Source organism: Vibrio crassostreae (assembly GCF_041439375.1).
In the GTDB taxonomy this organism is placed as follows: domain Bacteria; phylum Pseudomonadota; class Gammaproteobacteria; order Enterobacterales; family Vibrionaceae; genus Vibrio; species Vibrio crassostreae_D.
The window spans coordinates 1-57,671 of record NZ_JBGONY010000027.1; the positions used below are offsets into that span (position 1 = coordinate 1).

General features: G+C 44.5%; 52 protein-coding genes and 2 pseudogenes (1 of these 54 running past the window's edge). 23 read left to right on the forward strand and 31 right to left on the reverse strand.

Going from position 1 to position 57,671, the window contains the following annotated elements:
- Positions 1–303: 303 nt before the first annotated feature.
- From ACED45_RS12755 to ACED45_RS12765, 3 genes and pseudogenes are all read left to right on the forward strand, one after another.
- Positions 304–432: pseudogene (locus ACED45_RS12755) on the forward strand (IS5/IS1182 family transposase); the annotation flags it as partial.
- A 125-nt stretch (positions 433–557) separates the two neighbouring features.
- Positions 558–701, forward strand: a pseudogene (gene tdh / locus ACED45_RS12760) (L-threonine 3-dehydrogenase); the annotation flags it as partial.
- 196 nt (positions 702–897) lie between these two features.
- Positions 898–1,758, forward strand: coding sequence for a hypothetical protein (locus ACED45_RS12765; RefSeq protein ID WP_371714185.1), 861 nt, complete (start codon positions 898–900; stop codon positions 1,756–1,758).
- A gap of 80 nt (positions 1,759–1,838) precedes the next feature.
- Here the strand turns inward: ACED45_RS12765 and ACED45_RS12770 are convergent, their stop codons facing one another.
- Entirely contained in the window at positions 1,839–3,062 is a 1,224-nt protein-coding gene (locus ACED45_RS12770; protein WP_132815905.1) for a DUF819 family protein, read from the reverse strand.
- A 166-nt stretch (positions 3,063–3,228) separates the two neighbouring features.
- Here ACED45_RS12770 and ACED45_RS12775 point away from each other — a divergent pair, with 166 nt between their 5' ends.
- Positions 3,229–3,450, forward strand: a complete 222-nt coding sequence (locus tag ACED45_RS12775) for a hypothetical protein (RefSeq protein ID WP_055319420.1) — start codon at positions 3,229–3,231, stop codon at positions 3,448–3,450.
- Between the two features lie 153 nt (positions 3,451–3,603).
- Here ACED45_RS12775 and ACED45_RS12780 read toward each other — a convergent pair whose 3' ends face one another.
- Both ACED45_RS12780 and ACED45_RS12785 read right to left on the reverse strand, forming a co-directional pair.
- Entirely contained in the window at positions 3,604–5,529 is a 1,926-nt protein-coding gene (locus ACED45_RS12780; protein ID WP_123306048.1) for a monovalent cation:proton antiporter-2 (CPA2) family protein, read from the reverse strand.
- Positions 5,529–6,146, reverse strand: coding sequence for an NAD(P)H-dependent oxidoreductase (locus ACED45_RS12785; RefSeq protein ID WP_055319422.1), 618 nt, complete (start codon positions 6,144–6,146; stop codon positions 5,529–5,531). The genes ACED45_RS12780 and ACED45_RS12785 overlap by 1 nt, the downstream gene beginning before the upstream one ends.
- 305 nt (positions 6,147–6,451) lie before the next feature.
- On the opposite strand from ACED45_RS12785, the gene ACED45_RS12790 reads away from it, so the two are divergent.
- Entirely contained in the window at positions 6,452–7,528 is a 1,077-nt protein-coding gene (locus tag ACED45_RS12790; RefSeq protein WP_371714186.1) for a threonine aldolase family protein, read from the forward strand.
- A 116-nt stretch (positions 7,529–7,644) separates the two neighbouring features.
- Here the strand turns inward: ACED45_RS12790 and ACED45_RS12795 are convergent, their stop codons facing one another.
- The gene (locus tag ACED45_RS12795) at positions 7,645–7,770 is read right to left on the reverse strand and encodes a hypothetical protein (RefSeq protein ID WP_017060906.1); all 126 of its coding nucleotides are present in this window, start codon (positions 7,768–7,770) and stop codon (positions 7,645–7,647) included.
- Between the two features lie 234 nt (positions 7,771–8,004).
- Between ACED45_RS12795 and ACED45_RS12800 the strand changes: the two genes are divergently transcribed.
- Positions 8,005–8,439: a YccF domain-containing protein gene (locus ACED45_RS12800; protein WP_032544929.1), complete on the forward strand. Its 435-nt coding sequence runs from the start codon at positions 8,005–8,007 to the stop codon at positions 8,437–8,439.
- A 115-nt stretch (positions 8,440–8,554) separates the two neighbouring features.
- On the opposite strand, the gene ACED45_RS12805 is transcribed toward ACED45_RS12800, so the two are convergent.
- The 3 genes from ACED45_RS12805 to ACED45_RS12815 form a co-directional block, all read right to left on the reverse strand.
- On the reverse strand, positions 8,555–9,478 hold the full coding sequence (locus ACED45_RS12805; RefSeq protein ID WP_285954642.1) for a hypothetical protein: 924 nt from the start codon (positions 9,476–9,478) through the stop codon (positions 8,555–8,557).
- A 235-nt stretch (positions 9,479–9,713) separates the two neighbouring features.
- Complete coding sequence (gene yiaY, locus ACED45_RS12810) at positions 9,714–10,862, reverse strand: L-threonine dehydrogenase (RefSeq protein WP_146490110.1); 1,149 nt, start codon at positions 10,860–10,862, stop codon at positions 9,714–9,716.
- A gap of 260 nt (positions 10,863–11,122) precedes the next feature.
- Positions 11,123–11,275 carry a hypothetical protein gene (locus ACED45_RS12815; protein ID WP_017060903.1) on the reverse strand — a complete coding sequence of 51 codons (153 nt, stop codon included), beginning with the start codon at positions 11,273–11,275 and terminating at the stop codon, positions 11,123–11,125.
- 213 nt (positions 11,276–11,488) lie between these two features.
- On the opposite strand from ACED45_RS12815, the gene yjjG reads away from it, so the two are divergent.
- Positions 11,489–12,163: a pyrimidine 5'-nucleotidase gene (gene yjjG / locus ACED45_RS12820; RefSeq protein WP_371714187.1), complete on the forward strand. Its 675-nt coding sequence runs from the start codon at positions 11,489–11,491 to the stop codon at positions 12,161–12,163.
- Positions 12,164–12,357: 194 nt separating this feature from the next.
- On the forward strand, positions 12,358–13,290 hold the full coding sequence (yddG, locus tag ACED45_RS12825) for an aromatic amino acid DMT transporter YddG (RefSeq protein WP_102431506.1): 933 nt from the start codon (positions 12,358–12,360) through the stop codon (positions 13,288–13,290).
- A 47-nt stretch (positions 13,291–13,337) separates the two neighbouring features.
- Here yddG and ACED45_RS12830 read toward each other — a convergent pair whose 3' ends face one another.
- Positions 13,338–14,234: a cation diffusion facilitator family transporter gene (locus ACED45_RS12830; protein WP_055319427.1), complete on the reverse strand. Its 897-nt coding sequence runs from the start codon at positions 14,232–14,234 to the stop codon at positions 13,338–13,340.
- 288 nt (positions 14,235–14,522) lie between these two features.
- Here ACED45_RS12830 and ACED45_RS12835 point away from each other — a divergent pair, with 288 nt between their 5' ends.
- Positions 14,523–14,873 (forward strand): hypothetical protein, encoded by a 351-nt coding sequence (locus ACED45_RS12835; RefSeq protein ID WP_048663383.1) that lies wholly within the window; start codon positions 14,523–14,525, stop codon positions 14,871–14,873.
- 125 nt (positions 14,874–14,998) lie between these two features.
- Here the strand turns inward: ACED45_RS12835 and ACED45_RS12840 are convergent, their stop codons facing one another.
- Positions 14,999–15,877, reverse strand: coding sequence for a LysR family transcriptional regulator (locus tag ACED45_RS12840; RefSeq protein WP_019825766.1), 879 nt, complete (start codon positions 15,875–15,877; stop codon positions 14,999–15,001).
- A gap of 161 nt (positions 15,878–16,038) precedes the next feature.
- Between ACED45_RS12840 and ACED45_RS12845 the strand changes: the two genes are divergently transcribed.
- The 3 genes from ACED45_RS12845 (at position 16,039) to ACED45_RS12855 (ending at position 19,458) form a co-directional block, all read left to right on the forward strand.
- On the forward strand, positions 16,039–16,638 hold the full coding sequence (locus ACED45_RS12845; RefSeq protein WP_102431508.1) for a class I SAM-dependent DNA methyltransferase: 600 nt from the start codon (positions 16,039–16,041) through the stop codon (positions 16,636–16,638).
- A gap of 283 nt (positions 16,639–16,921) precedes the next feature.
- Positions 16,922–18,487: a YjjI family glycine radical enzyme gene (locus tag ACED45_RS12850; protein WP_371714188.1), complete on the forward strand. Its 1,566-nt coding sequence runs from the start codon at positions 16,922–16,924 to the stop codon at positions 18,485–18,487.
- Between the two features lie 56 nt (positions 18,488–18,543).
- On the forward strand, positions 18,544–19,458 hold the full coding sequence (locus ACED45_RS12855) for a YjjW family glycine radical enzyme activase (protein ID WP_285954635.1): 915 nt from the start codon (positions 18,544–18,546) through the stop codon (positions 19,456–19,458).
- Between the two features lie 40 nt (positions 19,459–19,498).
- Here ACED45_RS12855 and ACED45_RS12860 read toward each other — a convergent pair whose 3' ends face one another.
- The 5 genes from ACED45_RS12860 to yccS form a co-directional block, all read right to left on the reverse strand.
- A complete protein-coding gene (locus tag ACED45_RS12860) occupies positions 19,499–20,419 on the reverse strand; it encodes a LysR family transcriptional regulator (RefSeq protein WP_371714189.1) in 921 nt (306 codons plus the stop codon).
- A 75-nt stretch (positions 20,420–20,494) separates the two neighbouring features.
- Positions 20,495–21,757: a hydroxymethylglutaryl-CoA reductase gene (locus ACED45_RS12865; RefSeq protein WP_146490118.1), complete on the reverse strand. Its 1,263-nt coding sequence runs from the start codon at positions 21,755–21,757 to the stop codon at positions 20,495–20,497.
- 161 nt (positions 21,758–21,918) lie between these two features.
- Positions 21,919–22,239 carry a hypothetical protein gene (locus ACED45_RS12870; RefSeq protein WP_060981525.1) on the reverse strand — a complete coding sequence of 107 codons (321 nt, stop codon included), beginning with the start codon at positions 22,237–22,239 and terminating at the stop codon, positions 21,919–21,921.
- 121 nt (positions 22,240–22,360) lie between these two features.
- A complete protein-coding gene (locus ACED45_RS12875; RefSeq protein ID WP_179946897.1) occupies positions 22,361–22,522 on the reverse strand; it encodes a hypothetical protein in 162 nt (53 codons plus the stop codon).
- A 355-nt stretch (positions 22,523–22,877) separates the two neighbouring features.
- The gene (gene yccS, locus ACED45_RS12880; RefSeq protein WP_371714190.1) at positions 22,878–25,061 is read right to left on the reverse strand and encodes a YccS family putative transporter; all 2,184 of its coding nucleotides are present in this window, start codon (positions 25,059–25,061) and stop codon (positions 22,878–22,880) included.
- Between the two features lie 177 nt (positions 25,062–25,238).
- On the opposite strand from yccS, the gene helD reads away from it, so the two are divergent.
- Positions 25,239–27,314, forward strand: coding sequence for a DNA helicase IV (gene helD / locus ACED45_RS12885; RefSeq protein ID WP_371714191.1), 2,076 nt, complete (start codon positions 25,239–25,241; stop codon positions 27,312–27,314).
- An 87-nt stretch (positions 27,315–27,401) separates the two neighbouring features.
- On the forward strand, positions 27,402–27,752 hold the full coding sequence (locus ACED45_RS12890) for a VOC family protein (protein WP_102530008.1): 351 nt from the start codon (positions 27,402–27,404) through the stop codon (positions 27,750–27,752).
- A gap of 86 nt (positions 27,753–27,838) precedes the next feature.
- On the opposite strand, the gene ACED45_RS12895 is transcribed toward ACED45_RS12890, so the two are convergent.
- Entirely contained in the window at positions 27,839–28,294 is a 456-nt protein-coding gene (locus ACED45_RS12895; RefSeq protein ID WP_017064778.1) for a methylglyoxal synthase, read from the reverse strand.
- 60 nt (positions 28,295–28,354) lie between these two features.
- Positions 28,355–29,302, reverse strand: a complete 948-nt coding sequence (gene torT, locus ACED45_RS12900) for a TMAO reductase system periplasmic protein TorT (protein ID WP_371714192.1) — start codon at positions 29,300–29,302, stop codon at positions 28,355–28,357.
- Between torT and ACED45_RS12905 the strand changes: the two genes are divergently transcribed.
- Together ACED45_RS12905 and torS are read left to right on the forward strand one after the other, a co-directional pair.
- Positions 29,247–29,411 carry a hypothetical protein gene (locus tag ACED45_RS12905; protein WP_243655949.1) on the forward strand — a complete coding sequence of 55 codons (165 nt, stop codon included), beginning with the start codon at positions 29,247–29,249 and terminating at the stop codon, positions 29,409–29,411. The two genes, torT and ACED45_RS12905, sit on opposite strands and share 56 nt — an antisense overlap.
- A gap of 64 nt (positions 29,412–29,475) precedes the next feature.
- Positions 29,476–32,487: a TMAO reductase system sensor histidine kinase/response regulator TorS gene (gene torS, locus ACED45_RS12910; RefSeq protein ID WP_371714193.1), complete on the forward strand. Its 3,012-nt coding sequence runs from the start codon at positions 29,476–29,478 to the stop codon at positions 32,485–32,487.
- A gap of 174 nt (positions 32,488–32,661) precedes the next feature.
- On the opposite strand, the gene ACED45_RS12915 is transcribed toward torS, so the two are convergent.
- From ACED45_RS12915 to ACED45_RS12925, 3 genes are all read right to left on the reverse strand, one after another.
- Complete coding sequence (locus ACED45_RS12915) at positions 32,662–35,016, reverse strand: fatty acid cis/trans isomerase (protein WP_371714194.1); 2,355 nt, start codon at positions 35,014–35,016, stop codon at positions 32,662–32,664.
- Between the two features lie 200 nt (positions 35,017–35,216).
- The gene (locus ACED45_RS12920) at positions 35,217–36,881 is read right to left on the reverse strand and encodes a VRR-NUC domain-containing protein (RefSeq protein ID WP_371714195.1); all 1,665 of its coding nucleotides are present in this window, start codon (positions 36,879–36,881) and stop codon (positions 35,217–35,219) included.
- Positions 36,882–36,938: 57 nt separating this feature from the next.
- Entirely contained in the window at positions 36,939–38,177 is a 1,239-nt protein-coding gene (locus ACED45_RS12925; RefSeq protein WP_061017387.1) for an L-lactate MFS transporter, read from the reverse strand.
- 594 nt (positions 38,178–38,771) lie between these two features.
- On the opposite strand from ACED45_RS12925, the gene ACED45_RS12930 reads away from it, so the two are divergent.
- Positions 38,772–39,152 carry an NADH:ubiquinone oxidoreductase gene (locus ACED45_RS12930; protein WP_146490125.1) on the forward strand — a complete coding sequence of 127 codons (381 nt, stop codon included), beginning with the start codon at positions 38,772–38,774 and terminating at the stop codon, positions 39,150–39,152.
- Between the two features lie 136 nt (positions 39,153–39,288).
- Here the strand turns inward: ACED45_RS12930 and ACED45_RS12935 are convergent, their stop codons facing one another.
- The gene (locus ACED45_RS12935) at positions 39,289–39,633 is read right to left on the reverse strand and encodes a YajD family HNH nuclease (RefSeq protein WP_017060876.1); all 345 of its coding nucleotides are present in this window, start codon (positions 39,631–39,633) and stop codon (positions 39,289–39,291) included.
- Positions 39,634–39,907: 274 nt separating this feature from the next.
- Here ACED45_RS12935 and yghU point away from each other — a divergent pair, with 274 nt between their 5' ends.
- From yghU to ACED45_RS12960, 5 genes are all read left to right on the forward strand, one after another.
- A complete protein-coding gene (yghU, locus tag ACED45_RS12940) occupies positions 39,908–40,765 on the forward strand; it encodes a glutathione-dependent disulfide-bond oxidoreductase (RefSeq protein ID WP_371714196.1) in 858 nt (285 codons plus the stop codon).
- 319 nt (positions 40,766–41,084) lie between these two features.
- Complete coding sequence (locus tag ACED45_RS12945) at positions 41,085–42,221, forward strand: hypothetical protein (RefSeq protein ID WP_102479061.1); 1,137 nt, start codon at positions 41,085–41,087, stop codon at positions 42,219–42,221.
- Between the two features lie 16 nt (positions 42,222–42,237).
- A complete protein-coding gene (locus tag ACED45_RS12950) occupies positions 42,238–43,143 on the forward strand; it encodes a metal ABC transporter solute-binding protein, Zn/Mn family (RefSeq protein WP_371714197.1) in 906 nt (301 codons plus the stop codon).
- Positions 43,144–43,145: 2 nt separating this feature from the next.
- Positions 43,146–43,943, forward strand: a complete 798-nt coding sequence (locus tag ACED45_RS12955; RefSeq protein WP_371714205.1) for a metal ABC transporter permease — start codon at positions 43,146–43,148, stop codon at positions 43,941–43,943.
- Between the two features lie 166 nt (positions 43,944–44,109).
- Positions 44,110–44,433, forward strand: coding sequence for a DOPA 4,5-dioxygenase family protein (locus ACED45_RS12960; RefSeq protein ID WP_017085490.1), 324 nt, complete (start codon positions 44,110–44,112; stop codon positions 44,431–44,433).
- Between the two features lie 158 nt (positions 44,434–44,591).
- Here the strand turns inward: ACED45_RS12960 and ACED45_RS12965 are convergent, their stop codons facing one another.
- The 8 genes from ACED45_RS12965 to fruB form a co-directional block, all read right to left on the reverse strand.
- Positions 44,592–44,744, reverse strand: coding sequence for a hypothetical protein (locus ACED45_RS12965; protein ID WP_009844874.1), 153 nt, complete (start codon positions 44,742–44,744; stop codon positions 44,592–44,594).
- 87 nt (positions 44,745–44,831) lie between these two features.
- On the reverse strand, positions 44,832–46,124 hold the full coding sequence (locus ACED45_RS12970) for a sensor histidine kinase (RefSeq protein ID WP_102495442.1): 1,293 nt from the start codon (positions 46,122–46,124) through the stop codon (positions 44,832–44,834).
- Positions 46,121–46,795, reverse strand: a complete 675-nt coding sequence (locus ACED45_RS12975) for a response regulator transcription factor (RefSeq protein WP_102495441.1) — start codon at positions 46,793–46,795, stop codon at positions 46,121–46,123. The genes ACED45_RS12970 and ACED45_RS12975 overlap by 4 nt, the downstream gene beginning before the upstream one ends.
- Before the next feature lie 8 nt (positions 46,796–46,803).
- Positions 46,804–47,715 (reverse strand): sterol desaturase family protein, encoded by a 912-nt coding sequence (locus ACED45_RS12980; protein ID WP_371714198.1) that lies wholly within the window; start codon positions 47,713–47,715, stop codon positions 46,804–46,806.
- An 11-nt stretch (positions 47,716–47,726) separates the two neighbouring features.
- Positions 47,727–48,365 (reverse strand): hypothetical protein, encoded by a 639-nt coding sequence (locus ACED45_RS12985; RefSeq protein ID WP_371714199.1) that lies wholly within the window; start codon positions 48,363–48,365, stop codon positions 47,727–47,729.
- 182 nt (positions 48,366–48,547) lie between these two features.
- Positions 48,548–50,290, reverse strand: a complete 1,743-nt coding sequence (gene fruA, locus ACED45_RS12990) for a PTS fructose transporter subunit IIBC (protein ID WP_371714200.1) — start codon at positions 50,288–50,290, stop codon at positions 48,548–48,550.
- 15 nt (positions 50,291–50,305) lie between these two features.
- Positions 50,306–51,283 (reverse strand): 1-phosphofructokinase, encoded by a 978-nt coding sequence (gene pfkB, locus ACED45_RS12995; RefSeq protein ID WP_371714201.1) that lies wholly within the window; start codon positions 51,281–51,283, stop codon positions 50,306–50,308.
- Between the two features lie 9 nt (positions 51,284–51,292).
- Entirely contained in the window at positions 51,293–52,426 is a 1,134-nt protein-coding gene (gene fruB, locus ACED45_RS13000; protein WP_004730295.1) for a fused PTS fructose transporter subunit IIA/HPr protein, read from the reverse strand.
- Between the two features lie 385 nt (positions 52,427–52,811).
- Between fruB and cra the strand changes: the two genes are divergently transcribed.
- The gene (gene cra / locus ACED45_RS13005) at positions 52,812–53,816 is read left to right on the forward strand and encodes a catabolite repressor/activator (RefSeq protein WP_371714202.1); all 1,005 of its coding nucleotides are present in this window, start codon (positions 52,812–52,814) and stop codon (positions 53,814–53,816) included.
- A gap of 87 nt (positions 53,817–53,903) precedes the next feature.
- Here cra and ACED45_RS13010 read toward each other — a convergent pair whose 3' ends face one another.
- The 3 genes from ACED45_RS13010 to nirD form a co-directional block, all read right to left on the reverse strand.
- Positions 53,904–55,694 (reverse strand): protein kinase domain-containing protein, encoded by a 1,791-nt coding sequence (locus ACED45_RS13010; protein ID WP_371714203.1) that lies wholly within the window; start codon positions 55,692–55,694, stop codon positions 53,904–53,906.
- A 167-nt stretch (positions 55,695–55,861) separates the two neighbouring features.
- The gene (locus tag ACED45_RS13015) at positions 55,862–57,331 is read right to left on the reverse strand and encodes a NarK family nitrate/nitrite MFS transporter (protein ID WP_017060867.1); all 1,470 of its coding nucleotides are present in this window, start codon (positions 57,329–57,331) and stop codon (positions 55,862–55,864) included.
- Positions 57,332–57,474: 143 nt separating this feature from the next.
- Positions 57,475–57,671 carry the 3' portion of a nitrite reductase small subunit NirD gene (gene nirD / locus ACED45_RS13020; protein ID WP_012600889.1) on the reverse strand. It continues 148 nt past the right edge of the window, so the window shows 197 of its 345 coding nt (coding positions 149–345); its start codon lies beyond the right edge, outside the window — the gene reads right to left on this strand; it ends in the stop codon at positions 57,475–57,477.

Sequence of the window (57,671 nt, forward strand, 5' to 3'; positions counted from 1 at the left end):
TAATAATCACCCATACTGGCCGTTTCTATCTGAGATCCAATTAGGAAACAAAGCCGTGTTTTCTTCCTGTGATTTTTATTTTATCGATGATTTACTTGTCTCAGCCGAGGAGCGATACTAGCTATCCAACGTATTCTGAACTGAAAATACAGGTTGAAAACCAACCATTGACGTTTCAGTTTGGCTTGTTATGGGCTTTGTTGCGTAATTTAGTGGAACTAAACCATGAACCTTCGAGCTGATCAGCTACCTCCACGACTTCTTGTAGCCCTATGCCTAAACGCCGTTACAAAACAAGCATTCATTATCTATGGCTCTCTGATCTTTTGGGTTGATGAAGAAGCGGTAAGTGGATGGGCGCAAAGTAAACAGAATAAACGCGTAGGCCACGTCGGTTCAGCTGTTACGACAGCGCTCATGGTGAAACGAGTAAGACGGGAAATAGGCTTATTGTTGACCTTATTTTTATCTTGGAGAGAAAAATTTGTCGCCAGTTTGTCGCCATTAGTAATTTTATTTTGTGGTAAGTGTCTGTTTTAAATTGACTTTTCTTATCGTTGTATACAATGGCTTCACTGATTCAATCTGGCCTAGATCTGACACCAATCATTACTCACCACTACAAAGTGGACGACTTCCAGAAAGGCTTCGACATGATGCGCTCTGGTATGTCTGGTAAAGTAATCCTTGATTGGGAATAAGCAAAAGGAGTAAACACTCCCGAGCTTCCTGATTAATTGAAAATGCCTCAAAGCGATTTGGGGCATTTTTGTATCTAAATTCTAACTAGGGTTAACTTATCTCTCTGTCACTTAATGGCCATTTTACTGCCCAGTAATCTCTAAAATACTCAATAAGCAGTTACATCTTATTGTTTTACTATTGAAGAGAGGGCTCATGGCTTGTAAACCACTTGCACTAATAATAACTGGACTATTATTAACGCCGAATTTTGCTAGCGCTAGGGACGATATTTCGAAATCTGAAAGCGATCAGGCAGCAGAACAGGCAGCAAAGGAACTTGCAAACCCAAACACAGCTTACGCTAGCCTTAATTTAAAGCTCCAGTATTCAGGTGGTTACGATGGTGGAGGGGACAGTTTCGCTACAGTATTACAGCCGACACTGCCGTTTCCCATGGATAACGGCGACAAAGTGATCTTCCGCCCGGCCATCTCTTATGTACAGAACGATTTCCATGTGGACGCACCAGCAAGCTCGCAACACACGGAGCAGTCAGGCTTTACAGACATCTCATTTGATTTAGCTTATGCGCCTAAAATGGAGGGCGGTACTATTGTCGCGTTCGGTATCTTTGCTTCGTTGCCAACGGGCAGCAGTGACTTAACAGCGGATCAATTTGCTGTCGGACCAGAGTTTATGGTCGGGAAAGCGAGTAGCGAGCGAGTTGTCGGTATGTTCCCAAATCACTTATATGGCGTGTCTGGAGACGGAGCCGATCATTCTGATACTCGAATCAACAGGACGTCGACACAAGTGTTTTGGGTGGAGATCTTAGGAGGCGGTTGGACGGTAGGCTCTGCGCCGACATTCTCGTATGACTGGAATAAGGATCAGGCGGAAATTCCGTTAAATATCAGCGTTAGTAAAACTACTGTCCTGAACGGACGCCCTTGGAAGTTGGGCATTGAAGCGAATTACTATATCGAGAAAGATGAAAAGACGCGTCCAGACTTTATGTTGAGCTTTAATATTAGCCCTGTGGTGGAAAATAAACTGGCGTCTTTACTTGATTAATTTAAGTGTGAAAGAATAGAAATGAAAAAGGCAGAACGATCATCGTTCTGCCTTTGTGTTATTGGGTTAGTGAGCTTCAATTAACCCGCAGCAGCCTGCATGATGAGGCCACAGATGTAAGCGCCGTATGTGCCGAGTGCGTAACCCAATACCGCCATTAGGATACCTACTGGTGCTAATGCTGGGTGGAATGCAGCCGCGACGATAGGTGCCGATGCAGCGCCGCCTACGTTAGCTTGGCTACCTACAGCCATAAAGAACAATGGTGCACGAATTAGCTTCGCCATCACAATCATCAGAAGGGCATGGATAGTTAACCATGTAATACCAATGAAGAAGTAACCTGGGTTGTCTAAGATAGCTGTCACATCCATTTGCATACCGATAGTTGCAACTAGGATGTAGATGAACGCTGAACCAACTTTAGACGCGCCGCTGTGCTCAAGGCTGCGTGTAGATTTGAAGCATGAAGCGATCAGCGCGAACGTTGTTACCATTACGATCAGCCAGAAGAAGCCGGATGTTAGGCTGTATTTTGCAAGCTCTGGCGCGTTGGTTGAGATCCACGGTGCAATCATGTCACTGAATAAGTGAGCCAGACCTGTTAATCCGAAGGCAATGGCCGTGATCTTCATGAGATCGGTTGTGGTTGTTGGACGAGCGTTCTCTTCTTGGTATTTAGAAACCGTCTCTTTTAGCTCTTCGATAGATGATGTGTCAGCTTTTAGCCATGCATCAATCTTCTTCTGACGACCTGCCATGATAAGCAACACAGCCATCCAAATGTTTGCACAGATAACGTCTACCGTAATCATTGCTGAGAACAGTTGGTCATCAACTTCAAATACTTCTTTCATTGCTGCTTGGTTTGCACCGCCGCCGATCCAAGAACCAGCAACAGTTGTAAGGCCACGCCATACATCGCCAGATACGAGGTCAGGGTTAACTTGGTCGATAATTAAAATCGCCAAAGGGCCACCAATGATGATGCCGACAGTACCCGTTAGGAACATGATGACGGCTTTTGAGCCAAGGCCGAAGATTTTGCGTAGGTCAGCTGAGATGATCAGTAGAACGAGTGCGCTTGGTAATAGGTAACGACTTGCAACAAAGTACAGCTTTGAGTTTGATGCGTCGATGATGCCGAAACTGTTCAATAAAGAAGGAACAAAGTAACAGAGCAATAGACCCGGAACGAACGAGTAGAATTTTTTCAGTGCGCTATTTTGGCTACTTTCCGTGATAAAAACACCGCCAAGAATAACAGCTAACATGCCCATTATTACAGCATCATTAGTAATCATTATTATATCTCCTTTAAGGTGAGCGCAAAGGTCTCACTTTTTGAATTGCAGGACTATACCGACAACCGCCATTCGTTACAAATTGTAACGATAGACATACTTTGAAATGTTTATGTTAATTTTGATGGTTTGAATTTGTGAATGTCGTGCGTTATTTATTTGATTGATGAATGGGTTTGTTGAGGCTTTTGCGGCGGATTTAGATATATGCAATGTAATTCAAGCCTTAGAGAGTGGTCGCTATGATTTAGGTGGATGTTTGAATGGCAGGAATGAGTGCATATATAGCCATGTTTATGGTGTGGTTTATGCAGGGTTGGAATGTTTCAATAATGTAAAAATTGAATCCACTTTTGCTATGTGGTCAGAAATTAAAAATTTTAGCTAGATCACACAAATATCTCGGATTATGAGTTTCAGAACCTGATACTTATGTTCATTTGACGTTTTGTAGGGGTTAAATGAAAGAAAAAGCGGCTTAAATAGCCGCTTTTGATGGTTGCATTGCATGGTCATCTAGAGCTGTAGCTTAGACTTCTGCTTAAGACTCTTCTTCCTCAAAGCCATCTGCATAACCTTTGGGTGGTGGTGTCCAACCACGTTCAGATCGAGAGTGTTTGTCTGAACGGTCTTTCTTCATGTCTTCTTTCATCGCATCTTCAAGGTGAATGAAGATTTGTCGGTAGTTGTTGTCGTAGCGTGGATTTTCTTCAGCCTCAGACCAAGCTTGGTAAAGCTTTTCAGACTTACGGCTCTCTACGCGTTGATACGTCGATTTTTGCTGTTCGACGAAGAATGGATGATGACCCAAAGAGCGCAAGGCTTGTGCGCCCATTTCAAGAGCAGAATGGTAGGTCTCTGATTCCACAAAGTCTGCACCTGCTTCTCGTAAGCGATAACTATGACCACGGTCGAATGCGCGGGCTAAGATTTTCACTTTAGGGTAGGTGTGTTTAACGTACTTCACTAACTCAACGCTTGAGTCTTGGTTATCGATTGCTACTACTAGCATTGCCGCTTCTTCGATTCCGGCGGTATGCAACAAGTCGTGACGAGTTGCATCACCAAAGTAAGATTTGATATTGATAGAGCGCAGTAAGTCTACTTGGTTCGCTTGGTGATCCAGAACCACCGTATTGACATCGTTCGACACCAACAGGCGGTTAACGATTTGACCGAATCGACCAATGCCCGCAATGATAACGGTGCCTTTCTCTTCAATAGTATCTTCTTCGCGGTCGTTAGATTTTTGTTCGTAACGAGGCAGAATCACTTTATCAAATAGAATGAATAACCCTGGTGTTAGGAACATTGAAAGTGCCACAACCAGAGACAATGTTTGGACGATGTCAGCAGGTAATACGTGGTTTTGAGCAGAGAAGCTCAGTAGTACAAAACCAAACTCACCGGCTTGCGCCAAGCTCAATGTAAACAGCCAACGGTCACTGTTTTTGATTTTGAAGATCAATGCCAACGTAAATAGCACTAAGGCTTTAAGAAGCATGACGCCAAGGGTGAGGCCAATGATCAAACCAAAGTCGTTGAATAGAACATCAAAGTTAATGCCTGCACCTACGGTAATGAAGAACAAGCCAAGTAGCAGCCCTTTAAACGGGTCGATGTTAGACTCAAGTTCGTGGCGGAATTCACTGTTCGCTAATACCACACCTGCAAGGAAAGTGCCCAAAGCCGGTGATAGGCCGACTAGGCTCATTAATGCAGCAATACCAATCACCAACATCAGTGCGGTTGCAGTAAAGATTTCACGCAGACCTGAGCTTGCTACAAAGCGGAACAGTGGACGACTCAAGAAGTGCCCACCGACCACAACAATCGCAATAGATGCTGTGATCACTAGGCCATAAGCCCAACCGGGTAGGCCAGCAACAAGACTCAACTCTTCATGGTGATCAGAAGCCGAAGCGACCGCGCTTTGTGCAGCTTCGATTAATTCTGGCAACGCCAATAGAGGGATAAACGCCAACATAGGGATGACGGCTATATCTTGGAACAGTAGGACTGAGAAAGCGTTCTTGCCGCCTTCTGTTTTGGATAGCCCTTTTTCGTTAAAGGTTTGGAGAACAATCGCGGTAGATGACAGTGCGAAGATCAAACCGATAGTCAGCGCAATGGTCCAAGGCTGTCCGAAGAAAAGGGCGATACCCATTACAATTGCGGTCGTGCCACCAACTTGCAGGCCACCTAGCCCCATAAGTCGGTTCCTCATTGCCCAAAGCATCTTAGGTTCAAGTTCAAGACCGACTAAGAACAGCATCATAACCACACCGAACTCGGCGAAGTGTTGGATAGTTGTGGTCTCTTCACCCACTAGGCCAATGATTGGGCCAATCACAACACCAGCAATGAGGTAACCCAATACAGAACCAAGGCCAAGTCTTTTGGCAATAGGCACGGCAATAACTGCTGCGACTAAGTAGATAAACGCTTGTAGAAAATATCCCGTCATTATTTAACCTCTGCCATTAGTTCTTCAACGTAGTGGTTTAGCTTTTCTGCCTTACTGGCTTTTTTGATATTGATCTCGCCAGCAACCAACGCCTCTAACAGTACTTTATAGCTATCGACATGCTCTTGAATGCGGTTCTCTTCCAACGCGGTACGCGAGCCAAATAACGCAAAGGGCGCGAGGTAGTTCATCCCACATAGAGAAGCGGTTTGTTCGATTGGGTGAAGCAGTTCTCGAATCGTGAAATGGTTGTAACCATCAGTTTGGTAGGCGTCTTTTTTGCCACCGGCAGTAATGCTACATAACAAGTTCTTGCCTTGTAGTTCGTTGCCATCGGTGCCGTAAGCGAAGCCGTATTCTAGAACGAGATCTTGCCACTCTTTAAGAATTGCCGGTGTTGAGTACCAATATAGTGGGAACTGAAAAATGATGATGTCATGGTCTAACAGACGTTTCTGTTCTCGGTCGATGTTGATTTTAAATGTTGGGTATTCAGCGTAGAGATCGACGCAGGTAACCCCGTCAATGCGCTTGGCTTGTTCAAATAAGGGTTTGTTTGCTTCAGAACGGTGTTGAGAAGGGTGGGCGAATAGCACCAAAACTCGATTTTTCGACATATAGCCCTCTTTGTCCATTAACGAATAATATTTATTGGAATTATAGTTATACAATAATAGAAGAATGGTTGAACAACAACGAATTAGCCCATACCTCTTTGTTTAGATACGAGTGCTTTTCTGCGTTTAATTATAATAAGACAACAGTCATTTTGTGCCTTTCAGGCGCAAGTAGCCGATGACTGAGTAAAACTAATTATTCATGAATAGTAAAAGCGAATATGGGCATTTTATGTCACCGTTGGTGGGTAACTTAAATAATCCAATAACCCTACATAGAACGATAATGAATAAAGGAAAAAACTATGAGCATGGACTTGCGTCAACAATGTGATTTGTTGCTTTCCGGTCATATAGAACCGACACCTGCACAAACATTCGCTCAGATGGCTGAATGGTGTGAAACACATAATGTGAGCCATGATAGCTACGGTGATGGCGAGTTTATCGAGAGCTTTGAAAACAAGGTCGCAGAACTGCTTGGTTATGAAGCCGCCGTGTTTGTGATTACCGGCACTATGAACCAACCCACAGCATTAGAAATTGCGTGCCAAGAGAAAAGAAACCCAGTAGTAGCGATGCATGAGTCGAGTCATATCATGCGTCATGAACGCCAAGGGTATCAGCTCCAAAATCGATTCAACGTGCTTCCGGTCGGCAACGTATTTCGCACTTGGAATGTCGACGACTTAAAGGCTTGGCCTGATGAGATTGCCGCGGCATTGTATGAACTACCGATGCGAGAGATTGGTGGTCAGCTGCCTGAGTGGGAAGAGCTTGAAGCGATAAAGCAGTACTGCAAAGAACAATCGATTCATCTGCATATGGATGGTGCGCGTTTGTGGGAGTGCGGCGCGTATTATCAAAAGCCATACAGCGAGATTGCTAAGGGGTTCGATACGGCTTATGTTTCGCTGTACAAAGGGTTAAACGGTCTTGGGGGGTCACTCTTATTAGGTGACAAGGCTTTCGTAGCAAAAGCGTCGGCATGGATGAAGCGTCAGGGCGGAAATGTTTATCATCGCACGCCTTACGTGGTTTCGGCAGCAATGCAGTTTGATGAGCGATTAGAACTGATGCCTGCTTTATACGAACGCACCAAACAGGTTTATCAAATCCTACAAGATTACCCTCAGTTTACGATTAACCCGCAACAACCGCAGGTCAACATGCTTCACCTCTATTTACCTGTGAGCTACGAAGACGGCATTATTGTGAGAGACAACATAGCGAAGAAACACAAGGTTTGGATAGGAAATCCAGCGATCAGCGAATTGCCAAACCAATGTAAGATTGAATGGTATGTTGGTGATAACTTACTGAATCTGCCTGATCATGAGCTGATCGACATTCTTGATTTTATTAACGAAGAGCTGATTTGATTACGGAAAAGTTGATTTGATTACAGAAGAGCTGACTGCAGAAGAACGGATCTAATGGAAATGGATACAGGAAATCGGTCCGGTATCCATTTATGCAGCTAGGCCGGCGGGCTCTGTCACATATACTGGTTGATGTACACGTCGACTAAGAACATGAACACTGGAACCGTACTGAGAAGCCCGAAGAAGACGATTGGCACCCAGTTTTTCATTTTCTTTTTAGGTTGCTCTGTATTGTTCATAGGTTCGGCCTTAAATTCGTTGTTGAGTCTGCGCTTAGGTTAGAGCTGAATGGTATCAAATAAATGGGTTGAGCCCTATGCGGATATAGAGAACCGTGGTGTGTATCAATCACATAAAATGTAAGTGATTCATAAACGGTTCATAAAGGTTCAACAATAATGAACCTATTACAACAATCAATGCCTTACTCGGCATATTAAATAAACAGCATTCAAAGATTTGGAGAATACAGAATGAAAACAATAGGAAACATCATTTGGTTTCTGTTCGGTGGCGTATTTATGGGGCTAGCTTGGTGGTTCTTCGGACTGCTCGCATTCCTAACCATCGTTGGTATTCCATGGGGCAGAGCATGTTTTGTTATGGGTAACTTCTCATTCTTCCCATTTGGTCAGGAAGCAATTTCTCGTGATGAGCTGACCAATGAAATGGACATTGGCACGAGTCCGCTAGGTGTGATTGGTAACATTATTTGGTTCTTGTTTGCGGGTATCTGGCTGGCTATTGGTCACATCATGTCAGCTGTGGCTTGTTTCATTACCATCATCGGTATTCCGTTCGCGATTCAACACCTTAAACTAGCGGTTATCTCGTTGGCGCCAATCGGTAAGACGGTTGTCGATAAACGTGAAGCAGAAGCGGCACGAGTGAGAAATTATAAAGGTTAAGGCTTCAATTTGAGCTTTATAGAATTGAAAAGCACATCGCATGATGTGCTTTTTTTGTGCTTCTGTTTTTATCTCTCGATGCTCATATCACAAACAATAACTAAACGTGCTTGAGCTAGACATTGTTAAACAGGACTTCAAGCCGAAGGGTGATGTTCGCTTCTTCGGTATGTTTCTCATTGGGCTCTCGTTCCCATTGATAACGAGGAGTGAGTTCGTAGAACAGCCACTCTTTCCATACATTTTGTCGGTAGGTAATCGAAACTTGAGCGTATTCGTAATGATTATAAGGCTCATCTGTTGCATTAATCGTGGCGCTATATTGCAGCGCCTGGTCTTGAGAAAGGTAGTGATACAAGGTTAATCCCGTACCATAGTTCCAACCTTTAAGATCGTCGTTATAACCTGCAAAGCTTGACCATCGAGCCAAGAAATCATCACTTAAGGAAAGATCAAAATCGATGTCAGTGATTTCGCCAGTCTCTTGTTTTTCTTGATATACACGCTGGGTAAGCCTGAATACCGCATCGGTTGTGAGAGGGTAGGTAAAACGATAGCGAGCTTCGATACGTGGTCGTAATGTCGCCTTAATATTGAAGCTGCTATATCCCTTGGCATAGGCGTCGTAACGCAGACCAAGTGCACTTTCTAATTCCTCAGAATCTTGTGGGAAGAAATCCAAGAACTCTTCATCGCTAACCGATTCATAAATCAATTTGAGGCGTTTGCTAACAAAGGGTAAATGCAAGCGTGCGTTGAGCTTGGTTGAGTAATCTACATCACCACCTTCTGAATAGATGAAATCATTGTACCAACGCACCGAGGTCCCAGCTCTAGCATCTTCCGTAATACGGTCATCAACAAAGAAGCTATCGAACCAGATTGCGGGCTGACAAAACCTGCTGTTTAGGAAGTGATAGGCTTTCTCGACACGTGTGTCTTCCAGCGGCTGGCTGTGACACTCGTCCTTTTCCTCCGCGAGGGCAGAGTGGGTAGCGAGTGATGCCAATAATGAAGTGCTAACTATCCAACGACTCAATGGAACCTATATGGCATTTTATATATCAATAGGTTGACTATAACCAAGCAATTTAAACAATGCGAACTTTTCATCACGAGATGTCGCCGTTAAATCTTGTGAGGCCAAATAGGAAAGGTTGTATTAGTTAGTAGGGTCTGGTTGACCTAAATTAGCAGGGAAGGTTTAGTTTAGGATGAGAAAACGGGCTCTTAAAGAGCCCGTTGTACGTTTCGTTTTTGTATATATTTCTAGATTACATTGCCGCTTCGAAAATCGCAGAAATTTCTTCGTGAGTCGCTTGTTTAGGGTTTGTGAAACCACAAGCGTCTTTCAGTGCGTTGTCAGACAGAGTTGGGATGTCTTCGAGCTTAGCACCAAGTTGCGCGATACCCGTTGGGATGTTTACGTCGTTTGCAAGTTGAACAATCGCATTGATAGCCGCTTCTGCACCTTGCTCTGCTGTCATGCCTTCCACATTCACGCCCATTGCTTTTGCAACATCACGAAGACGCTCAGGACAAACTTGCGCATTGTAGCGTTGAACGTGTGGTAGCAAGATAGCGTTACATACACCGTGTGGAAGGTCGTAGAAACCACCCAGTTGGTGCGCCATTGCATGAACGTAACCCAGTGACGCGTTGTTGAACGCCATGCCAGCCATGAATTGTGCGTAAGCCATTTGCTCACGCGCTTCAATGTCTTCGCCGTGTGACACTGCAGTTCTTAGGTGCGCTTGTACAAGTTCAATCGCTTTAATCGCTACAGCGTCTGTGATTGGTGTTGCTGCGATAGAAACGTAAGCCTCGATTGCGTGGGTTAGCGCATCCATACCGGTTGCAGCAGTTAGTGACGCAGGCTTAGCAAGCATCAACTCAGGATCGTTTACTGAGATAAGCGGTGTTGTGTGCTTGTCAACGATCGCCATTTTAATGTGACGTTCCTCATCAGTGATGATGCAGAAGCGTGTCATTTCTGATGCTGTACCAGCCGTAGTGTTGATAGCGATAAGAGGCATCATTGGCTTTTCAGATTGGTCTACGCCTTCGTAGTCTGCAATCTTGCCGCCGTTAGAAGCAACCAGAGCAATGCCTTTTGCGCAGTCGTGTGGAGAACCGCCACCTAGAGAAACAACGAAATCACAATCGTTGTCAGTCAGCAATTCTAGACCATCGTTCACGTTCGTGATGGTTGGGTTTGGTTGAGTGCCATCGAATACAACTGCGTCTACGCCTCGCTGGCTAAGAAGGTCTTGTACCTGCTTAACTACACCAATTTGATTCAAGATCTTATCAGTTACGATCAGACCTTTTTTAAAGCCTTGAGACTGAATACTATCAGCAGCATCCTTCAGACAGCCAGTACCCATGAAGTTGATTGTAGGGATGTAAAATGCAGTAGACATTGGAAAACTCCGTTAGTTATGATTTTTAATTTCCTACATGTTGTCGGCATTCAAGTGGTCGACCATTGATCTGGAACAACTTTGAATTCGAACTACCACTTTGTGGCTAGTCGTTGTGATAGGGCTCATATAGCAATCGTTTTCATGGTTTTTGGCTGTGTTGATTGTCAGTAATAGATCGCGATAAATCGACTAAATTAGAGACAGTATGGAGCTCTATAACAATGAAAAATAAGGTTTTTCATTGAAAACTCTTCTAGTTAGGCTGGTGTCGACGTTTTATCTGAGTCATCGCTGCATTCAATTTCAGGTTCTTGTGACTCTTCAGAATCAAGCGTGTCTTCTGACTCCTCGTCATAGTATTTGACAAGAAAAGGGGTAAGCATGACAGACGATGGTAAAAAGTGCTTCATAGTACCTCCCGGTACCTAAGTGTATTTATTGTATGGTATTGGTTTAATATGTGGCAAAATTTGCGATACATCATGACTTGTGGCTTGTTTTCTATAAATTATTAGAACTATATTCAGGCTCACAAAATTGGTAGTAGAATGAACATCTGGTCTTTGAGCCAATGAACAACTAAAGATAAACGCAGCTCAACAGCGTGATTAATAGGAAATAAAATGAAGTACGACTGGATATTCTTTGATGCAGATGAAACCTTGTTCCATTTTGATGCTTATCAGGGAATGAAGCTGATGTTTTCTCGTTTTGGTGTGGACTTCAACGAACAGGATTATTCCGTTTATCAAGAAGTTAACCTACCACTATGGGTAGACTATCAAGATGGTCGCATTACGGCTGATCAACTGAAACACACGCGCTTCGAAAGCTGGGCTGAGAAATTAGAGACAACAACCGCTGCTTTAAACAGTGCATTCTTAACAGCGATGGCGGATATCTGCTCTTTATTACCGGGTGCACAAGAGTTGATGGAGTCTTTAAAAGGCAAAGTGAACATGGGCATCATCACTAACGGTTTTACAGAGCTGCAGTCAATTCGTTTAGAGCGTACAGGAATGACGGATTACTTTGAGCACGTGATAATTTCTGAAGAAGTGGGTGTTGCTAAACCAGATGCTGAAATCTTTGAACATGCACACAAGCTTGTTGGCTTACCAGCAAAACGACGCGTATTGATGGTCGGAGATAACCCACATTCAGATATTCTAGGCGGACTAGATTTTGGCATTGAAACTTGTTGGTTAAACAGTCAAGAAAAGGCAACGCCAGCGGGTATTAACCCTCATTATCAAGTTAAGTCTTTAGCTGACCTGCAAGCACTTCTATTGGCATAATTGCTAATTGCTAATTGCTAATTGCTAATTGCTAATTGCTTTTAGATTTTTGAGTGAATGATTGATAGCCGAGTGCAGTTATGTGCTTGGCTACTTATTTTTACCTACTGCAAGTTATCGATAGTGGTGCTTAAGCCTATCTTTGCTTTAAGCTCGCTTTAATTAGACCATTACAATAAAGAAAAGGAAGAGGCGTGCTGAAATCTCATCGCCATAGCTGCTACGGCATTGCTGCCATTTTACTTTGGAGCTGCTTAATTGCGCTTTCTCGTAGCGTATCAGAACAACTAGGCCCAATCGGTGGCGCTGCCAGTCTTTATACGGTGAGCTCAATTTTGTTGGTCTGTGTTATGGGTTTACCTAAGCTGTCACGCTTCTCTAAGTCGTATCTGCTGATTGGTGGTGCTCTATTCGTTTGTTATGAGATCTTCTTGGCTCTGGCTTTAGGGATGGCAAACAACCGACATCAAGCCTTGGAAATGGCGGTTATCAACTACCTTTGGCCTGCATTGACGGTGTTGTTCGCTGTGCTGCTTAGCGATAAAAAGATTAACTGGTTGGTTTACCCAAGTATCTTCTTAGCCTTCTTTGGTGTGGCTTGGAGTATCAGCGGCGATCAGGGGCTTTCTGTTGATCAAATCGCAGCCAATATTGCAACTAACCCTAAAACCTATTCAATGGCGTTTTTCGGCGCGATTATTTGGGCGGTTTACTGTAATTACACTCAGAAAGTGGCGAAAGGGCAGAATGCGATTGTGTTGTTCTTTATCGCGACTGCAATCACCTTATGGATCAAATACGCATTGAGTAACGAAACCGGCATGGTGATGACAACCAATGCTGCAATTGACTTAGTGCTGGCCGGTGTGTGTATGGGCGCAGGTTACGCGCTTTGGAATACAGCGATACTTGGCGGCAATATGGTCTTCCTAGCGACTATGTCTTATTTCACGCCTATTTTTGCGACCTTACTGTCTTCCATGATTTTAGGTTTGTCACTGAGCATGACGTTTTGGCAGGGCGTGTGTATGGTCACTGTGGGGTCACTGGCTTGCTGGTGGGTAACAAGAGAAAAAAAGCCGACGGTTACGGCGTCGGCTTCTAAAAAGGTTCAATCAGAGTCTTAGTTCGCGAGAAATTGATTGGTTAAGTCTTGGTTCTTAACTTTCGACTTTTAACTCGCGATATTGAGATTCAATTGAAGTTCATAAGGCATCTTCGATAAGCGTCGCTTAAGTTGGCGGCGCGTTCGTTCAATATCATCGACTGCAATGGCTTGTTGGTCGTTGGTATGAATATCAACGTTGATTCTTAGCTCAGGACCAACCTTAGTCACACCCATCAGCTCCAAATCTTGATCCGCTTCTTTGTCTACCGCGACAACGTTCTTATCCACTGCATCACAAATATCTTTGGTCGCCGACATCATAAGTAGTTCGCGCATTGCTTCACGTAACATGTCGAAAGGTACTTTGATGAAGTAGAAAGACATTAGTAACATCATCATAGGGTCGGCATACACTGCGTAAGCCGCAAGAGGTGAAAACGTCATTGACCATGCTACTAAGAAACCAGCGGTTACCGCTACACTCAATAGTGTATCCATCTGCCATTGTTTAGACTCGGCCTGAACCAGCCCTGAAGAGATACGTTTGCTCTTGTTAGCGATGTACCACCAAGCGTAACCACAACCCAACACATTGAAAATACCAAACAAAGTTGCGATAGAAGCATCCACCTCACGACCGCCTGTCATCAAGGCACCAATCGCAGAGTAAAGTGAATAACCAACCACAAGCAGAATCACAACGGCTTTAATGGCAATAACAATCGGTTCGATAATTGCTCGACCAAACGGGAACTCAGTGTCCGAAGGGCGATTGATGTATTTCGAGGCCGCTAGTGACAATAAAGTTAACAGTAAGCTGATAAGAGAATAAACACCGTCAAATACTATGACCAGAGAGCCAACGATAAGACCCAACACCAATCCGCCAATAGCGAAGCCTGATGCTAAAAGGGCTGAGAACAATAGTACTCGATTTTCGTTTTGGCTTTTCCTGTCACACATAATATTTTCCAGATGTTTTTGATAACTTCATTGTTCTAATATTGAGCTAACTTTACAAACTTTATCTGATGACGTTTATATGTCTTATTTAACCAATACATATAAATTCATTAAATTCAGTGGTTTAAGTTGAAAGTCAGGTGTCAATAAAACTGACGTTGAGTGTTTTTTGGGGATGATGTGCAACTGAAATAGGATCGTTTATGATTAATAAAACACATTAGTCGCTAAGGTCTTATTAGTCCTCTAGATTTGGCTGCGACTGCGATGGACAAGGAATGAATCGATATGAAGTTTGACGATATCAATGATAACGAGTTGTGGGCGATTGCTAACCCGATCATGGATAACCTGATGGATGGTTCAACCAAGGTTGATCATGAACAGCACTGTCGAGACTTTACTCAAAGAATGAAAGACATTGTTACGCCAGAATATTTAGAAAAGGTGTGTCACCATTATCAGCACAGTAATGGCTTTTTTGCTGAGCGTGAGCCAGTGGCGCTATTCAGACGCTCTGATTCCATCGCCTTTGTCTGGAAGCAAGCTTATACCATCGCCAAAGGTGAGTTTGTCGCCGAAATGGTATTGGTTGAAGAGGATGGACGCTACTTAGTGGATCACGTAATGGTTTTCTAAACGGTTTAGTCTTTGGTTATATCAGTATTAGGCTGCATCAGTCTTAGACCGCAAAAGGCGGCGCAGGCAATAGCTCGCGCCGATCTTATATTGGGAAGATAAAATTAGATATTGGGAAGTTAAAACTAGAAATCAAACAAGTAATCACTCAGCTGATCAGCCAACCAATTCATTCCTGGATGTTCGGCCATGCCAGCCGCAGTAAACATACAGTAGTCTTCTTGAGTCAGACCATACGTGTGTTTGATCACCGCTAACTCTTGTTCACGTAGCAAGTGACGAATCAATGGTTCTGGCATTACGCCCCAGGCCTCTTCACGTAAAATCGTATCCAACATAAAGTCGAAGCTAGAGAAGCCGATGTAACGGCGCGAGAAGGGCTCAAGTTCAGGGTTATCCTTTTCATTAAGGTAAACCATGGTCGCTTGCATCGAATTTCTCAGTACTTCATCAGACACTCGTCGCATCGCGCTCAAATCATGCCCTTTCTTACAAACAGACATCATTCGAATCTTACCAAGTGGGTTGTAGATAATTCTTGGGTCATCGACACGTTCGTAATCGACGCCAAATGCGAAGTCGACTTGCTGAGTTTCAACTAGGTTAGCTAAATCGCCGCTCGACGCGAGAACGAAGTTGAATGAGGTCGAAGGGTACTTGTTATTGAGAGCGTGCGATAAATCCTGCCACATCTCATCGGGTAATGAGTCATCTCGTGCAATCCAAATCTCGGCGTTGAATTCGCCAGACACATGCAAGCAGGTTTGTTTAATACGTGCCGCTGTCACCAACAGGCCTTCGCAATCTTTGTAAATCGCTTTGCCTGCTTCAGAAAGTTCAACGTGGTTTCCGCTACGTACAAACAACTCGACATCTAACTCTTTTTCCAAGGCTTTAATCGACATGCTGAGCTTGGTTCGGTTGCATTCTAGCTGGCGTGCAGCTTCAGAGACTGATCCTAAATCAGCAACGGAACAAAAGGCTTGGACTTGAGAAAGGTTCATTTCATTTCCATATTAAGCGGGGGGCTGGTGCATATTATCTGAATATTGTGCTGACTATCTTAGAAATAGTCCATCTTTGCATGATAACTCTATGACGAATTGACTAATTTGGTTTACTCTGGGGGGTTCCGAACCTACAAGAAGTAAAGATGGAGGCCATGATGGCGAAACAATGGGACGAGTACGCCGTTGATTGGGATAAAGATCCCGCGACCGCAGTATTCGCACAGTCCGTATTTGACCAGTTAACACAGCTCGTTGACTTAAACGGAACCCGTGTCCTTGATTTTGGTTGTGGTACAGGACTACTCAGCCAGAAAATATCTCCTTTAGCAAAAGAGATCATCGCACTCGACATCTCCGAAGGGATGATTGAAGAGTTAGATAAGAAAGAGCTACCTAACGTTGAACCGGTTGTTGATATTTTATCGCGCGGACTAGCAGCGCAGCACCCAGCATTCAGAAACCAATTTGATCTAGTGGTAGCCTCTTCGGTGTGTGGTTTTATCCCGAACTTACAAGACACAGTCAGTCTGATTTACACGCTGCTTGAAAATGACGGCACGTTTGTACACTGGGATTGGTACTTAGAAAACGGCAGTGAAGACTATGGCGTAAGCCAACAGCGCTCAGAGAATGTCTTGAGTGCAGCGGGCTTTGCAGTGGTTGAAGTCTCTACACCATTCTCGGTTGATACACCACAAGGTGAGTTAAAAGTGCTGATGGGTGTTGGACGTAAACAAGTACTTCCTCACCTGTAATTACTGCATCATGTGTAATTAAGAGTATTGCCTTTAGCTAACTCTGACAGCGCTAACCTAAATAACGAAACCCACATTAACGGCCTTAAAGCCAGTTATGTGGGTTTTTCTATTTTTACGGCTTCGTGTTTTAAACGGACTATTCCTATTCCTAGTGTCTTAATGCCGGCTAACTTCAAGTATCTAGTTTCCATTTTGGAAAAGCAGTCTTGCATACATTTCATTAGTGGAAATGTAACGGTGAGATATAAAATAAGTCCATAACAATTTTAAGGGTTTAATCATGAGCCACCAATCTGCGTCATCTACTTCTTCACCACTTTCAGAGCAACAACAACGCTTTAGCAATATCATTTCAGATGCCAATCTGTCTCCAAAACAGAAATCGAGTTATCTTGCCTTAGAAGCTGAAGCTAGCCTACCGTACATGCCGGTAAGCAATGAAGTAGAGCAAGCCTTACAACAAGGTGTGCTATGTGACATGTTTGAAGGCCATGCACCATTTAAGCCGCGCTATGTGCTTCCCGATTATTCTAAATACTTACATCAAGGCTCAAAGTATTTAGAGCTTAGCGCGGCAACTAATTTCGATGAAGCATTGAACATGCTCACCATCCTCTACCACCACGTGCCATCCGTAACATCAATTCCGGTTTATTTAGGTCAGTTGGATGATGTGTTGATGCCTTTCGTTGGCGAGTTAACGGAAGGTCAGCTTTATCAAAAGCTTAAGCTGTTCTGGATCATGCTGGACCGCACACTACCAGATGCGTTTATGCATGTGAATATCGGGCCAACAGACAATGTTATCTGCCGTACTATTTTACGTGTCGATGCTGAACTTAAGCAGATTGCCCCTAACTTGACCTTTATGTATGACCCAGCCGTGACGCCTGATGATCTGCTTCGTCATGCGGCGAGCAACATCTGTGAATGCAGTAAGCCACACATTGCCAACTACCCAGCGCATGCTGCGGCTTATGGTGATAAACGATTTGGTATTGTGAGTTGCTACAACTCACTGCCTTTAGCTGGTGGTTCTAACACTTTAGTACGCATGAACCTTAAGCAGGTAGCATTGAAGTCTGAAGACAGTGCTGATTTTTTGCAGCAAGTGCTACCAAACTACAGCGCTATCATGGTTGAGTTGATGAACGCGCGTAGCCGATTCTTACATGAAGAATCTAACTTTTTTGAGGGTTTCTTAACCCAAGAAGGCTTGATTGAAGAAGACCGTTTTGCGCCAATGTTCGGCATCTACGGTATGGCTGAAGCCGTGAACATCTTGATGGAGAAAGAAGGCCAAGCAGGACGCTATGGTCACGATGAACAGGCTAATCAGCTTGGCCATCGTATCTCTGAAAAGCTGGCTGAGATCGTTGAAAGCTCTGAAGTGAAGTATGGGTTAGAAGGTAAAGCTCTGCTGCATGCTCAAGGCGGTATTAGCTTAGATGAAGATGTGACGCCGGGTGTTCGTATTCCTTATGGTACCGAACCGGATCCAGTCTCTTACGTTCGTGCTACCGCTGGTCACCATAAGTTCTACACCTCGGGCATCAGTGACATTCTGACCATCGACGAAACAGTGAAATCTAACCCTGAAGCGATGTTTAACTTGTGTAAAGGTGCGATTCAAGCGGGTTACCGTGAGTTCACGGCTAACGTGGCATCAAACGATTTGGTTCGTGTGACGGGTTACATGATTAAGCTGTCTGACATTGCAAAATACGACGAGCAAGGCTCACGCACCAATACCACCTTCTTAGGTGCTGAAGCTGCGAAGAACACGGGAATACTAGAGCGTAAACCACGCGTGGTGAGCTTAGAGATGTCGCCGACATACGAATAGCTTTAACGTGCGTGCGTTATGTGTATGGTGCGTTTCGAATGCGAACAATGTGAATTATGAAAATTTCTGATCTAACAACTCAAATGGCTAGGGTTAAAAATAATAAGACAGAAAAACAAGCGAAGGTCAGCCGTGTGCTGACCTTTTCTTGTGTTGATGGCCCGGGAAACCGCTTAGTGCTGTTTCTTCAGGGCTGTAACTTTGACTGTATTACTTGCCACAACCCCCACACAATCAATCACTGTAACCATTGTGGTGACTGCGTTAGCGGCTGTCCTAGTGGCGCTTTGAGCAGTGTTGAAGGCAAAGTAAAATGGGATCCAGTTGCTTGCACCAATTGCGACCAATGCATCGATATCTGCGATCATAAATCGAGCCCGAAAATTACCACAATGACAGTCTCAGAGGTGCTTGAACTCGTTAGACATAATCAGTTTTTCTTAAGTGGCATTACTGTTTCTGGCGGTGAAGCGACCATGCAGTTGCCGTTTATCATCGAACTGTTTCAAGCGATTAAACGTGATCCGCAGTTAGCGTATCTCACGTGCTTTATTGATAGTAATGGCTCGCTGTCACTTCAAGGGTGGGGCAAGGTATTACCTTATCTTGATGGCGCGATGATAGACCTAAAATCATGGCAATCGGAAACACATCAATGGTTAGTAGGCAGAGGTAATCATAGGGTGTTTGAGACCATCAAATACTTAGCTGATAAAGGGAGGTTACACGAGGTTAGGTTGCTGCATATACCGAACAAAAGCGACCTTGAGGACGAAATTGAACAGGTGGGGCGTTATTTAAAGGTGCTGCCAAGTGATGTTCGAATTCGACTCAATGCGTTTCAACATCACGGCGTGATTGGCGAAGCGCTAGATTGGCCGAAGTGTACAGAGCAACAAATGCAGAGCTTTTACGATAAGCTCTACGCCATAGTTCAAAGACCGATGCAAACCCCTGAGGTTTATACCTAATATCTTTAGATAATCAATTATGAAAAGACTTAGGTTTCTACTAAGAGCATTCAGTTTCCAAAAACAGGTCACACAACCATTTGATCGCCTGATCATTCATGTTCGGCTTGTTCCACACTAAGCTATAAGCCACTTTACCGTAATCAAAGGGAAGTGGCTTGCTCACTAAACCATGCGCTTGTTTTGCATGTTCGGCCCACTGTTTAGAGCAGGTGAATAGGAAAGGGGTGTGATGACACAACACTGCCGCTGCGCCGAAATCCGCTACTGATATTGCCATCTCTCTTGGCTTATGGCATTGAACCAAGTTTTGCTCAAAATAAGGCTGAGACAGTTCGTTATCTAAAATTCCAATGTGCTTGTAATCTAAGTAGCCTTCAATCGTCAGCTCTTGCTGAGCAAGAGGGTGGTGTGCACCCATTAAACAAACCATCTCATCTGGAAGAATCGTCTCCCAAACCAGCTCTTTATTATCGGTCGGCGGTTGAGATATATCATGGGGTAATAAGATCAAGTTGACCTTGCCGCTGAGCAAAGCATCGAAGCCGAGCTGTTGCTTTGAATAGATGTTGAGTTTGGCTTTTGGCGCGAGTTTAGTGGTGATTTTGCTTATCTTAGACGCGAACACCTCGAAGGTACTTTCACGCATCGAAAGTGAAAAGCTGCCCTGATACTCATCAGGAGCAAAACTCTTCTGATGAAGCAATCCATTCATACTAGAAAGAATTGCGTGAACCGTTGGTGCGACTTGAAGCGCAAAGGGAGTCGGGATGAGCTTGGTCCCATCTCGGTAGAACAGTTCGTCATTTAGGATGTCACGTAGCTGAGACAGAGTTTTACTCACACTCGAAGGGCTGACACAAAGCTGCTCAGACGTTTGAGTAACACTGTGGGTGTTCAGCATAATATGCAGCGCAGTGAGGTGCTTAAGGCTCACCCTCGATAAGTGTAAGTAATCCATTTATGACTCACGTATTGAGATTGGCTTGTGATTTTGCATGAACGACAAAACCGAACAAGCCAAATTGTATAAAGGTTATTTACGAGCTAGCTTATGGTGCGCTCGTGAAAAGTGGCCTGCGCAAAATGCGCCTACGATTGATAGCTCACCCGCCAAACACAGTGCAGCACAAACTTCAGCGAGAGCTTGTGATTTACCGTTGCCATGCAGGCCAAGTAAATCTAAACAGGCTTTTTGACTTGGTAAGCCGGTACCACCGCCGACAGTCCCTACCATTAAGTTAGGCAGTGTCACGCTAGCGTATAAACCGCCTTCTTTGTTGAGTTCCATACGTGTCATACCAATCGCTGACTCAGCGACACAGGCCGCGTCTTGGCCGCAAGCGATATAAAGTGCCGCCAGCGCATTCGCATAATGAGCATTGATACCGATAGTACCACTCAAAGCGCCACCGACTGTGGTCATTTGACCAAATTGGACCATCTTCTCTGGCGTCGTATGTAGGTATTTCGCGACAAGCTCTGCAGGAATATTCACTTCTGCCGTTACCTTTTTACCACGAACGCTGCGTAAGGTTTGGGTATTGGCTTTCTTATCGCCTGACAAGTTGCCATCAAGGAACGCATGGTCGGGCTTCACTGGAGTATTTTCTATGATGTACTCAAATACAGCATTGGTAGCAATGGTCACCATGTTCTGACCAGAAGCGTCTCCGGTTAGAAATTCAAACACCAAGTAAACGTGGTTACCTTCGATGTTGATGTTGATGTCGGTAAGTTTGCCGTGCGAAGTTGTCGATTCTGCCAAGATCTTGAACTGGTCATACTGGGTAACTGCCCAAGCCACAAACTGTCCGGCTTCAACTAAGCCTTGGAATGCAAACCCAGGAGTGCGTGTTACCCCTTCATTGAGCAACATTGCACTTGCCCCACCACATGCGGTGATCAGTTTTGAGCCGCGGTTATAAGATGCGACAAGCGCTGCTTCGGTGGTTGCAAGTGGTACGAGGTAATCACCCGTAGCAAACAGGCCATTAACTCTTAGTGGGCCAGATACACCAACAGGGACTTTAACCGTGCCAATAAAGTGCTCAATGTTTTTCTCATAAGCTTGGATCTGGCTTTGTGTATGAGGGTCGAGCAGTTCTTGCTGTGAATCTGCATTATCGAGAGCTGTCCAACGACGTGTGAGATTCTTTTCTGTCAGGTAGGGGCTAGGTGTCAGCTTATTTGCTGGCTTTTCAAAATGAGGCTGAAGCTTTTTTTCTAATTCGTCTGCGGAGATGTCGCCTCCTAAAATAGAAACATAGTCACGGCGATGCAGATTTAGTTTTGGCATAAATAGTATGAAGTAAAGTTTGTGCAGCAAATTGGTTTGCGGTGATTCTACCGAGTAATAAACCAGAAACAAGCGCCTGATATAATGAGTTACAGTTTGTGTGGTTGTTGAAGCAAAAAGCAGCGAAGTTTCACGAAATATAGGCTGTATTTGAGTGAAATTTAGATATGAATGTCGAGAAGGCTACCGATAGCTTCGTTTTGACGATCAACCACACTCGCACCAATGCGGTTATAACTTGCGCTTTGTGTCAGTTTTATTAGGGCATCAGTTGAGGATGAAGTAGGCTCAGGTTCTTTGTCTTTAAACGAAATGGATTGCTCTGGCTCTATTTGATTAAAGCTGAAATCGCTAGTTTGGAAAGCGTCGTCGGATTCTAAGGAGTGTTTAGAGGCTTGATTAAGCTCGATTGCGGCTTCTTCAGCCATGTTGGTTGACTGCTGAATAATGGCGTAACCAGATTGAATACCAGATATCGACATAACAGAACCTTTTATTGACGTATGAAATGAGTCTAGGTGGACGATATTTTGAGCGCAATGGTGAACAGATGAAATTTACGGTGAAAATGTGAACTTAAGCTAAAATAGTGACGTCTGTCTATTAACTGAACAGGTCATTTAGTGCGTTTAACTCTTCATCAGTTAGCACAGAAGGTTGGTCTGTTTCAAGATTACCGTCGATCTCGCCTTGAAGCGCTTTCAATTGCTGTGGACTAAGAAGCTGTATTTGTTGCTTAAATGCTTCAAATTGCTGTGTATTCATATTGTGACCTTAGTTCAAATTTATATGCTCTATAGAGCATAGCCTACTGATACAGGAAATCAAACAAGATTAAGTGAATATTAAATGATGTTTGAAGTTTCCTAAAACTAGGACAACTATAAATTTATGTGGTCGTTTTTTGTCCGAGAAATGTTAGGCAAAGTTATGGCTTGGTCAATCAAAGCCAGAAAATTCCTACAATGTAAAATCTCTTTAACCATTATGGAGTAAGGCTAAGCAAGTAGTTGCTCTATCAAGGTTGGGGTTTGGGTAAAGCAATGTATAAATACGGCTGGTGATCAAAAGGTGAGCGATTGGCGTTATCTTTTTGTTTTTACAGTATTTTGTTTGTTAATCATGAAGCTTCTGTTTCAAACGGTTTATCGATCTTAACCTTGACTGCAAACTTGGTCGCTAAGGTATGCAGTTCTGGAAGCATTCGATAAATCAAATGGAGCTGCTGTAGAACCATTCTGACAGAACTCTCATCTTCTTCTCGCCACTCACTCAGACGTTTATCCAGTTCAGGGTCATAAGCGTTTTTCACTTCACACTGTTCTTGATGAGAATAGAGTTGATCATTTAGAGCGTCTAGATGCTCGTGGATTACTCTGTGCGCATCTAACACCAGTTTGTGTGTCGCCTCATCATCAATACGTGTTCTGTGAGCCCCCAGAGCCGAAATATAGCTGAGTAGAGCGTGGTTGAGTGTTAGGAATCGGAAGCTCTCATCTTCAGAAGTACGGTACTTACCGGGTTCAACCAGCATGCTACTGATAGCGGCAGTTAGGTTTGCATCATTATTATGGGCACTACGACGAGCGATACGATAATTGAGGCTGTCTTTCTTACCGACACGGTATTGACCAATGATCTGAGCGAGATAATTCTTATTGGAATCGAGCGCATCCGCCATCACTTTGTGCAGTCGCTTCGATTGCCAATCCGGTAATACGTAAATGACCGCAAGTACGGCGAGGGCACAACCAATAAAGGTATCCGCTAGTCTTGGTAACACCACCGCGTAGCCTTCTCCTAATTGGTTAAAGCAGAAGAGCACAAGCAGTGTGATAAAACCGGTCGCGAAGCCGTAGTTATTGATTCTGAACGCAAAGAACATCACGCCACTGATCACAATGAACACCAACTGGCTCTCTTGGGAAGGGAAGAAAGTCAGTAGCGGTACGCCAATCAATAGGCCTGCAACCGTGCCTATAACACGGGCAGTTAGCTTTTGGCGGGTAGCGCTATAGTTAGGTTGGCAAACAAACAGTGTTGTTAGCAGGATCCAATAACCACGCTCAATATTAAACCCTTGGATGATTCCGTAGCCGAGTGTCAGCGTGATCGCCATACGAATCGCATGACGAAACAGCATGGAGTCGGTATGCAGGTTGGCTTTGATTTTATGCCACATTGCCGTCAACGTGTGTGGGTTTGTGTCGTCTAATACACCTTCTTCAATCTTCTCTGCATCTGGGTTACTGATATTTGAGAGCTGTTTTTCAACCGTTGCCAGGTTATTGAATAAGTAATCCAATTGGTTTAACAGCGATTTCCACTCGGGCTTGTTCTGTTGGTGTAGATGGTTAAGTGAAGACATAAGCTCATCAAGTGCCAGTACAGATTTATCACCATGTTGGTATTCCGTACCAACCTTTAATGAGCTCGCCACTTCTTTACAGGCTGTGGCTTGGGCTTCGAGTAGGTATTTAAAACGGAACAACACGTCAGAGCGTTCAAAGTGTTTTGCCAGCTCTTGATAGCGATAATGGCTTGAGCTTACGCGTTCATGAATATCTTGTGCGATGAAGTAAGTATTTAGGAATCGGTCACTTGGTCCATCAATGTGCCCGCGTTTAGAGCGATTAAGCAGCGTCGCTTTACACATGTTGAGTGCGTTAACAGTACTCGCGTTGAGCTTGGCTTCAATGATTCGGTGTGGTTGAGGAATTAAATCTGAAACGGGATAAAATAGTTCCGCTTTTGAATCAATGTAATTGCCGATTTGATCAAATACCGTAGCTAGGTTTTGCTGCACGGGCTGCATTGGCCATACTATCTGCCAAATCATCGACATGAAGTAGTACCAAGCGGCGCCAGTTAACAGTAAAAGTGGCTGAAACCAAAGGTTGGTACTCTCGTGGGCACCGAGCATGGTATAGATAGCAACTAAGAGAGAACCAAACGCGATACTCGCGTATTTGGGGCCAATTGCCCCGAGTATGATAAAAGAGAAGGTTGAAACGAAAAGCCCTAACGCGAATAACCAAGGCGTATCGAAGAGAATCTCGATAGAGAAAGCCGCAACGGCGAAACAGATAAAGGTCAGTGTGAGTGCTTTTAAACGCCCAGTAAAGCTGTCATCACTTTCAGCAAGAGCCGCAGCAATAACACCTAAAATCAAAGGAGTGATCAGTGTGTTTTGTTCATAATACCAAGCAGGAACCACCACACCGAGCAGAGTGATGAGAATTAAGACGCTGTAATTTATGGTTTTGTTCGCCCAATAGAGGCGTAATTTGGCTGAGAAGTCCACAGTTGCTCGCTTGACACACTAAAAACCATAATCCTAACAGAAATCAAGCACAAGAATTTGATACTTATCCATAATTGCCCTTAGGTGGTCATGAATGCGTCGATAAGATGTGAGATATTATTAATTCTCATTGCATCATGATATAAATTCAATATTCCTAATTAAGAGCACACTCCAATGCAGCTAAGCGCTAACAAGACTGCACAATTTTTTATTCAAAATGAATATCATCAGGTTGAACTTGATGGCCCACGCTTGCTGTTATCTTCAGTAGGCAGTGAAGAGCGTATTCCGTTTACTATTTGGAGTGGCAAGATCGCGATCAAACGCGGATTGTTTTGGGGATCGCTGCAATTCTTTGCTAATCAACAAGATGGAAAACAGCGCAGTTGGTTGGTACAAGGCCTACCTTGGGATCAATGTCGTCAATTTGCACGTGCGTCAGTTGCCGCTTATCAGAAGTGGCATGACACCCAATGTGAACAATTGGCTGAACACGTTCCTCAATGGGAAGCTGAATTAACTCGTTTAGAGCAATTGCCAGCTTTCCTACCGCATTCTAAGGTCAACACTTGGGTCGATATGGTCAACGCTGGTTTAGAAAGCATGACTATGACTCTGGATGAAGCCGCGCAGCGTATGCCAAACCGTATCGCGAGAATGCAGCCATGGTTATCTGAAACGGAAATCAAGCAAGCTGAAAGAAACCAGCAATGGCTAGAGACCGAGCGAAAAAACTGGGAAGTGTTGTTTGCACAATGTGAATCGTCACCACTAAACTTATCACAGCAGTATGCGGTGTTGATGAATGATGATCACAACCTTATTTTAGCAGGCGCAGGCTCGGGTAAAACCAGTGTTCTGACGGCTCGCGTCGCGTATTTACTGCAAAGCCATCAAGCTCAAGCTGAAGAGTTGTTATTGCTCGCCTTTGGTCGAGAAGCAGCTGAAGAGATGAAGCAGCGCCTCGACAGTAAAATTGGTTTATCAGCAGAGAAGGTACAAGTCAGCACCTTCCACCAGTTGGGTTTAAAGATCCTTAATCAGGTTGAGCCGGAACGCGTGGTTATTTCTCCGTTAGCACTCGATGACAATCAACGCCAAGCATGGTGCATTGATTGGTTGAAAAAGCATTGGATGACGCCGACCAACTTCAAACGCTGGCAGAAGCACTTATCTAAATGGCCAATTGCTTATTTAACCGGTGATGACGAGCTTGGTAGTCATGTTTCAAACCTTAAACTTATTGGTTGGCTTGAAAAGCAGCTTGAACAGTTGAATGCGTCGGGCTTAACCAAAAAAGAAGTACAGCAACAGCTGATTGATCACCGAGACTATACACGTCTTAACAGTGAGCTTTCACTGTGTTGGCCATGTGTGACAGCGTGGCAAAAAGAATTGAAAGAACAGAATCATATCGACTTCTCAACCATGATCAGCCGAGCGACTCAGTATATTGAAAAGGGCAAGTTTATCTCGCCTTGGAAGTTCATCATGATCGATGAGTATCAAGATATCTCGCCAGATCGTCTTGCCTTGGTTGAGGCGCTTTGCAATCAGTCTAAAGCCGAGCACCAAGCCTCTATTTTTGCTGTAGGTGATGACTGGCAGTCAATCTACCAATTTGCAGGCGCCGATGTGGATCTCACGACCGGCTTTAAAGACCGCTTTGAGAGCTCGACGATTCATCACCTAGATACCACTTATCGCTTTAACAATCAGTTAGGTGCAGTTGCCAATCGCTTTGTACAAGAAAACCCAATTCAGATTCCGAAAGAACTGAACAGCTTCAAGCAACAGAAGCAGAAGGCGGTGTACAGTGCGCCAAGCAAAGAAGTTGAGAAGATCCTCGACCAATTGAACCGCCAATCTAAAGGCAAAACCAATAAGTCTGTACTGCTACTTGGACGTAACCATTACCACAAACCAGAGTTGTTGGAAGACTGGAAGAAGATCTTCACCTCCATTGATATCAAGTTCATGACTTGCCACGCGAGTAAGGGTAAAGAAGCGGACTTTGTGATTATTCTTTGTGTTGACGAAGGACAGTTCCCGACCAAGAAGAAACAGCTGCATATTGATGACGCATTGACTGAATCATCAGACGCGTTCCCTTATGCGGAAGAGCGTCGTTTGTTCTATGTAGCAATGACGCGGGCAAAAGAGAAAGTATGGATTACGCACAGCGGTGACGGTTCTGGCTTTGTGCAAGAGCTGCATGGTTCTGATTACCCCGTTGTTCGTAAAAAGTGATGTTACCTGACGTGATTGTCTAATATTAGATCTTCAAGCCCTGCCTTAATATCACAAGGCAGACGCATAAAGCAGAAGGAGTTTGCTATGGAACACGGCTCTATTAACTACATTGAATTTGCTGCGAAAGACATCGCAGCAACTAAGGCGTTTTTCAGCCAAGTGTTTGGTTGGCGCTTCGAAGACTATGGCCCTGAGTATTCTGCTTTTGAAGGTAAAGGCTTAATGGGCGGCTTCTATTTGGCGGATCTGGCATCGAATACGGATAACGGCGCAGCGCTGATGGTTTTCTATAGCCAAGATCTTGAGCAAACTGAACGTGACGTGATGGATGCTGGTGGACAGGTAAACCGTGAGATATTCAGTTTCTCTGGTGGTAGGCGCTTCCATTTTAGAGAGCCAAGTGGCAACGAAATGGCAGTGTGGAGTGACAAGTAGTCCATATCCCTATATTCAGACGAACAAAAAGCCTGCGATTGTGTAGGCTTTTTAGTATGTAACGTATGATTCAGTCAAACTAAGCGTTAAGTACGTTCAGCAAGATACGCTTCGTAATCTGGGATTTCGATGATCACTTCTTCTTCAAGCAGTGAAGAGTTAAATAGGAAGTTAGCGGTAGCGCGGTTGGTTGCCACAGGAATGTTCCAAACACTTGCGATACGAAGCAGTGCTTTTACATCTGGGTCGTGTGGTACAGCATTAAGTGGATCCCAGAAGAAAATCAGCATATCGATCTTGCCTTCAGAGATAAGCGCGCCAAGTTGTTGGTCACCGCCCATAGGACCACTAATCATGCTCTTGATTGCCAAGCCCGTCTCTTTACTCAGTAGAGAACCTGTTGTGCCCGTTGCGTAAAGGAAGTGCTTTTGTAGTTTTTCTTTGTTCTCTTTAACCCATCTTAGTAGCTCAGGTTTGAAGTGGTCATGAGCGACCAAAGCGATATGCTTGTGCGTTGGCATAGTGCGCGTCGTTTTTTGCATGAATGTTCCCTAAATTGTTGTTTCGTTTTTATTGTTTTGAGTTCTTCAGCCAATATAGCACTAAGGATTCACACTGAATACCGGACGAAACTCAGAAGGTGACAATGAGTCGGCGATAATTTGATCTTTGAGTGTTGCTGGTGTCAGCGCTTCGATAATTGGTGCGCTGTGTTGCTCGTAAGATCGGCCGCGTAAGTAACTGGTGGCTTGTTTTACCGACAAGCGACCTTGCTCAACCATTTTATCTGTTGGTGCAAAAAGTACCTTGTTACGAAGTAAACCACGGTAGGTTCCGTGACTTAAGTAACTCGAAATTAACCCAATCTCTTCTGTTTTATCGGCCGCTCGTAGCTCACTGATCGCTGCTTCAATCGCGACGGCACTTCCCACAATATATTTAATACCCGGCTGCTCAATGACTTGCTGTACTAGGTTTCTCTGTAGTTCTTTATCGTTATCTGCCCAATAGCTGATCGCAATTTTGATATCGCTCGACTTGATCGCATCATAAAAGCCAAGTGCAACAGGCTTTGTACCGCCACTTGCTTGAGGGCCAAGTAGCAGGGCGATAGGCGTTTCGCCGGATCCCTTTGGGTGTCTCTTTGACAAAAACTCGCCGACTTGAAACCCCATTTGATACCAGTCGACACCGACGGTGCCTTTCAATACCTTTTGTTGCTCTTCATTGACGGTTAACTCATTGACCGTCGCAAACACAGGCGTTGAGCCAACCCAATCAGTAAGGTTGTCATGGTAAGCATCAGGTGAAACTGTGCCAAGAATAATGGCATCGGCTCCCCATTGTGTGCAAAGTACCAGTTGTGAGGCTTGTTTGGCCACGTTGGGGTAACCGCCAGCTTCCAAAACTCTTAGTTCCACTTGCTGCTTTTCTGCTTCAGAGATCATTCCATAGTTTACCGACAACCAATAAGAGTCTTTGAGGTGCGGATAAATGGCACAAATTTTCTCTTTGTGTGATGTGGCTTCGGCGGGTTTTATTGGGCTCAAAGGCTCGCTAGCACTTGCGACAGTAGTCACTGAGGCCAATAGTGAGAAAAGAATTTTTGAAGCGAAAGATCTAGATAGCATGAATTGCCGTTTTATTGGTTTTAGATAAGAAACACTGCAAAATATAGCGTATTCTGCATGGGTAAAGAAGAACGTTTTAAGGTTTAGAGTTTATGTTGTTAGCTTCAGCGAGTATTGGACGCAAGCTGCTGGCCTCATTCTTAGTGATGGCACTGTTGGTTCTATTGTCTGCATTGATTGGTGTTTCTGGTTTTAGCTTTGTAGCAAAAACCGAAAGAAACGTCGTTGATTCGGCGCTTCCTGCCATGATCGAAGCTCGTCAGGTTTCTGAGTTGAGTAACCGTATTATTTCGTCAGTACAAACGCTTTCTAATGCGAGAAATGAAGCAGAAAGAAAAGAGGCTGGCACAGTACTATTCGATCAACTTGAGTCACTTCTTCAGCATATCAAAGATCTTGGTGTCGATAGTTTCGATTCTCAACTTCTTAATAAACTCGAAAATAATGTTCAAAGCGTTATTAACACACTGGCTGAGTTGGGTGTGTCGGTTGAGCGTAAGCTTTGGTTAAACAAAGAGCTGTCGTCTCGTGTCGAAGAGATGCGCTTACTTGCCGAAGAGCTAGAGCAGCTGACACGAACCCAAGTTTTGAACACGGCCACCATTGCGGTTGCTAACGTCACGCATATTTATGACCTGCTAGAAACCAAAGAGACGGATAAAGCCTACCAAGCCTTAGATGCGCTTGTAGAGGTTGACCTTGATTTGTCTGAGCGCCTACACGAATTGCATTTGCTGGCGTTCAAAATGCTTAACCAAATTGAAGAAACGCAAACCGTTACCAACGTAGAACGTATTCATCAAATCCAATCTGAGTTTGATTCCAATCTAAGAATCATGGCACGCCGCGTTAAAGCGGTCGAAGATCCTACTCGTTCAGCGCAGATGTCTCAGCTTCTTGAAGAGCTCAGAAAACGCCAAGTCGTGTTCGATATTTCGTTAGAACAATATGAGAACACCAAAAAGTCAGAGTTTCTGATGCAAAATACCTTAGAGTTGTTCTCTCAATTGAATACAACAGTTAACCAACTGGTTGATGATTCAAACCGAAGCACCAAAAAAGCGGTTGATGAGCTGACCAGCACGTTGAATCTTGCTCAATGGTCACTGTCTGTGATTTCGGTGATTGGTTTGGTTATCGTCGCATTTATCGTGTGGCGTGTGGTGTATATCTCGGTTGTGAAACGTCTTACTGAATACTCATCGGCTTTGATGTCTATCGCACAAGGTCGCCTGAATATTGATATCTCGGTTAAGGGTAATGATGAGTTGGCTCATATGGGCGAGGCGATCATCACTGCCAGAAATACCGCGCAGGCGCTGCAAGTGGTTGCGGTGGGTGAAGCAAAGGCGAAACGCGAACTTGAAGAGCACAAAGAACACTTAGAAGAGTTGGTCACAGACCGAACCTATCAGCTGCAGAAGACCAATGAGAAGCTGAATGTCGAGGTGGGCAATCACGCGAAAGCTCGCAACGCCGCAGAACAAGCAAGCCGAGCGAAATCCGCTTTTCTTGCGACGATGAGTCATGAAATACGAACACCGATGAACGGTGTGTTAGGTACCGCAAGATTGCTCAAAGATACCGGGCTAGATCCGTTGCAATCAGGCTACGCTGACATCATTAACCGCAGCGGTAAGAACCTACTCGCGATTTTGAATGATGTGTTGGATTATTCCAAGATAGAAGCGGGACATTTAGAAATACGTACAGCTTCGTTTGATCTCCATCAGATGGTTCAAGACACCTACCAATTAATGGAAGGGCGAGCTGCTGAGAAGAAGCTAAATTTTGATTTCCATATCGAAAGTGATGTTCAACGCTATTGGCGTGGCGACGTAACACGAATCAGCCAAATCTTAAATAACTTGGTCGGCAATGCGATTAAGTTTACTGAAAGTGGTTCGGTCGATATCTTCATTAGCTTAGATGTCGAAGATGAAAATCGCGTCATGTTTGAAGTGTCAGATACCGGTGTCGGTATTGATGCAAGTGAACAGGCGTGTTTGTTTGATGCCTTTACTCAAACCGACAGCGGTCGCAACAAAACCGGTGGCACAGGGCTTGGATTGGCGATCAGTAAAAGCATCATGTTGGCAATGAATGGGGATATTGGCGTTCATTCGGAAGAAGGCGAGGGCAGTCAGTTTTGGTTCTCATTGCCACTTGAAGTAGGTGAGAAAATTGAAACGAAAGCAACGGTCATTGAAGCTTGCATCCGAGCGAAGGTCATTCTGATTGAAGACAACCCTGTGAACTGTATTGTTGCCGAAGGCTTTTTGAATAACCTGGGGCACGATGTTGTGATAGCGACAACTGGACAAGAAGCGAGAGCCATATTCAGTGAGCAAGAGTTTGATATTGCGCTGGTGGACATTAACTTACCGGACTGTGATGGCGTCGAGCTAATTCAACAACTCAAAGAAGATGCGCTCCAACATGAGCAAAGTGCCACGCGTAAAGTACCACCTATGATTGCAGTATCAGCTCACGTATTCAATGAGGAAGTCGAGAGTTATTTAGCCTCAGGGTTTGATGGTTTCTTGCCTAAACCGCTAGAAAAGGAAGCACTTTCTCAGCTCATCGTTGCTCAACTCGATGGTAAAAAACTATTGTTGCCACAGCCCGATCCAAATGATGCTGTGTGTAAGCAAAATGGTAACCGTGTTATTAAGGGGAACAGTGATGAATTGTACTCGACACAGATGGTTGAACTTTTGGCTAAGCACACTACTATAACTGACTCTCAAGATGAAGGAGACGCTCCGGTGAAACTGATTGATTCCAAAGTGATAGAGGGTGACCTATCGATTCTTGGTTTAGAGAAAATGAAGCAAATCGTTGTGCTTTTCGAGGAGAGCAGCAACCTTACTTTGAATGAATTAGTCGAGGCGAGTGAAGCCGATAATGGACGAGAAGTGAAGTCTTTGGCGCACAAGCTTAAAGGATCTGCAGGTAGCTTGGGTTTATCAGCACTGTACAGTTTATGTCAGAGCATTGAAGCAAGTGAAGCCCCATTACTGCAGTACAGAGATAACGACCAAGCTTTATCTGAATTGGTTAAAGATTCGTTAGAGGCTCTCATCCCTTATGTTTCTGCTTAATGGTGTAAGTTTGTTTTAAGCAATACCCAATCAGCAAGACCAACAAAAAATCCTCTGTACGAATATCGTCAGAGGATTTTTTATATCGAGCAAGTGAGCCTTCTTTCAGAACGACTAGCCTCTTAAAACTAATCTCTCCCAAGAGCTAGAACTAAAACCAAGGCTTATTACTTATTATCTATTTTCAAAGCGGTTGTAATCCAACAAACCAAACTCAATTGGTTGGTCTTGTTGATACCAACGATGCACTCGGTCACTGAATGGCCAGAACTCGCCAGAACTGCGTCGTACCGCAAACTTGTCTAGCAAGGCCACGTAGTCTTCTTCTGTGTTTAAGCTTTGTAGCGCTTTAACCAGAGTCGGAATCTCATTCTCAGTTAATGACAGGTAAGCCGCAGGGTAGCTACCGACAACGCCTCGTATGAGCGTAAGGTCATCATTGGCATAATCGCGGTTACCTTCTTCATTAAAAAGGCTAGAAATGTTGCTGTGAGCGTTATTGTGAATCATGGTGAACAGCTGCTCTTCGCCGTTTTCGCCTTCAATCATGATCATGACTAATTGAGGTACATGACGTAGGCCTTCTCCCTTAATCAAATTCACTTGATTAAGCAGTGCTTCATTCTTTTTACCAAAACCTGTTTCAACAATATCAAAGCGATTATCGAGGACAGGTGCGAGCTTATCTTTGATCATGTTAAGCAGTTCACGCTTAGGATCGGCCGTTTTGTAAACCACACTGGTTGGTTGTTCAAAAGGTGCAATATTACGCTGCAAGTAGTCGCTCAATTGTGTGCTTTGGTTTTTATACCAACTTGAGTGTTCAATATGTCGCACGTCTTTAGGAAGAAGGGTTAAGAAATTACTCTCACCTTCAAGGCGTAAGAAGTCCATGAACATGCGTGTAATCAGTTGGTGGCCAAAGTTACCGTAGACATCGAAGCCTGCGACGAGAAGATAATGAATGCGTTCTAAAAGAGCATAATCAAGAATCCATGCCGTCTTAGGTTGCGTGCCAACTAACCCTTGCACAACAGATGCGCTATCAAAATGTCTAAAGATGGTGAGGGCTGCATTTGGGTTGACGCCATCGCCATCCCAAATGATGTCAGTGTCCAGGTTTACGCCACTTTCAAACCATTGGTTGGTGAAGTCTGATTTGGCATTTAGGTATCGTGCTTGTTGCTTCGCGTATCTTACCCAATTAGTGACAGGAACCGTATTGCTGTCTAGCTCACTAGGTAGCTTTAAGTTTTTCTTTTGGCTCGCGTAGAAGGCGTTTATTTCTGGTAAGTCGGCTTTCTCGGGGTCAATGAAGAAAATCCAAAAACGATCGTTAATCACGTTTAGAGCAAGTTGACCTCGACACACTGGCCCTTTGATAAAGGCCATGATGGTGTTTTGAGCATTGTCCAACATGAAGTGGAATCGCGAGTTTACTGGCAGCGCTTCAAACGAAGTCATTGGGTTAGCAGAAACATCAATGTTGTAACTAGGAAGTTGTTTTACTGAGTAATTCGCATCGACAAACCAGTTATTCCACTTTTGTAGACGTTCTTTATTAAGTGCGAAAGGCATGTGCGTTTTGTCGACGATGCTGCCTTGCTCTGGAATCAGGCGGTAGTAAACACGGTCTACTTTTGGATCGTCATAAGGGCGACGAGTCGTGATGCGTTTTACCGCTTCACCTGGTGGTGTTGCAGAGCGAACAACAGTGAAGAAACGTGTGGGTTGAGCTAAATCAGAAAAATAGACGTGAGATAAAAACAGGTGCTCATAGATGTAACGAGCTGAAAGTTGGCTCTTATTGTCACTTTTATTTAAAAAGCTTTCGTAGACATTAACGAGCTCTTGTTCCGCATCATTCAGCGGGATATGGTCGTTCATCAACGCGCCATTTTCTAACCAACTCATTAAAGTTGCGTATTCTGTTTTATCTAAATTCGGCATCCCATACGGCATTCCCCAAGTTGGGTAATCTCTCTCATATTGGGCATACTCTTCAATCGTTGGGCACTGTTGGTCTCGGTCGGTTGAAAAGTCGAAACCTTCTAGCTGGGTTTGATCGGGTAGAGGGTGATTCTCTTTCTGGATCAACATACGAGAAACAAGACCTGCATCGAGGTTAGCGGTTGAGTTCTGCATACGCTCATTGAGGACAGGATGAAAATCCGCATCACGCCACTCTTGTGTGGTTATAGCATCTTCAAACAAGCGAGTAGGGGCAGAAGCAGTTAAACGGGTACCTTGATAAACGAGTGCTTTGCTTGCACCTCGGTCTATACCTTCTACTGAAGACATCTTTAACTGGCAGGGCGCATCATAACAAGCGTGACAAACCACGCATCGGTTATCAATGATGGGTTTTACTTCGTTAATGAAGTGCTGTGCTTGAGCCGAAAGAATAGGGGCTTGGCGATCGCGTACTTGTTGCTCACCAAACAACTCGTCGAAGTTTAAACCCGCGTAGACGGCACAACCTGAGAAGACGCTAACAAAAGCTAAAATGAAGAGTTTTTTCAAATTCATACGTATTTATATATTAAGCATTTTCTCTAATTATATCGAAAATGATTGAAAATGCTCATGTTCTAACAATCTTATAGATAAGATCTTGATGGAACCGAGTAACTTGTCGATGCAAGTCACTCGCTTTTGCTCATAAATTAGGGCTTAGACCTAGCCAGATTAAGCACTAAGAGCTAACAGCCATGAGCTAAGAGTAAGACTCATTGATTGACGTAACAAACAGAGAAAGGGACAGACAATCGCTCAAACTCTTTGAGCCAGCGCCACTGGTTGTCTTGCAGCTTATCTCCTGGGCCTTTGACTTCAATCCAATGAAACCCTTCGTCTTTGAACGCAATCAAATCGGGCATCCCGGTTCTAAATAGCTTTAAGTCACTCAATAACACTTTGAAGAATTCGATAATCAAGGCGCTAGGAATAGCTTCCATACTGTGTTCGATGAGTACTTTAGGGAAATGATTCCAATGAACAAAGGGATTGGCGATGCCTTGCTTTTCATCGTAAATATCGAGCAAATGGTTCAGCCCATGTTTGGATATCGTCTGAAAAACAGCTTCAACTTGCTCGGCTCGCTTGTCTACAAAGTCTGAGTGATACAAGTCCAATGGCCGATGTTGGTAACGATTGATAAAAGCACCTTCGACATCAGAGAAAATTACATCCCAGAAAGCCAAACCGAACAAACCACACAGAAAGCTGTTTTCGGAAAAGTAGACATCCCAACCTTGGCTTTCAAAATGTTGTTTTACCGCGAGCTCGACTCGCGTTTGGCTGAGATCCAATTCTAGTTTTATCTGCGCGCAACTTGGCTTTGAAGGGCGAGGGACCTTGTGGCCCTGTTTCCGTAATAACCTCTGTTCAAGCTTAACCGCGACCTCAAGCTCTGACACATCCGATGGAGTAGCTTGCATTTGCGTGACAATGTCACACATTAAGTTTAATTCATCTTGCTTCCCATAGAGGCGCGCAAGTCGCTCTCTGCTCGGAGGAAGTGCAGATTGCTTGAACCAAAAAACAGCTTGGTCATTTTGGTTGAGCCTTTCTAGGTCACGTGCGAGGTCATTGATCAATCGCGATCGTTTTCTAGCAATGCTTCTGTGTTCTGATTCTGCTGGTATCGACTGTAAAAGTTGCTCAAGAAACTCACCGTCTTTGCGGTCTCCTTCTGAATACAAGCGTTGAATATCGCGTATCTGGAGCAATTGATTGAGTTGATCTCTGGAAGTGAAGAAGCGGCGCTGCTTGCTTAATGGATAGTTCTCGAAGGTGTTGAGTCCAAGGTCACTTAACACGAACTGGCTTAGGTCTTGGTAAGTATTGGCGAAGAAGAGAATCAGCAATACATCAATTACTTCGGATTCGACCACGTAAATACAGTCGAAGGGTAGAGTTTGGAACTGATCAAAAGCTTGTGGTTCAAGGAACGCTAACAGTTGGTCTTTTTTAGCAGTTTTGTTGTTCTTAAGAGACGGGAATACATATAGCAGTTCAGGCTTGGTGAGCAGGTGCAATCCAAGTTCGATCTGAGTGATTTCCAAGTCATGTTTGTTAGTAGGGTGACTTAACGTAATGAAGCCAGAGGTGTTTAACTCTCGTAGTGCACTATTTAAATCAGGAATCTCAACATAGCTGAGTTTATCACTTCGAAACCAGCAGCCCTTGCGAGAAAGCAAACGAACCATTAAACACCGACTAGCAATTGAAAGACGTTTGTATTCAGATAACCAACGGAATTCTTCGTCACTCAAAAGATCGGGGTAGAGTGTTTGAGTGTGTTCAACCAGCCGATTGAAGTTGTCGAGATAGTAAGTAGGGGAGAGCTGAAGAGTGGTTTCGGTCGTCAATGGAGAAGTCGCTTGATACAAAAAGAGCCTAACCCTAAGGTTAAGCTCTTCAGTAACAAATTCAATCTTTTCTGATGATTAAGCTTGTGATGCTTTTAGTTCAGCAACTTTAGCTTCAGAGATTGGCTTAGTGATGATTGCTAGAACAATACACACCGCCATCATAACTGCAGAGATTGTGTAAGCTAGGCCGTAACCTTCGCCGTTTGCCATAGAGAAACCAACAACTGCTGCACCGATAGCGCCGCCGATACCCCATGCCGTGTAAAGCACGCCGTAGTTAGTACCGTAGTTTTTCAGGCCGTAGAATTCAGCTGTAAGTGTTGGGAATACTGCTAGAAGCGTACCGTAACCAACAGCTGCGATAGCCGTACCAATGATTAGCGTGAATTCAGAGTTGAACGTAGCGAATAGAGCCATGTTCGCGCCTTGAAGGATGAACGCTAGAAGTAGAGTGCGTACGCCACCGATTTTATCTGCAAGCATACCCGCAGCAACACGGCCGCCTGAGTTGAATACTGCAAGGATAGACGCTAGGTAAACTGCGTTTGGCAGGTTAGCTTGAACGCTAGCAATCGTAGTGATGTTACCGATGATCATTAGGCCAACAGATGCAGCGAACGCGTACATGATCCATAGAGAGTAGAACTGAGGAGTTTTCAGCATTACTTTCCAAGTTAGGTCTTCAGTCTTCTTAACCGCTTTAGGAGCTTGGCCTGCTTTTACTTTAGGCTCAGCTGGCGTGTAATCCGCTGGTGGGTTGTTGATTGTTGCTGCTAGAGGTACTGCGATTGCAAGTACACCAACACCAAGAATCATAAAGCTAGTTTGGATACCCATGCTGTCGATTAGCGCAGAAGTTACTGGTGCTAGGTAGATAGCTGCAAGACCGAAGCCTGCTGCGATAAGACCGTTAACCATACCTTTCTTAGAAGAATGGAACCATTTCATTGCTGATGGAGAAAGACATGCGTAACCGAAGCCGATACCTGCACCTGTCATAACACCGAACGTGATGTTCAGCATCATAGGTGTTGTAGCGAAACCAGAAGCAATCATGCCTAGGCCTGTAAGCGCTGTACCTAGGATAAGGATCTTACGTGGACCCATACGGTCTTGTAGGATGCCCGCAACAAGAAGACAAACAGAGAATGTGATAGTTGCAATAGCGTAAGGAGAAGATGCTTCAGCAGCACTCCAACCAGCTTCAGTTACTAGCGCTTTGTTAAATACACTCCAAGCATACAGGATGCCAAGACAAAGGTTGATACAGAAGCCTGCTAGCAGGATACGTGTTGCTTTATCAATCTTGCTCATTTTTATTCTCAGTTTTGTCATCGGTTAGTGGAGAGCCACTTAACTAAAGACGGGTTATTGTGATTGTTTCTTCAAAATTAGTTTGCGTTTATCAACAGATGGCGCAAAAGAGCGCGGATTATAACCAATAAAAATGTGATTGGAATCTCTTTTTCCATTTTTGGTAAATTAAATTCAGTTTGTTAATGGGTTGTTTTTCATTGGTTTTCAAAATGTTTTTAACACCTTTCTATTTTGTTCATTTTCGCCCTGCCACCCAATTATTCCTGGGATTTCGAGGTGATCACTTTTTAGTAGACTCGTATTCCGTGCGGATATCACAGAGTTGCAAATAATTTTAATTAATTTCTAAGGTTAAATTTGTGTAACAAAATAAATCGAATTAGTGCTTTTTTCATATGAGACAAGGAGTAACGGAGTTCTATTAGAAATGGGATGTTAACCAATTGTTAATGGTGGTTTTTATGGGTGCTTTTGCTTACATTTTGTTCGATATGAGGGGTTGTGTTGTTGGGAAAAAGTGGGAAAATAGTACGCAAACTGAGATTCCAAAAATGAAAGGATGCGTTTCTAGTCTATTACGAGGCGAGTATTATGAAACTATTTTTAATTCTATTGATGTCGATTACTGGTGGTGTAGCAGCTGCTGATCATATTCATTCTTTCTTGTTCGGCTTCTACGTTGCGGCATTGGCTGTAGGCAGTTGTTACTGGCTTGCATTCCGCAGCACGCGTTTCCCACAGTTGGCATTAGTGCTATTGATGTGTGGCTTTTTTGCGAAGATTGCAGTGACGGTTATCGGTGTTTCTTGGGGTATCTCGAACGATATCATTCAATCGCCGTTCATTTTCTCATTGTCATACCTGTTCTTCTTAGTGGTTGTGTCTTATGTTTGGTTTGCATACCGCGATAAACTGACGATGAAAAAGCGCGCTAAACAGGTAGAAGAGTCTCGCAAACAAGCGGCAGCATAATTCGATTTGATTCTTAAAAAGCCTTCTTCGGAAGGCTTTTTTGATCCAGAGATAGTCTATATGGCTGCAGATAAAAGAAACCCCAGTATGGTGACATACTGGGGTTTCTTGTTTATTAATCCTTGATGAAGAACGTTTACTTTTTCATCATCTTAGCGAGATCGGCGAACGGGTTGTGTGTTGCTGACTGATGATCATCTAAACTCGCTTTTGCATCCACACCATAACGCTCATGATCAGTGTATTTTGAATGCTCATGATCGTGACAGTATAGGCACAGTAGCTCCCAGTTACTGCCATCTTCAGGGTTGTTTGTATGGTCGTGATCCACGTGGTGAACGGTAAGCTCTCGGAGGTTTGAGTAAACAAATTCACGCGCACATTTACCACATACCCAAGGGTACAGTTTTAGTGCTTTTTCGCGGTAGCCTTTCTCTTGGCGAGCATACGCTGCACTCGAGCCTGTGAAATCAGAAGACATTGCCAAATCCTTATCAGTTGTAATATCCCAATTTTATCACAGCTTTCTTGAGCCTGTCGGTATGTCGTTATCAAATGATGCATTGGGCTAACCAATGTTGGGCTGAAGCTGAGAGGGTACTTATCTTTTGCACAAGCGAAGTCTTAAAGCAGGTTATGTCTTTCTGGAATAAGCCATGCTTAACAGTTTGAAAATAAATCGTATTAAGGGGTTTTAACTACAGGCATGTGACCTAATATCAGTTTGTGAGACCCTATATTAATAAGGAAATATCATGTCAGAACAATACACTCCGCCAAAAGTTTGGGTTAACGATACTGCTGGTGGTAACAAGTGGGCAAACATCAATAGTCCTGAATCTGGCGCTCGCTTTGATAAAGAGCTTCCTGTTGGTGACCATGCTTTTCAATTGTATTCACTTGGCACACCTAACGGTCAAAAAGTCACTATCTTGCTGGAAGAGTTGTTAGCTGCGGGTGTTAAAGAAGCTGAATATGATGCGTACTTGATCAACATCGGTGAGGCCGATCAGTTCTCCTCTGGCTTTGTTGGAGTGAATCCAAATTCCAAAATACCAGCACTTGTCGATAAGTCTGGTGATGAAGACATCAATGTTTTCGAATCGGCATCTATCTTGATGCACTTAGCTGAAAAATTTGGTCACTTCTTACCAAAAGAAGGGGCTTCAAGAACACAAACTATTAACTGGTTGTTTTGGGCACAAGGTTCTGCCCCATTCCTAGGCGGAGGCTTTGGCCATTTCTATGCTTACGCTGATGAAAAGCAAGAGTACCCAATTAACCGCTTTGCGATGGAAGCTAAGCGTCAACTAGACGTGTTAGACAAACAACTCGCAAATAACACATTTGTGGCGGGTGAGGAGCTAAGCATCGCTGATATAGCGATTTGGCCTTGGTATGGCAACCTTGTGCTAGGCAAAATTTACGATGCAGCCGAGTTCCTACAAGTTGATTCTTACACCAACGTTGTGCGCTGGGCGAAGCAACTAGAAGCGCGCGAAGGCTTCCAACGCGGCCGAGTGGTTAACCGTTCATTTGGCGAAGAGTGGGAGCAAGTACCCGAGCGCCATTCCGCAGAAGATATCGACCGTGTTTTAAAACTACGCCCGTAGTGATTTAAAGCGATAACCGACATCAATACCACTAGAGCTTGTTTTCGATTCGTTCGAGTAACAAGCTCTAGTTTTTTCCACCTTTTCTTTCCTTTCTATATCAGCCTTTCGATAAATACCGTTACGACTCTCCTTCACACTATCATTCGCATTGCTAATTATTTTTTATATCTTTGATTATTAGAGGTTTTTATTCATCTTTATGCCTTGTTACTAAAGTGATCTCATATTTTGTTACATCTCAACGATTAATTATTTATTGAAATGTTATAACATAACAATAAGTTAATTGATGATGTATTTTAAAAAGGAAAAAGTTGTGAATAAAAAATTGGTTTCTCTAGCGGTTGGTAGCATTCTCGTTTCCCCTGTTTTTGCCGACACGTTGTCAAACCCTCAAATTGGCGTTGTTCTTGATGGTTATTATCAAGACGGTCAACGTAATAACTCGGAGCGTGATGAAGGCTTTGGTCTTGGCCATACCGAACTCAACATGTCTGCGAATATCGATGACAAGTTTTATGGCTCTTTGACTACGGTTATTGAAACTCACGATGATGAGACTGAATTACTGCTCGAAGAAGCTTTCATTGAAACACTGACGATGCCTTACGGTTTAAGTATTCGAGGTGGTCGTTTCCTATCAGACTTTGGTTACCTGAATAACCAACATATGCATACTGATAGTTTTGTTGAGCGTCCTGCTGCTTACCGCACATTCTTAGGCTCTCATTATTACGATGATGGTGTTCGTGCGAACATCGTTCTACCTACAGACCTATATGTGAAGTTCGGTATTGAAGCGCTAAGTGGTAGCAAGATGTCGTCTGTTGATGATGGCTCTGATGTTGGTGTTTACACTACAACTCTTAAGCTGGGTGACGACTTTTCAGAGTCATCAAGCTGGCAGTTTGGTTTGAGCTACTTACGAAATGAAAACGGTAAAGTACGTGAGTTTGGAGACCATGATCACGGGCACGACCATGACCACGATCATAGCCACGGCGCGGCGGTAACGGGCTCAAACTTATACGGTGCTGATTTTGTATGGAAGTGGGCTCCAAACGGTAACTACAAATACCAAAACTTCACGCTTGCAGCTGAGTACATGCTGTTGGATGGCATCGTTGATGACAAATACAAAAATGATGCGGAATCACCAGATACGCTAGCAGGCTATTATGTATCGGGTGTTTACCGATTCAGCCCAAGCTGGTCTGCTGGCCTGCGCTATGGTGAAGCGGAAAGCTATGATGGACACGCACATGGTGACCACATGCACTTTACTGCAATGAACGACAAAGAAGCGGATGCAATGATCGCTTGGGATTCATCTCATTTTGGTACAGTTAGAGCGCAATACTCTCGCGTTGAAAACCAAAGTAAAGAGACAGATAACGTATTTACCCTTCAGTATGTGATGACCTTTGGGGCGCACGGTGCTCATGCATTCTAGGAAACTCCGACTTACAATGGCAACGGGTGTTGCCATTGTATCCTCATCGATAATTGTATCTTCGCCTGCGATGGCGTTGAACATCTTCGTGTGTGAGCCTGAGTGGCAAGCACTTATCCATAGCCATGCTCCTGACGCTAAGATCTACTCAGCCACCACTGCGAAGCAAGATCCTCACTATGTGCAAGCTCGACCTTCACTGATTGCCAAAATGCGACAGGCTGATATGGCGATGTGTTCTGGCTCAGAACTGGAAGTAGGCTGGCTGCCAATGTTGCAAGTACGTAGCGGTAACCCTGCAGTGCAAGATAGTGCGTCAACCATGTTATACGCGAGCGATATGGTAGGTATGCTTGATACCCATGCCCATGTCGATCGAAGCATGGGAGATATCCACGCTCACGGAAACCCACATGTTCAGTTTGCTGCTGAGTATATGATTCCTATCTCGAGAGAAGTCACCAAGCGTTTACAACTGGTTGATCCTGACAATGCACATATCTACATGCGGAATGGTATGAAGTTTCGTGCCAACTGGCGTAATAAATTGGCAGAGTGGGAAACGAAAGCAGAGCCGTTACAAGGTAAAAAAGTGGTCGGGTATCATGCTACATATCGTTACCTCTTTGACTGGTTAGATATGGCGCAAATTGCTGATTTAGAACCTAAGCCTGGGATATCACCGACTACCTCACATTTACAGTCATTGACCAAATTGGATCCAGCTTCGTTTGATGCGATTGTGTATTCATCACACCAAGACCAGCGGCCTGCTAATTGGCTTAACCAGCAAATCAACAAGCCTACTATACAGCTACCATTGACGGTTGCAGAAGGTCAGAGCCTTGATCAAATGTACGATCAACTCATTGATGAGTTGCTGAGAACGCTCGTTAACCCAGACACATCAACGAGATCGTAATGTTGATTGAATATGGCTGGCTGGTACCTGCGGTATTGTGTGGATTAATTGCATTAGTCGGGAACATCGTGCTTGGGGAGCAAGTCCTCAAGCGCCAGATCATCTTTATTGATCTAGCTGTCGCGCAAGTGGCTGCCCTTGGCGCTGCCTTGAGTCAGTATTGGTTGAGCCGATATGCACTGTTTAGCGGCTCTTGGTTTGCAGAGATGATTGGCCCGTGGGCCATGTCATTGTTGCTATGCGGATTAATTGCGTTAATGGAAAAGCGTTACAAACAACACTTAGAACCAATGATAGGAAGTTTGTTTGTGGTATCGGCTTCATTAGCGATTCTATTGGTCAGCAAAGATCCTCATGGCGCCGATTTTATTCAAGGCATTCTCAACGGGCAGCTGTTGTGGTCTACCTGGGATGACGTTTGGCCATTGGCAATAATCACAACCGCGATGTTGGTGTTGATTAGCGTAAAGCCTGAATTTATGCAGGGTAGTGGTTTTTATCTTATCTTCGCTATATTGATGCCGATCACCGTAAAGCTGACTGGGATCTATTTGGAGTTTTCGTTACTGGTGATTCCTGCGTTATGTGCAGCTGCGTATAAAGGCGTTCGCTTCTTTATTGCGAGTATTGGGATTGGCACTATCGGTATTTTAACAGGCTTAGCGATGTCGGCTTATTACGATTTGCCAAGTGGCGCCAGCATTGTCATTACGCTGTTTTTGGTGGGGGTGATGTTTAATATTGTGATGAAGTTGATTAGAAGCACTTGTACTGATAGTTCGACACGAGCTTGTGGTTAGGAAAAGGCCTCTAAGGTTTAACTTGGAGGCAACGAACCTGAGGTTAAAAAGGTCATGGCGCTTTCGCTATTTAGAACTGATAGCGATGGCATATTATATTTAGATTTAGCTATTAAAGGCGGTTTAGGTATAAAATCGCGACATCATAATTCTAAAGGATGGTGCCATGTACCACGGTCATATCTATTTCCCTCTGCGCTTTGCAGAGCAGGCAGAAACACTGCGTCAGAAAATTCTATCGGAACGCAAAGATGTGCTAGAGACTTTCCCATTAATACAGCGTTTGGTTGGCCCACATAAGATGCCAATGTTCGAGATTCACTTTGCAAACAAAGAGTCGGGTATTGTTGAATGGCTTGAGCAAGAACGCGGTGATATGTCGGTGTTGATTCACCCTGTGACTGGCGGTGAAGAAACTTTGGATCACACAGTAAGAGCGACATGGCTTGGTCGTGAGCTAGGTGTATTCGAAGAGACACTGAGTAGCTAATTTAATTCGCGCCCGACAGTGTGTACCTAATATTTGTACTTAGTAACTTAGTAACTTAGTAACTTAGTAACTTAGTAACTTAGTAACTTAGTAATTTAGGTGCTGTCGGGTGTGTCGGTGCACACCTCGTTTTGCTCATTGTCTTCTTGCCTAAATAACTAGCTTCTCCAGCTATTCCCCAGTAACAGTGATACCGCTACCGACACACCTAATGCGATCAATATATTAGGTAAGTACAGCCCCCAAATCGCGACACAAACCGCCACCGTTACCACAGCCCACAATAGTGTTTCTAAAATCCAAGTGCCCATAAAATAACTCCTAACTAGATTGTGCGATTAGCATAACCAAGCAAGGGTAAACTTTTGGTCACCATCCAATAACCATTTAGAAAATTGCTATAGCATGACTTTGACGATGAACTCATTGTTGTAAACTTGATGAGTAAACTGCCAACCTTGGTTCTGACAAACGCGATCAATGAGCTCTAGGCCGATACCAAAAGAGGTTTGTTGTTCAGAGTCGTTTGCTAGGTTTTCATCTTCCAAACGATTGGTTACCTCAAACTGATGTTCTGTCAGTGTGATTCTGATATCTCCGCTACCACCGTGTTGGAATGCATTTCGGACCAAGTTGGTGAGCACAACCTCTGTTAACTCACGGGGAAGGGAGTGTTCGCCTTGGTCGACCTTGGTGTGGATCTCTACTTCTTTGTTTTTGAGAAGGTAACGTTGGCTTTCGATGATGTTGTTGAGCAGGGGAGTCAGCTTGATTTGCTCATAGTTGGTTTCGATCTCGTTATTGCGGCTCATCCACAGCAGCGTTGTTACCAAGGCTTTCATGTTGGTGGCCGAACGTTGGATTCGCGCTACCGCTCGTTGGCCACTGTTAGGGATAGTTTCAGACAACCGAACCAGCATATCGCCACTGGCTGAAATAGTAGCAATCGGTGTTCTTAACTCGTGGCTTGCTGCTCTTAAGAAAAAGCTCTCACGTTCATTAGCCTGACGCTCACCTTGTACGCTTTTAACCAGTTGAGAAGCTAACTGGTCGATTTCTTTATACCGAAACTGAGCAAGCCCTTCTGTGTCGTCCACGTCCATAGATTCAGACCATTTTGATAGCGTAATAATCGGTTTGGTGACTCGATGTATCAGTAGGCGAATGATCAAAAATACCAAGAGTAAAAGGGCACCTATGGCGATAAAAGCATTGTTTATTTGATCGACTGAATCAGGTGGGTTCAGCTCGAATAGATTCAAGTAGATGGCCTCGTCGTATTCAGAAATGATGTATAACGCTTCGTCGCTACCTGATATCGGATGCTTGGCTGCATAGAGGTATTGGCCTGAATCATTGTTAGCTGATTGCTCGTAGTGTTCATAAATTGCATCGTTATCAAACGCTTTCCAATCAAAGGTTTGTTGAAACTTAACGGGCAGATCTGAATAACTTAGAAAGGCTTGGAATGTTGGGTTTTGGTAGTCTGGCAGTTGCCCGGTTTCGATGTATTGCTGCTCTGCCACTTCCAGCTCATATAAGAATCCATATTTTGCCGATTCATTGAGACCGATGTGATAGCTCTGAGACACCATTAAGCTGTAAATGGCTGTGAGTAATACGACGATGCCAAATAAGTAGAGGTAGATATCACGCTTGATACTGACTCGATTCATGTCCGCGTGTTTCATGATGGTTCCTCATGCAAGACAACACCAATGCCATGAACCGTGTGAATTAGTTTTGAGTCAAAGGGCGCATCAACCACTTGTCGAAGCTTAAACAGGTGCGCTTTCATGCTATCAGAGCTTGGCATTTCGTCTTCCCAGGCTTCTTCAAGCTTGGCTTTACTCACCACGTTAGGGCTGTTTCGCACTAACATCACGAGCATTCGCCAACATACCGGAGAGAGCTTCAATAGCTTGCCGTCTCTAATGGCTTGATGCTTGTCTAAGTTCAGTTTGAGGTCTGCCACAGACAATGACGTAACGGAGCCTTGAGCGCGGCGCACTAGTGCCATCAACCGTACTTTGAGTTCTTCCATCGCAAAAGGCTTCACTAGATAGTCATCCGAACCGACCTCGAACCCCGCGATCTTGTCTTCTAACGTGTCTCTTGCGGTCAACATGAGAATCGGAGTGGTCACGCCTTGCTTCCTAAGAGATTGGCAGACATCAAGCCCATCCATCTTGGGCATGTTGATGTCCGTTAAGATGATGTCATAACGCCCCTCTAAAGCGAGATTTAGACCCGCGCTGCCATTGTAAGCAAAATCGAATTCGAAACCGTCGAGTTCCATATAGTCTGCAATGGCTTCTGCCAAGTCGCTGTCGTCTTCAATCAACAGGGCGTTAATACTCATAAGTGTCCTTACTTTGTTTCTCGTTCTCTTTTCCAAGCCCAGATAGGCGGCTGAATAAGAAGCTGTAGTCGGTAGTTCCAATTTGGCGCGTGCCATAACTGTTGGCACAGTTTAACGTAGCCATGGAAATATACCTTAAATGGGTTCACAGAGTTGATTCTTGGGAACACACCGTATCTGACTTCTTCCTCTTCTTTGGCGAAAGTACCGAACATCTTGTCCCAAATAATGAAGATGCCAGCATAGTTCTTATCAAGATACTGCTTGTTGGTTGCGTGATGCACTCGGTGGTGTGAAGGCGTATTAAACACCGCTTCAACAGGGCGAGGTAGTCGTTTAACGGTTTCAGTGTGCAGCAGTGTTTGAAACAGTTGAACAAAGGTTTCACACATCAGAACCACAAACGGATTGAAACCAAGCAGAATCAACGGCAAGTGAAAGAAGAACGGGAAGAACCAATCCAAAGGCCCAAAGCGGTAAGCGACCGAGATATTAAAGTAAAGCGAGCTATGGTGAACAGAGTGCGTTCCCCAAGCTAAACCGTTGCTGTGCAAGAATCTGTGTTCCCAGTAGTAAGCGAGATCGGCCAAGATCAAGCAACCAAGAATTGTCCAACCGGATATTGGCAGTTGAGTTAGGCTGAAGTTCTCGTAGGCGTAAACAAACGCACCAACATAAGCTAACCCGACGAAGAAAAGGATAATCAACAAGAAGAACAAAGTGACTAAGTTAGTCGCACTGTCTCCCAACATATTCCAGCTGAGCTTTTTCTTAAAGGCATAGCGGATAAGCTCAAAGATAAACAGAGCCAGAGCAAGCAGTAGAAAGTTGTCGTCGACCCAAGTCTCGGTAAGGATGATGCTTGTTTCTGTGAATGTTTGAGAGAGAAAGCTCCCAATGCTATCCAAAGTGAAATCCATAACTAAATCCTTTACTGGTTGTTCTTATAATAGACGTATAACTCGCTAGAATCTGGCAACCCATGCTGATTGAGTTGGTGGTGCTCTATAATCATGTCCACTTCTTTTAATATCGCGATACCTTCCCAAGCTTGTGCTAATTCCTGTTCGGTATGTTCGCCTTTACCTAGTAGAAGCGTGCCTTTGGCTTTGTTTGGGAGCTTAATTAAGGGCTTGTTTTTATTTAATTTTGACTGCTGAGTCGGGAAGCCAATCATGATTGTTGCTTCGCTGAAATCAGAGCTGATCTCTTGATAGATCACGATGACTTGTTGTTGTGCGATCTCCTCATCATTTGCTTCTAGGTTTTGGTAGAAATCGACCCACAGATCAGGTACATCCTCTAATGGAATCGTCTTGCTCAAACCTTGCAAAAAAGTCGTGTTTGCAGTGACTTGTGGTTTTTTAGCTACGGGCTTAGTTGCTTCTGACTGAGCTATTGCTGATTGAGTTACTGCCGTTTCAGCTGTTGATGCCTTTTTAATTGGCTGTGCTGTCGAATTAATTGGCTGCTCTGTCGATGCATCCGCAATCGCAGGTTGAATATGTAATACCCCCCAGACAAGACCAGTAATACCGACTGTCGTGAGTAATGAAGCGAATAATTTCATGCTCTTTCCTTGTTGTTCATTTTTCTTATCAAGGACAGTAAAGGAGGCGAGGTAAACAAAAGGTAACCGTGGGGGATTGTTTTGGTCAGAGAGTATTGGTGATTCATTAAAAAAGGCTCCTCAAATGAGGAGCCTTTGTTTTATCAAGAGTCTCTGTTTGTCATCTAAACAGAGTAGGGGGATTAAGCCTCTGCTGCTACTTTATCGCTGCTCATCTTTTTAAGAGCTGCGTAACCAAAGCCTGTTACTGCTGTACCTGCTGCAATCGCTACTAGGTACATAAGAACTGGAGAGATAGCGCCAGGAATCAGTAGTACGAACAAGCCGCCGTGTGGAGCCATTAGCTGAGCACCAAACATCATTGATAGAGCGCCAGTTAGTGCGCCACCTGCCATACAAGCTGGGATAACACGCATTGGATCTTTCGCTGCGAATGGGATTGCACCTTCAGAGATGAAACATAGACCAAGAACGAATGATGCTTTACCTGCTTCACGTTCGCCCGCTTCAAACTTGTCTTTCACTAGGAAAGTCGCAAGACCCATACCTAGAGCTGGAACCATACCTGCTGCCATGATTGCTGCCATTGGTGCGTAAGTTTGCGAAGCCAGTAGACCAACACCAAACGTGTAAGCCGCTTTGTTTACCGGGCCACCAAGGTCGAAACACATCATAGCGCCTAGAATCACACCCAGAAGAATCGCGTTAGACGTTCCCATGTTGTTTAGGAAAGTTGTCATTGCGCTCATCACGCCAGATACAGGGCCACCCACGATGTAAACCATCACAAGACCAGTGAACAAACTCGCGATAAACGGAATGATCAGGATAGGCTTAAGGGCTTCCATGGACTGTGGAAGTTGAACCTTGTCGGCAATGAATTTCGCTGCGTAACCGGCAATGAAACCTGCTGCGATACCACCTAGGAAACCTGCGCCCGTTGAGCTAGCCAACATACCGCCGATTAGACCTGGAGCCAGACCCGGACGGTCAGCAATTGAAAATGCAATGAAACCAGCAAGAACAGGAATCATCAGTGCGAATGCAGAACCACCACCGATAGTCATCAGTGCTGCTGCTAACGTGCCTTCTTCTTTAAACGCTTCGATACCGAATACGAAAGATAGTGCAATGATCAAACCACCCGCAACCACCACAGGAAGCATGTGTGAAACACCTGTCATTAGGTGCTTGTACACGCCTTTCTTCTCGTCAGCAGGTGCTGAATTTGAAGAAGCAGTGTGTTGGTATGGTTTAGCTTCTACGAATGCTTTTTCCATCTCTTGCTTTGTTTTCTTAAGCGCAGGACCCGTTGTCGTTTTGTACAGCGCTTTGCCGTTAAAACGATCAAGAGGAACGTCGATATCTGCTGCGATGATAACAAGATCAGCATCTGCAATTTCTTGGTCAGTCAGTTGGTTCTTCGCGCCGACAGAGCCGCGAGTTTCCACTTTAATTTGGTGACCTAGGCGTTTGCCTTCTGCTTCAAGCGCTTCAGCTGCCATAAAGGTGTGTGCAACACCAGTTGGGCAAGCGGTAATCGCTACGATCTTTTTGCTGCCCGTCGCTGGTGAAGTGCCAGTAACCGCAACTGTTTTTTCAACTTGAGAAGCGTCTAATACCGTTGCTTCTGCTGCCGCTTTCTCAAGAAATGCTTTTGCATCTGCTGTGCATTCAGAGATAGCTGCTTGGTACACTTTCTTACCGACAAAGCGCGCTTTATCAACGTTTGTGTTGGCTGCGATAACCACAACGTCGCTGCTGTCGATAGTGTCTTGCGATACGGTTGAGTCTGGTAGCACGCTTGATTGACATTCAATAGCGGCGTTCCAACCCAGTGCTTTTGTCGCTTGTTCTAACAAGCCTGCGGCGATGATGCTGTTTGCTACGCCACTAGGGCAAGCTGTGATAATGGTAATATTCATAATAAACCTTTTGTCCTATTTGCTTGTGTCTAACTGGCTAGTTGGAGCACTAAGCGACTGTAATTGGATATTTTGTAGTACTGATTCCAGCTCTTGTTGGCTGGTGATGCCCACGCCTACCTGTGAAACTGCTAGAGCAGATAGGGCGGTTGCGAATTTAATAAGTTCTGGTTTTGGCATCTGTTGCATGTGACCCCAACATAGGCCAGCAACCAATGTGTCACCTGCGCCTACCGTGCTTACCACTTGCATACGCGGCGGTTGAGCATGTAACCATTCACCTTGGTTTAGCCACATCACGCCTTCTGCGCCAAGTGACACCACGATGTTTTCAATACCTTTTTCACTTAGGGCTTGGCCTGCGTGTTGGCATTGGTCACGTGTTGTCAGTTCTGCGTTGAACAGCTGAGACAGCTCTTCGTCGTTTGGCTTAATCAGCCAAGGTTGTGCATTGATACCGGCTTTAAGTGCGTCACGGCTGCTATCAAATAGCACCTTCTTACCTAAATCGTGTAAGCGTTGAACCCAAGAAGCGCAAAGCTCAGGAGAGATGCCTTGTGGCAAGCTGCCTGCAATTACGAAGTAATCGTGGTCTTCAGCCAGTTCTAATAAGGTTTCTTCGAACGCTTTAATCGCGTCAGCATCAACAGGAACACCTGGGAAGTTGATGTCGCTTACTTGGCCTGAATTTTCTACCAATTTCACGTTGATACGAGTCGCGCCGTCGACACGGATGAAGCGGTCAGTTGCGCCCATCTGTTCGAACAATTGGCAGAACGCTTCTTCGTTATTGCGACCAAGGAAACCCGTTACGGTCACTTTAGCTCCAAGCTCTGAAAGTACTTTTGCTACGTTTACGCCTTTGCCCGCTGCGTGCAAAGAGCCTTTGTTTACTAGGCTAACTGAACCTATATTTAGTGCGTCGATAGCACCTGTCAGGTCTAGGGCAGGGTTTAGCGTTACGGTAACGGCTTTGATTTGTTTATCAGACATATCGATTCCTTAACCTTCACCAAGGCCTGAAGCGATAGCTTTGCCAATCGATTCAAGTGCTTGTGCTGCATCTTCACCTTCAGCAACAAACTGAAGCTGGTGGCCGTGTTTAACGCCAAGCGCGATTACTTTCATCAAGCTCTTCGCGTTCACTTCTTTTCCGTCGCCATCTAGGTTTGAAACGCGGATTGTTGATTCAAACTTCTTCGCTTCAGCGACTAGCATTGCACCCGGACGAGCGTGCAGGCCGTGTGCGTTTTTGATTTTGAATACTGCGCAATTGTCATCGTCTTGAGAAGCTGTAGAAACCGCTTCACCTTTCAGAAGGCCAATCACTTGTGCAATATCAGCGGTTAACAGTTGTTGCTGTTTACCTTCGAAAACCATCTTGCTTAGGTTTGCTAGAATCGATTGGTGCGCGCTGTTACAAGCGGCGAATGCAACAAGTGCTTTAACAGGTGTGCCTTCGTACTCACAATGGTTTGCCGTTGAAACAAACGATACGCCAGTGCGAGTTACACCTTTATCGCTGCCCAACAACCACAAGCCTTGGCCTAGGTGAGTCGGTGTTTTTGTTACTAGGTCAGCAACGAATGCGTTGTCTGTACAACCTGTGTTCTTAAGTAGGCCGCCCGCCACTGCCGACATTTGAACCATGTCGCTCGCAGGGAACAGTAGCTGAACTAAAGAAGCGTCTAGGTCGGCTTCTAGTTGAACTTCGCCGTTAAGTAGGGCGATGATTTCGTCTTCTGATTTCGCTTGCTTTAATTTCTCTTCAACGCCGTCTGCCGCTAGCACTTTCGTTAGCTGCTTAAGAATGCCTAAGTGCTCGTCTGATTTCGCTGCAATACCAATTGCTACGTAAACACGGTTGCCGTCTGCCCAATCAATGCCTTCAGGGAAGTGGTGTACCGCAACGCCTGTCTCTTTTACTAGGCCACGCGTGTCAGTGGTGCCGTGAGGAATCGCGATGCCGTTACCTAGGAACGTTGAGTTCTGGTTTTCACGGTTCAGCATTCCTTCAACGTAACCAGAGTCAACTAAACCTTTCGCGGTTAGGTCGCCAGCAATGTTCTGGATAGCTTTGAATTTGTCATCGGCCGTTTGACCAAGAGTGATGTCAGATTTTGATAATTTAAGCATGGTGCCTCTTTAGCGTATCGCTTGAGAATTTGTGTATCGCTACGATTCAGTCTAGAGCAAGAATTAGTGAACTTTACTCGTTGCTTTGCTCTTTGTTTTACTTTAGCTGAATCGGTTCAGCATTCAGTGTGAAAAAATTCAGCAAAGCCGATTTTGTTAACCAAAATAGTTTTGCTGCGTGTCGTAATTTCAGTTTCATTCATAGCGAGAAGTTGAATCACGACAAATGATGTTCAATCCATTCAAAAGGATGATTGAAGTCACTTTTCAGATTTTGCTGAATCCTTTCAGCTTTTATACTGAATCGATTCAGCATATAATTCAACTAATCCAAGGATCAGAAGATTGGTTATATGATCCTACGCACAAAATACAGGTCACCCATATGACACTAGATGAGATTGCCAAACTAGCCGGTGTGTCGAAAACCACAGCCAGTTATGTGATTAACGGCAAGGCGCAGAAATACAGAATCAGTGAGAAGACTCAGCAGAAAGTAATGGCGGTTGTCGACCAGTATAACTACCGTCCAGACCATGCTGCTTCATCGCTGCGTGCTGGTAATAGCCGTTCATTTGGTTTGATTATTCCTGATCTGGAAAACAGCAGTTACGCGCGTTTAGCAAAGTTGATAGAGCAGAACTCACGTAAAGTGGGCTATCAAATCCTGATTGGTTGTTCTGATGATGACGCCGAAACCGAACGTAAAGTAGCGGAAGCGTTGGTGAGCCGTCGTATTGATGCTTTGCTGGTGGCGAGCTCTATGCCAGACGCTAACGAGTTTTACTTGAAGCTGCAAAACTCAGGTACACCCGTAATCGCGATTGACCGTCCGTTAGACGATGAACATTTTGCTTGCGTGATCAGTGAGGACTTTGAAGCCGCGTTTGAACTGACGCATTCAATCCTTGATGACAGTATTCACAGTGTCGGCTTGATAGGCGCATTGCCAGACCTGAACATTTCACGCGAACGTCAGTTGGGTTTTGAAGCGGCGAATAAGGCGCATACGTTGCAAACAGGGCTAAAAGATAACAAGCCGATGGTTGTGGGTTACGGTGAGCACTTTGACCGTGAATCTGGACGAGAAGTGTTTGAAGAGTGGATTGCTAAAGGTACAGTCCCTGATGCGATCGTCACTATGTCTTACACCTTACTGGAAGGTGTGCTTGATGTGATGGTCGAAAAGCCAGAGCTAGTGAATCAGGTGAAGCTGGCGACATTTGGTGATAACCGTTTGTTGGATTTCTTACCCTTTAAAGTTCATTCACTGCCGCAGCAATTCGAAGTCATCGCAGACAGCGCGTTTGCCTTGGCGCTAAATGCTTCCGCTAAGCGTTACCAGTCGGGCATCGAACTGGTGCCGAGAAGCTTAGTGAAGCGAGGTTAGCTTGAGCTCAGCGGTTAGCTAGGACTAAGCAGCTAACTAGAACTAAAGCGGTTAACTAGGACTAAGTTTTTAACTAGGCCTAAGCTTTTAACTAGGACTAAGCAATAAGCCTAACTCTACGATAGCGACCACGCCGAGTAACAGGGCCAACACCTTCCAAAACTGGATTGGATTTCGGTTTATCAATGGCTGCTTGGCTTTGTGTTTCATTAGGTTTTGATTGGGGGTGTAGAGATCGGCGACAAAATCACCCAAAATCGGGTATCGCTCGTTAGGTGATTCAGCACACGCCTTTTGTAACACCAAATCAATCCAAGCTGGTAAATCTGTTCGCTTTTGTGTCAGCGGCTGGTATTCCCATTGATGGTGGCGAGATTGTTTTAGAGATTGAGCGCTCATCTCAGAGTAGGGCAACTCGCCTGTTAGCATCTCATAACCAATCACAGCGATAGAGAACAAATCCGAGCTTGTCGTGGCCGTGTTGTATTTAATACTTTCTGGAGCGATGTAATTCACTGCGCCGAGTGGCGTGGGATCTTTGTCTGCTTGTTCTCCCTCCTCAATTCCCCTGACTAACACCGCACCAAGGTCGATGATTTTGATGTTGCCATCGCGTTGGATCATGATGTTCTCGGGCTTTAAGTCTCTGTGAACCATGTCGGCACGTTGTAATACACGAATACCTTGTGTGATTTTTTCTAGGATCTCGCGAACCTGTTCGAGCGGAGGCTTAGGGTTGTCGTACATCCATTGCCTTAGCGTCACCCCTTCAACCCATTCACAAATTTGATATAGGAATTGAGAGTGTTCAGGCGTTGGGTAAACCTTCATTACTTTCTTGTTATTCAACAAGATACCTGCCCATTGCTCGTTAAAGAAAGCTCTCAGCTGTGCTGGGTCGTCATGATATTGAACCGACGGTACTTTGAGTACGAACTCTGTTTGTGTCTCTTTTTGCATGACTCGGTATACGTGACTTCTAGATCCAGCATACAACACCTCAAGCACCATAAAGTTGTCGATACTTTGCCCAAGCTTTAAAGCGGGTGGGATGGCACGTTTAGCCAGCTTCTCATGGAATTCAATGAGCGAAGGTTTAGGTAGATGACTTATTTGAACAATCAAGCAGCTTACGTTGTCCGAACTGTTGTGGCTTAACGCTGTGTTACATATGGTTTGAGCGGCGTATTCGAAATCCACTCCGGGCTTATCGATGTGTTCTTTAAAGGTATTTGGAGACACAAACTCGTGTACACCATCAGATGTCAGGATAAAACAGTCGTTTTTTTTAATAGGAAGCGTTTGATAGTCAACGTTGAGTTGGTTATCCATGCCTAAGGCGCGTGTTAGATAATGCTTCTGTCCCATATTTTTACGCGTGTGGTCGCGGGTCAGTTGGCGCAATTCTCCATCTCTTAGTAAGTAGATACGGCTGTCGCCCACGTGGAAGATATGCGCGGTGTTTGATTTGAGTATCACGCTGCTGAACGTCGAAACGAGGGCATTGTGGTTCACTTGTTGTGCGGGATGAATATTAGAAACAGACGTGTTGAAGAGCCAAGAATTGAGGGACGTTAAGACCTTTTGCGCCGAACGTTGGATGCTCCAGCTTTGGGGAGTTGCGTAATAGTCGTCGATAAACTGCATCACGCTGGTGTGACTGGCTTTCTGGCCGTGTTCACTGCAACTTGCGCCGTCTGCTATGCAGGCAACACTGCCTTTCAACTCTTGCTCTGCGCGAGTTTTTGGGTGTTTTACAATGATGGCATCTTGGTTTTCATCTCGTACGCCTTGATTCGAATAACCACCAAACTTAAGCGTTAACTGGTTGTTGGATTCTGGCGTGATGACTTGCCCTTGGCTGAATGAAATTGTCATAACTGGTCTTCTTCTTAACTGCTCTTCTTCCCGCTTCCTTGACAGAACATCCTAGGAAGAACAAAAGCCCTAGTGAACTTAGAGCCTTTGAACGAAGCACCTAGCATTGATGTATCCGCTAAGGTGCTTCTCCCGATTCAATAATATCAATGCTTCATAGTACAGACCTAGCTTGAAACATTAATCAGCGTGACACTGCCATCGTCGTTTACTTCGGCGATTTGACCGTTAGGCTCTTCCATGAACAGTAGAGTCACAAAGCCAAGTACCGCTGTTGCAGCAATCACTAAGAAGAAGGTTTGGTAGCTCACGAATGACAACACAGTTAGGTAAACTACTGCACCCACGTTACCGTAAGCGCCCGTCATACCTGCAATTTGACCTGTCATACGACGCTTGATTAGAGGAACCGTTGCGAATACCGCACCTTCACCCGCTTGCACGAAGAAAGAACACGCCATCGCCGCAACAACCGCTAGCCATACAGGCCATGTGCTGTCGACTTGACCCATTGCGAAGTAACCCACAGCAAGACCAATCGTTAGAATAAGCAGTGTTGGTTTACGACCGAATTTATCTGAAATCCAACCACCACCTGGGCGAGACATTAGGTTCATAAAGGCATAAGCCGATGCAACCATACCTGCAAGAACCGGTGTTAATTCAAAGGTTTCAGAGAAGAACAGTGGCAGCATAGAAACCACAGCCAGTTCAGAACCAAATGTTGCGAAGTACAATACGTTAAGTACCGCTACTTGCTTGAACTTGTACTGGTGAATCTCAGGCACTTCTTCTTTAAATACGTTCTTGTTTACTTTCCAAACTTGCGACACTTCGTACACGTAAAGTGCTGCTAAACCTGCATACACAGAGTAAACCGCCATGTCAGACAACATGTTGATGTTGCTTGGTGATAGCTTCCAAGTCAGTAGCGCTAAAGCGGCATACATAGGGATCTTCATAATAAGTAGGAAGAAAAAGTCACCCTTTGATGTCACTTCCATTGCTGTTACTTGAGCAGGCTTGAAATAAGTCGAACCTTTTGGTGTATCTGACACGTTTTTGTAGAAGATAAACGAGAACGCTAAGCTCATTACGCCGGTAATACCGACCGCATAACGCCAGCCGTCTTCACCACCAAACGCTAGAGCGAGAGTTGGAAGTGTGAACGCCGCTGCTGCTGAACCGAAGTTACCCCAACCGCCGTAAATACCTTCTGCAGTACCCAGTTCGTTGTGTGGGAACCATTCAGACACAAGACGAATACCGACAACGAAACCTGCACCAATGAAGCCCAGTAGGAAACGAGCGATTGCTGCTTGAATGAAAGAGTCTGCCAGAGCAAACATGAAACAAGGGATAGAACAGACCGCGAGTAGCGAAGAGTAAACCAACCTTGGGCCGTATCTATCGGTTAGCATGCCTATTGCGACACGTGCCGGAATGGTCAATGCAACGTTGAGGATCAGGAGGGTTTTGATCTCTTCAGTAGAAAGACCAAGCGTAGTTTTTACCATTTGCAGTAGTGGGGCAAAGTTGAACCACACAACAAAGGTAATGAAAAAGGCCATCCAGCTTAGGTGTAAGACTTTCATCTTACCCGTAAATGAAAGCAGCGAAAATTTAGTGTTATCCATGGTTTAAATCCTTTAAATCTGGAAAATTACCCGGTTTGTGCACCTGCGTTACTTCCGAACTTAGAACGCTTTTAATGTGCATAAACCCTGTGCCGAAATTGCGCACGCTAATAAGCGTTTGCATGATGGTGTCGGCGGTTTAGTTAACTGGCGATAGCAAGTGGTGCGAGAACTTGAACTTGTTCTCCTTGCTTGCGAACTTCAAATTTCACGAGCTTGAGCTCAGGCTGTTCAAGACATTCGCCAGTTTCTAAGTGGTAATGCTGCTTGTATAAGGGTGAGGCCACGTAAGGTTCTCCACTTAATGAACCAATTATACCACGTGACATCACATTCGCCT

Coding starts and splice junctions, on each gene's coding strand:
- ACED45_RS12765 (WP_371714185.1), top strand. CDS start 898: ATGGCTTGTAAACCACTTGCACTAATAATAACTGGACTATTATTAACG.
- ACED45_RS12770 (WP_132815905.1), bottom strand. CDS start 3,062: ATGATTACTAATGATGCTGTAATAATGGGCATGTTAGCTGTTATTCTT.
- ACED45_RS12775 (WP_055319420.1), top strand. CDS start 3,229: ATGAATGGGTTTGTTGAGGCTTTTGCGGCGGATTTAGATATATGCAAT.
- ACED45_RS12780 (WP_123306048.1), bottom strand. CDS start 5,529: ATGACGGGATATTTTCTACAAGCGTTTATCTACTTAGTCGCAGCAGTT.
- ACED45_RS12785 (WP_055319422.1), bottom strand. CDS start 6,146: ATGTCGAAAAATCGAGTTTTGGTGCTATTCGCCCACCCTTCTCAACAC.
- ACED45_RS12790 (WP_371714186.1), top strand. CDS start 6,452: ATGAGCATGGACTTGCGTCAACAATGTGATTTGTTGCTTTCCGGTCAT.
- ACED45_RS12795 (WP_017060906.1), bottom strand. CDS start 7,770: ATGAACAATACAGAGCAACCTAAAAAGAAAATGAAAAACTGGGTGCCA.
- ACED45_RS12800 (WP_032544929.1), top strand. CDS start 8,005: ATGAAAACAATAGGAAACATCATTTGGTTTCTGTTCGGTGGCGTATTT.
- yiaY (WP_146490110.1), bottom strand. CDS start 10,862: ATGTCTACTGCATTTTACATCCCTACAATCAACTTCATGGGTACTGGC.
- ACED45_RS12815 (WP_017060903.1), bottom strand. CDS start 11,275: ATGAAGCACTTTTTACCATCGTCTGTCATGCTTACCCCTTTTCTTGTC.
- yjjG (WP_371714187.1), top strand. CDS start 11,489: ATGAAGTACGACTGGATATTCTTTGATGCAGATGAAACCTTGTTCCAT.
- ACED45_RS12830 (WP_055319427.1), bottom strand. CDS start 14,234: ATGTGTGACAGGAAAAGCCAAAACGAAAATCGAGTACTATTGTTCTCA.
- ACED45_RS12835 (WP_048663383.1), top strand. CDS start 14,523: ATGAAGTTTGACGATATCAATGATAACGAGTTGTGGGCGATTGCTAAC.
- ACED45_RS12840 (WP_019825766.1), bottom strand. CDS start 15,877: ATGAACCTTTCTCAAGTCCAAGCCTTTTGTTCCGTTGCTGATTTAGGA.
- ACED45_RS12845 (WP_102431508.1), top strand. CDS start 16,039: ATGGCGAAACAATGGGACGAGTACGCCGTTGATTGGGATAAAGATCCC.
- ACED45_RS12850 (WP_371714188.1), top strand. CDS start 16,922: ATGAGCCACCAATCTGCGTCATCTACTTCTTCACCACTTTCAGAGCAA.
- ACED45_RS12855 (WP_285954635.1), top strand. CDS start 18,544: ATGAAAATTTCTGATCTAACAACTCAAATGGCTAGGGTTAAAAATAAT.
- ACED45_RS12860 (WP_371714189.1), bottom strand. CDS start 20,419: ATGGATTACTTACACTTATCGAGGGTGAGCCTTAAGCACCTCACTGCG.
- ACED45_RS12865 (WP_146490118.1), bottom strand. CDS start 21,757: ATGCCAAAACTAAATCTGCATCGCCGTGACTATGTTTCTATTTTAGGA.
- ACED45_RS12870 (WP_060981525.1), bottom strand. CDS start 22,239: ATGTCGATATCTGGTATTCAATCTGGTTACGCCATTATTCAGCAGTCA.
- ACED45_RS12875 (WP_179946897.1), bottom strand. CDS start 22,522: ATGAATACACAGCAATTTGAAGCATTTAAGCAACAAATACAGCTTCTT.
- helD (WP_371714191.1), top strand. CDS start 25,239: ATGCAGCTAAGCGCTAACAAGACTGCACAATTTTTTATTCAAAATGAA.
- ACED45_RS12890 (WP_102530008.1), top strand. CDS start 27,402: ATGGAACACGGCTCTATTAACTACATTGAATTTGCTGCGAAAGACATC.
- ACED45_RS12895 (WP_017064778.1), bottom strand. CDS start 28,294: ATGCAAAAAACGACGCGCACTATGCCAACGCACAAGCATATCGCTTTG.
- ACED45_RS12905 (WP_243655949.1), top strand. CDS start 29,247: ATGGCACAAATTTTCTCTTTGTGTGATGTGGCTTCGGCGGGTTTTATT.
- torS (WP_371714193.1), top strand. CDS start 29,476: ATGTTGTTAGCTTCAGCGAGTATTGGACGCAAGCTGCTGGCCTCATTC.
- ACED45_RS12915 (WP_371714194.1), bottom strand. CDS start 35,016: ATGAATTTGAAAAAACTCTTCATTTTAGCTTTTGTTAGCGTCTTCTCA.
- ACED45_RS12925 (WP_061017387.1), bottom strand. CDS start 38,177: ATGAGCAAGATTGATAAAGCAACACGTATCCTGCTAGCAGGCTTCTGT.
- ACED45_RS12930 (WP_146490125.1), top strand. CDS start 38,772: ATGAAACTATTTTTAATTCTATTGATGTCGATTACTGGTGGTGTAGCA.
- ACED45_RS12935 (WP_017060876.1), bottom strand. CDS start 39,633: ATGTCTTCTGATTTCACAGGCTCGAGTGCAGCGTATGCTCGCCAAGAG.
- yghU (WP_371714196.1), top strand. CDS start 39,908: ATGTCAGAACAATACACTCCGCCAAAAGTTTGGGTTAACGATACTGCT.
- ACED45_RS12950 (WP_371714197.1), top strand. CDS start 42,238: ATGGCAACGGGTGTTGCCATTGTATCCTCATCGATAATTGTATCTTCG.
- ACED45_RS12960 (WP_017085490.1), top strand. CDS start 44,110: ATGTACCACGGTCATATCTATTTCCCTCTGCGCTTTGCAGAGCAGGCA.
- ACED45_RS12965 (WP_009844874.1), bottom strand. CDS start 44,744: ATGGGCACTTGGATTTTAGAAACACTATTGTGGGCTGTGGTAACGGTG.
- ACED45_RS12970 (WP_102495442.1), bottom strand. CDS start 46,124: ATGAAACACGCGGACATGAATCGAGTCAGTATCAAGCGTGATATCTAC.
- ACED45_RS12975 (WP_102495441.1), bottom strand. CDS start 46,795: ATGAGTATTAACGCCCTGTTGATTGAAGACGACAGCGACTTGGCAGAA.
- ACED45_RS12980 (WP_371714198.1), bottom strand. CDS start 47,715: ATGGATTTCACTTTGGATAGCATTGGGAGCTTTCTCTCTCAAACATTC.
- ACED45_RS12985 (WP_371714199.1), bottom strand. CDS start 48,365: ATGAAATTATTCGCTTCATTACTCACGACAGTCGGTATTACTGGTCTT.
- fruA (WP_371714200.1), bottom strand. CDS start 50,290: ATGAATATTACCATTATCACAGCTTGCCCTAGTGGCGTAGCAAACAGC.
- pfkB (WP_371714201.1), bottom strand. CDS start 51,283: ATGTCTGATAAACAAATCAAAGCCGTTACCGTAACGCTAAACCCTGCC.
- fruB (WP_004730295.1), bottom strand. CDS start 52,426: ATGCTTAAATTATCAAAATCTGACATCACTCTTGGTCAAACGGCCGAT.
- cra (WP_371714202.1), top strand. CDS start 52,812: ATGACACTAGATGAGATTGCCAAACTAGCCGGTGTGTCGAAAACCACA.
- ACED45_RS13010 (WP_371714203.1), bottom strand. CDS start 55,694: ATGACAATTTCATTCAGCCAAGGGCAAGTCATCACGCCAGAATCCAAC.
- ACED45_RS13015 (WP_017060867.1), bottom strand. CDS start 57,331: ATGGATAACACTAAATTTTCGCTGCTTTCATTTACGGGTAAGATGAAA.